The sequence below is a fragment of the uncultured Clostridium sp. genome (assembly GCF_937920395.1).
Lineage (GTDB): Bacteria > Bacillota > Clostridia > Clostridiales > Clostridiaceae > Clostridium_AD.
Genome location: NZ_CALEVF010000040.1, coordinates 1 through 57671, shown reverse-complemented (window position 1 = coordinate 57671; position 57671 = coordinate 1). Strand labels below are relative to the sequence as shown.

The following is a 57671-nucleotide window of genomic DNA, read 5'->3' as shown; positions in this document are numbered from 1 at the left end:
TAAGCCATGCAGAATCTCTAAATGTCATATGAGCCCCAGTTCCTGGCTGATTACCTGAGAATTCTATTATTTTATTATACATTGTTGGATCTTTAAGTGTTACCGTGAAAGACTGCCACATAGATTCTTCAACTCGATCATCAAAAACCTTTGGATTACCAAACTCAGGACGACCGTCTGCAATTTTCTCCCAAAGATCCCATGCTCCCCCTACATGCTTATCATTAATTATTGCTGGCTTATTCATTGACCCAAGGCTTGTACCCGCTGTTAATGAACCAATAGTTGCAAATGCAAAATCTCCATCGCCAACTTCTATTCTAGTTGTTTTTCCGTCTTTAAGACATTTAAATGCAGTAACTGTAGTTTCAGTATCTGATGGTTTAAATTCTAAATCAGTCACTCTACAGTTTAATTCAAAATTAACCCCTTGTGATTTTAACCATTTTGTCATAGGTAATAACATTGAGTCATATTGATTGTATGGTGTACGACGTATTCCAGATAAATCTTTAAGTCGTGGTAATTCTTGAATAAATCTATGAAGATATCTCTTAAGTTCTACAGCACTATGCCAAGTCTCAAATGCAAAGAGTGTAGTCCACTGAAGCCAGAAATTTGTCTTAAAAAATGCTTCTGGGAAACACTCTTTAATAGTTTTTGTTCCTAAAGAATCTTCAGAGTTAATCATTATATCCATTAACGCCATTCTATCTGCTCGGTCTAATCCCAAAGTCGATACATCTAATATATTAGCATCATTATCTATTAATCTAGCTTTTGCATGAGTATGAATTTCTTTATTAAAAGCATTAAATTCATCCAATATAGAAACTTTAGGATCAGTTAATGAAGGAATACTTTCCATTATTCCAAATGTACAAGCATACGCTTCCCTATCAAACATTCTTCCACCACGAATTACATAACCATCCTTTGCATTACCATTCCCATCCATGCTGCCACCTGTTACATTTAATTCTTCATATATGTGAATATTTTTTCCTGGAACATGTCCATCTCTAATTAAAAATATTGCTGCTGCCATTGATGCAAGTCCCGCACCAACCATATAAGCATTAGTTTTTTCTACATCAATAGTTTGATCAAAATTAAATTTCATTTTAACACCCTCCATTTTTTAAAATTATGTACTTTTAACTAAAATTAAATCAATTTATATATACCAAGTTGTTAACTTGCCATATATGAATAATAACTCTAACCCCCATAATTTTATACAACCAATATCATAATACTGTCTAAAAAATATACATATATATTAAACTGTATAGTTAAATAAAAAACCTCCATCAAAATGAAATTTCATATAACTTTAACTAAACCAATAAAAATTTTAATTTAAAATAACAAAACCATCACTTTAAACATATATTGTATTGTAAATACTTTAAGGAGTTAATTGATGTATATCGATGAAGATACTATCAAATCGTTTAATTTAAATAATACTTATGAACAAGAAGCTCAAAATCTCCCACTAATTTGTCCATACAGACAAATGAATCCTTTTCCACCATTCATAGGAGGACCTCAAGGTGGTCCTCCTGGCAGTCCAGCTTCAGGGTCTCCTGGAAGACCACCTTCTTCAGCACCAAACTTTACGCCACCCGAACCTAAGACACAACAATTTGGTGCTACCCCTCTATCAATAGACCAAGGTGCTATAAAACCCTGCCTTCGTAGATTTGTATATATATGGCCAAGAAGAGGCAGAGGATTTTGGGCATGGCTTACATTCGTGGGTCCTAGATCTATATCAGGTTTTCGCTGGGATAGAAATACTTGGAGATATTTTGGAATGGATCTTAGAGAAATCAGCAGTTTCCAATGCTTTTAAATAGTAATGAAAGAATCGAGGGATTAATATGAAAAATTTCCAGCATTTCCGTGGAGTAATTACAATGATCAATGATTTTTGGATAGATGAAAGTGAAAAAAACACAGGTTGCTATAACTTAATGTCTGTAGCTAATGGATATGGAGATTTAGTAAATTTCGTAGTGCAGCCGACTACTTACTTTGTAGACCATGTAATGCTAACACCCGGAGATATAGTAACTGGATTCTATGATGCAAATGCAGCTACAGTCCTCATTTTCCCACCACAATTTACGGCAATCGTTATGGCAACAGATTCCCTTTATCAAAATGTGAAAGTAGACTATTTTAACAATAATCTTATTAGTAGCGATAATAATTTAAATTTAAATATTGCACCATGGACACAAATAGTACTTGAAAACGGTCAATTATTTACCAAAAGTCCAACAAACCGCAATCTTATTGTTGTCTACGGTGCTACTACAATGAGCATACCAGCACAAACGAGTCCCTATAAAATTATTGTTATGTGTTAAATATTTGATACTCTACATTAAAAAAAGATTTACTAACAAGTAAAGGAGAAGCCTAGGCCACTCCTTTATTATCATAATATACTTCATTTACTTAAAAAGATCTAAACTGTCAAATAATTTATTAAAATTATCTTTAGCAATTACTTCTCTTTCTTTAAATGTCCCCATTTTCTCTTTAGTGAATACTTCATTATTATTTAAAGTTACAAGTGCCTCTTTTACAGTATTCTTAAAACTTGGAATCATATCTATTATTTTTTTCACTCCATACATATATTCGTCATCATAAAGTTTAAAACATTGAAATAACCCTGATGTAAGTCTTCCATCTGAGAATATATAGATATATCTATCGCTCATTTCATCTGATAAATCAACTTCAACTTTATGCTTATACAACCTAAAAATAACATCATTTTTCTCAACGAAAATAGGAAATATCATAGAAAATAGAACCATTGGTTCTTCTTCTTCCTCAACCATACCTGAAAAATCATTTTCATTAAGTCTCTCAAGTATATCATCTGTAAAAATACATTTACGTATTTCTTTAGCCAATTTAGTTCTTAAATTTTGTTCTTTCTCATCAGATAACAAATTATCTATTGAATTAAATAATTTTTTTAGTGGGCCTTTCTCTTCATCTTTTTTCATAATTATAGTGCCTCCTTAGTGATCTTCTACGAAGCTATAGTCATTTTTTCAAATCTACAAGTCATCTTTTTAAAATAACCTAGAACATTTTAAGGAATATTTTCCACAAAAGAGGGTATAAAAGAACAATCACAATTCCTGAAATAGCCATAGTTAAACCGCTCATCGCTCCCTCAGTTTCTCCCATTTCCATCGCTCTTGCTGTTCCCAACGCATGAGATGATGCCCCCATAGCAATTCCCATAGCAACTTTATCTTTAATTCTTAAAATTTTGTACATAAATGGACCACTTATTGATCCTACGATTCCTGTAATTATTATCGCTACAACCGTAATTGATGGAAGCCCACCTAATTGCTTCGATAATACTATTCCTATAGGCGTTGTTATAGACTTCGGTATTAAAGATACAATAAGTACATCTGTAAAGCCAAATAATTTTGAAAGAAATACTACACTTACAAAACCTACAATAGCTCCGCTAAAAATACCTATAAGTATTGGAGTAGCATTTTGTTTAAATAACGTAAATTTTTTATACATCGGCAACGCTAATGCAACCGTTGCAGGAAATAAAAAAAACGAAATAATTTTACCCCCATTATTATAATCCTCATATTTAATATGAAATTTCATAAGAAAAAATATTAATATAATAATTGCTATCATAAGTGGATTAAAAATTGGAAGTTTACCTTTTTTCTTTATATATATTCCTATTTCATAAGCAACAAGTGATACTATTACTCCAAAAACTGGTGAGCTAATTAAATCATTCATGTATTCGTCCTTTCCTTAAAATTTTAACTACTAATGCTGTTACGATCCACACTACAAATGTGGATAAAATAACTATAATCGCAAATGGTATCCATTTACCCTTTAATACACCGAAAGCTGTCATTAATCCTACTCCCGCTGGAATAAAGAAAAATGACATATTTGATAAAAGAAACTCACAAAGTTCTTCTATCATTTCCACTTTAACAATTCCTATCTGTAGTGCTAAAAACAGTAAAATAAGTCCAATAACAGATCCTGGAATCGGCAATTTTAATGTTAGTTGTAATACAGTACCAATAATATATGGAATCAAAACAATCATTAATTGTCTTAAATACCTCACTCTTTCACCTACTCGCTATAAAATATTGTAATGCCTTGAATTTAACATAAAACCAATATTTTTTTACTAAATATTGATTTATTTATATAAATATTCTCTTATCAAAGGAATAAATCATTCTTTACTCCTTTGGCGAATAATATTTGCTGAAGATTAATATTACCACAATTTAAGGATGAAGCACAAGAATTTAAATATAGCATACCATTAACTAATTATTCTATTAAAAAAATAACAATTAACAATATAGGTATAACATTTTTTTATCTAGAGGTCAAAAACTAACCATCTAATATTATACTTAGTAAACGGTAATCATATTTTCTTTTATACATAAACCTCCCATTTGCTTGCTTTTATAAATATTATCTATATGCAATTACAATTTTTCCTTTAATATAGCTTTCTTTAAGATTACTTTTTTAAAGTAACCTTTAACCTCATAATGAATAAGATAATAAAGAAGATAAATTACTTAATGGAGGAATATTAATGCAATTAAATGGTAGTAAGACTGAACGAAATCTTCTTAGTACTTTTGCTGGAGAGTCAAGAGCAAGAAATAAGTATACATTTTATGCTGAAAAGGCAGAAAAAGAAGGGTATGAATATATAGCATCCGTTTTTGAAGCTACTGCAAATAATGAAAAGGCTCATGCAAGAGAAGTTTTTAATAGATTTCTTAAAATGAATAAAAGTACAGCCGATAATTTAAAAGATTCTGCGCAGGGAGAATCTCATGAAAGTAACACCTTATATAAGCAATTTGAAAAAGAAGCCCGGGCAGAAAGTTTTACAGAAATTGCAAATTTATATAAAGAATTACAAGAAGTAGAAGAAAATCATGAGATTAGGTTTATGAAAATATATGATAATCTTCAAGCAGGTATGATATTTAAAAGGAACACTGATGTAAAATGGCAATGTATGAATTGTGGATACATTCATATTGGAAAAGAAGCACCTACCTTTTGTCCATTATGTAAATTTCCAAAAGCTTACTTTAAAATCTATTGTGAAGACTACAAATAGGAGGAGTGAATATGATAATTTACTATCCCACTTACTATTTAGTGCCAGTAGCACCTGTAATGTTTTCGAATGAGAATGGATATAATACTCGTTGTAATACTTTTTACAATGATGAGTACAATGGTATTTATAGTGATGACTACCCCCTCTCTCAAAATAATGAGTACAACGACAATCACGACTCTAGGTATACTATAACCTCTAGCGAAATTTATAACCCATACAGAACAATAAACGAAGATATTTTTTACGATGTTGATGAAGAATACGTAAATGATAGTATTAAATAATGGTTGTCGTTACTTATAAGGCAACCTCCCCAGAGGTTGCCTTATAAGTAACGATGCAATTGTTTGAGCCATTATATACAAACAAAAACGCATTCATTATTTTCTACTTTCTACATATATAATTGAAGGTACTGATCTTTCACCTAAACTGTCGCAAGGATTATTAATAACTTCATCATCATAAAATAATGTAGAAGATGAACCTCCATCTAAATTGGTAGCATTATAAGCCCCATGTTCATATAACACGTCTTGGGCCTCTCTTAAAGTAGCCCCTAAACTACGTATCTGTCTGCCATCAATAACTAAAAATAGTATTGAGCCATCTTTTCTTTGTGCTACACATGTTCTAGGTGCAATTCCCCACCCACCATTACCATTCTTTATTGTTTTATGCCCATTAACTATCATGGCTGGTCCAAAAGACACAGCCTCATTTACCCCGTATTTTATCAGTTCTTTAATTGTATAAGGACCAACTAATAACTTTCCTAATTTAGTTAATGCTACGGTATCCATTTTTTCATTATCATTATTTGTACCATTATAAACAATCTTTCCACTAGACATTATAACTCCAGATGGGTTTGCACCAGTTCCCGTCCACAGTGAGTCTGAGCTCATATCTGTAAACCCGCCACCATTAATAGCTGCAATGGCGTTATTATCTCTTGCAATAACACTAGTTAGTTCTCCCTCCCTACCAAGCTTACTACTATACCCTACCTTTATTCTGGTTGGATCATTAATCACTAACAGAAATCCTTTGAATTTATTTCCTGTTATTTCATATCTTATAACACTTTTATCATTTTTATTTTTAACCTTTACACCTGTTCCTATTCCATGTGAATTATCTTGAACTATAATATCTACCTTCTGCTGGCTCATAATTTCTTTTATCTTATCATCAGATAAAAATGATGTCACTAGCCATTGCAATGAAAAAGTAGTCATTGCAGAACCTACAACTGTAGATCTTACATTTTTAAACGGTCCATAATAAATCATAAATGGGCCTGTAATTATTGTGAAAAGACCTTCGAATATAATAAACAACATTACAAGTCTTATTTTACTCTTTTTACCTTTTTCTTTTTTTATTTTTTTCATGCTTACCTTCCTTTTATGGCATGCGTTATTCTATAATTTCAAAATACAAACCAAATAAGTATTATTGCTAATTTATTCCTGTTTAATATATTATATGATTTATTTTATAGTTTCCATGCCTATTATCTTTTATAAGATTTGATATTAAGAAAGATTAAAAAAGCACCTAGATAACAGATTAATCTGTGTCCTAAATGCTCTTCACATAAATATTAATTTATATTGTACTTATTTATTAATGTTATTAAATCTCATTAGTCATAACCCCCTCTTCATCGTCATCATCGTCATCATTTTTTTTTCTCTTTTCCTTTATGAACACAATAACTCCAGGCAATAATGAAATAATTATTATTGCTACTAACATATAAGAAAAATTAGTTTTTACAAATGATAAATTACCAAAGAAATAACCTCCACCTAAGAATAAACTTACCCAAAGTCCTCCGCCAACGATATTATATGGTATAAACTTCGAATAATTCATTTCTCCAATACCAGCTACAAAAGGTGCAAAAGTTCTAACTATAGGAATAAATCTTGCAATTACTATTGTCATCGACCCATGCTTTTCATAAAATTCCTGAGCCTTTATTAAATAATTCTTGTTAATAAATCTTACTTCTTCTTTTGCGAGTATCTTTTTCCCAATCTTTTTACCAATAAAATAATTAGCAGTATCTCCAAGTATAGCCGCAAGATATGATATTATTAATAGGGTAACTATATTCATTGATCCAATTCCTGCTAGTGCTCCTGCCGCGAATAACATTGAATCACCTGGCAAAAACGGTGTAATTACTAAACCTGTTTCAATAAATATAATTAAAAAAAGAACTCCGTATGTCAACATTCCATATTGTTGAACCATTAAAGTTAAATACTTATCAATATGCATTATTACACTTATAAAGTTGATTAAAATATCCATATTTTCTCTCCTCATTATTAAACGCCTATCTTATTTCTTGTTGATAATATTATATATTTGTAAGATTAAAATTTGATTAAAAAATCTTATATTTATAAATTAATTCCATATTAAGAGTAAAATGAACATATAAAGTCTTTAATACATATAATTTAAAACAGAGGAGATGTTAATTATTATGGCCAAACTTACTATTAAGCCCATGGAACAACCAAATAAAATTATTAACTATTGGAAGAAAGAAAAATTTGTAGTAACATGCATTATAATATTTGGCTTAGCCTATAACATAACTGCAATTGTAGGTCCAATTTATCAAGGTAAGTTGATTAATTCCATTATTAATGGTAATAATTTATCAGCAGTAATAATACTAGCAATTACTTTTGTTACTCTTATAGCGCTGATTCAATTAATGCGCTACTTTAAGCGTTTTTACACAAGACGTTTTGCCAATAGTTCAAACGCTACCATGAGACTTATGATATATAATAATATAATGAATAAAAATATTTACGAATTAGATAAAGAAAATATAGGTGACCTAATGACTAGGGCCATTTCTGATGTTGATCTGTGCGTTGAAGGTATGCGTAAATTCACAACAGAAGTATTTGATACTGGTGTACTTATGACATCCTATTTTATATCAATGCTATTTTATGATATGAAAATAATTCTCCTTTCTATCCTATTTATTCCAGTTGCCATGTGGCTTGCCGATAAATTAAAAAAAATTATATACAAATACACTATCGCCTATCGCAGCAAAAGTAGCTATATAGCTAGTATTACCTACGATGCCGTAGACAATGCAATGTTATACCGTGCAAATGGTATAGAAAATCAAAATCTAGAAAAATATAATCTAGAACTGACAGATTTACAAAACAAGGCTATTAAAGCTGATATCTTAGAAAATTCCATGCAACCAATTTATAATGTTATTGCAATGATTGGAATAATCTTTGTAATTTACCTTGGAGGATTAAAGGTTATTAATAGTGAATGGACTGTTGGTAACTTTTCTACTTACATGATTATGTTTACCGCAATGGGAACTAAGGCAAGTAAAGCTGCCAACCTATTTAATTCTGTTCAAAAATCGCAAATATCCTGGAAACGAATTAAACCTTATCTTACAGATTACCAAAACAAAACTACTCTGACCTGTTTTGATGCCTCTAAGACAAAACTTTCAATAAATAATCTTAGCTTTTGTTACCCCAAATGTAAACAGACTATATTAAAAAATATTAGTTTTGAAGGATCTCAAGGTCAAATAATAGGCATTACTGGTTCTGTCGCTTGTGGTAAATCTACACTCGGTTTATCCCTCCTTGGTCTATATCCCTACATAGGCAGCATTAGGATAGATGACAAGGAGCTTATGTCTTACACTGAATATGAGCGAAGTCAGATGATTTCATATCTAGGTCATAACCCTCAATTACTTACAGACACTATTTACAACAATATAACTCTTGGAAATGGTAAAGACATCTCTTCTGTTTTAAAGGATGTTTGCTTTGACACTGATTTATTATCAATGCCCCTTTTGGAAAACACATTGGTAGGTAATAGTGGAACTAGGCTAAGTGGAGGTCAACAATCTAGAATATCACTTGCAAGAACCCTTTTAAACAGGAGTAAAATTATTGTTTTAGATGACCCATTTTCTGCAGTTGATATGAAGACAGAAGAAACCATTATTGAAAATCTTAAAAATAATTATAAAGACAGTTTAATTATATTAATTTCACACCGTTTAACTATTTTCAGAAAAATTAACACTATAGTGTTCTTAAATAAAGATAAAACTACAACCTATGGTACACATACTGAACTTATGAAAAATTCTAAAATTTATAGATCAATAGTAAATTTGCAATCTACTGGAGATGATAATTATGAAGAATAGCTTAGTTGCAAGCTCTATTGTTAAAGTTATTAAAAAAAATATTAAATTCGATATAATATTGATCCTTGCTATTTGCGGTGTTGTAATAGTAAGCTTAATTCCTCCTCAAATGTTAAAATATATTGTTGATTATAACCTTGTACCCAAAAGTAGTGACAAACTATTTAACTTAGCAATTATTTATATAGTTATACTACTCTTTATTGGCATATTTGATTTTATAAAAGAGGCTGTGATTACAGTTTTAGGTCAAAAAATAACAAAGGAAATCCGGCTTGAAATGATGAAAAAATTAAAAAGAATAAATGCCATGTTCTTTTCGTCAAATGGAACCGGCACTGTTGTTTCAAGATTTACCAATGATGTGGATGCAATAAGCACTATGTTCACAAGTGGCATTATTGGAATGATAATCGACTGCCTAAAAATTGTAGGCATTATTATATCTATCTGTCTGTTTAGCTCAAGACTTGGAATTGGTACTTTACTGCTACTTCCTATTATTTATGTTATTACTAGGATTTTTCAAAAGCGAATGCTAGAAGCAGAAATAGAGAATCGAATAATAGTTGGCAAAGTAAATAATCATATTTCAGAAAGCTTAAAGAATGTGCAGATGATTAAATCCTATAGTAAAGAAAAATACATGGAAAAGAATTATAAGCAGTATTTGCTAGATAACTACAAAACTGTAGAAAAGGTAAATTTCTATGATTCTGTATTTTCTCCAATCATTCAGATAACTCGTGCTTTAGTTATTGGCTTAATTGTAATATTATCATCAAAGCAGCTAAACTATTTAGGAATATCCCTAGGCATGGTGGCAGCCTCAATTGAATTAATCTCCAATTTATTTACCCCTATAGAAAGTCTTGGTATGGAACTTCAAGATATCCAGCAGGCAGTATCTGGCATTCATAGAGTAAATGACTTTTATAAGGTTCCAGAAGACAGTAGTATTGATAACAAACTAAAATCTGGGGACATTATTCCTAGTCGAGCAGATGTAACTCTATCTTTTAATAATGTAACGTTTCAATATGAAAAAGGAACTGACATTTTAAAAAATATTAATCTTCATTTAAACCCACAAGAAAAAATCACCTTTGTAGGAAGAACCGGTGTTGGAAAATCTACATTGTTTAAACTTACTATGGGTTTCTTAAAACCATCTAATGGGAATATAACTATAAATGGAATTGATGTTTATAATATATCAAACTCTGAAAAACGTAAAATGTTCGGATATGTTAACCAAAGCTTTCATATGATAGATGGAACGGTGGGTGATCAAATTAGTCTACAAGATGAGAATATTAAAAAAGAGGAAATTGATAATGCTTTAGATTTTGTTGGACTAACAGATTATATAGTAACTCTAGCAAATGGTGTTAATACGCAGGTGGATAGTGATACTCTTTTCTCTCAAGGTCAAAAGCAACTCCTAGCAATTGCAAGAGCAATAGTTACAGATCCACCAATACTACTACTTGATGAAATTACTGCAAATCTTGATTCTATTACAGAAAAAAAATTTATAACAGTGCTTAAAAAAGCCAGCCAGGCCCACACAATATTATCTATAACTCACCGTATGTCTTCTATAATCGATTGTGACACTGTGGCTATTTTAGAAAATGGAATGATCAAAAATCTGTGCACACCTGAAGCTCTTTTAAAAAACGATAATTGGTATCGAAGTCACATCGAACTTGAAAAGTTGAAATGGAAATAAAATGATTTCCTAAAGTATTATATTTACTTTAGGGAATCACTCGTTTTTAATTTTATTGTAGGTAGTATTCGGTACACTTCTAATAAAATGATATTTATAGTAAGCCAGACTCCACCAAAAACATACCCCGCATAAACATCACTTGGATACTGTGTTCCAAAAAATATTGGATTTAAACCTGATATTATACAAATAAATAAAGTTATAATTAAGACCACAGTTTTAGCCCAAAGTTTCTTTGCATGACGAACTATTAGGTATACAAAAAATCCATAAAAAACAATTGCCATTAAAGCCTCATAACTTGGAAAAGTATATTGTTTATTACCCATTAGGCTTATTAAAGAAGGTCCTATTCGCCTAAAAATATGCCTCAAACCATATTGTAGTATTTCTCCACCTAAAATCACAATAAATAGGGACTGGATTTCAAGTATTCGATCCACATTCCTTCTTATAATCCATACAAGCATGAAAATAGTAAGCGGTACTAATACCCTCATTGATGTTGTTAATTTAAACATACTTATCAAAAATGACCATTTATAATTAAAAATTGCTTGCACTAAATATGATACAACAATGTCGAATTGGTTAAATTCATGTGATAAATAATCCTGTATTACTCCAATTACGAGAACTGAAAACCCTAAAAAAGCAGTTGCTACAGCCACTATAGCAACTTTCATTTTTCCCATAGAATGAAATATAATTATAGTTTTATTTAAAAGCTTATATGTATTCTCGATTATCTGTATCCTATGATTTCTATAAGCATATATAATCGTTAATATTATAGATATTATTATACTACCAATAATCAAATATTTTGATATGTCTCCATGGAATTTATCCCAATTCGGTCCAAGAATCTTACCTAATGAAATAAAGGTAGTAGTCCACAAAAATGCTCCAAAATAAGCGTTTATCGCAAATCTTCTATATGATATTTTAGTTATTCCTGAGAAATACCCTGTAATATGCCTAACCCCAGGAATGAAATATGCTAGAATTAATAATTTATTACCGGATGTATTAAACCACTTGGATGTTTTTTCAATTTTAGCGGGTCCAAGGTGGACATATGAGCCATATTTTTCAAAAAATTTTGCGCCTAATTTATCGCCCACAAAGTAAGAAATTGTAATACCAAGCATTACACCACCTGTAGCTACTAGAATACTTATACCCCAATTCATTTTAGATTGATAAACGAGAAAACCACAATATGTCATCATTAATTCACCTGGAAGAGGGAATGCGATTAATTCAAGCACTAAAGCACTGAACAAAATTATATATCCATAATTATTAATTAGTACTATTGCAGAATTCAAAACATCACCACCTATTTTAAAAATTGTATTCTTTGCAAAATTCTTATATACTAGCCTTGGATTTATGATCTAATTTATTGAATAAATAAATTACTATTGCACTACACATAAGCCCTAAAATAGCCCCTGCTAAAACATCTGTAGGATAATGTACGTATAAATACACCCTAGAAAAAGCTATCAGAGATGCTAAACTTATAAATTCAATAGCATATTTTTTGAAACATTTCCCTAGTACCCCTGCAACTGCAAATGAAGACATAGTATGCCCTGATGGAAATGAATATGATAATGGTCTTGGTATTAATATATTCATTGTTGATATAGTATCTAACGGTCTTGCACGTCTAAATACATTTTTCAGAATCTCATCACCCAAAATTCCACTTAGAATTAATGCTGCTAAAGCCATAAATCCTACTTTTCTATATTTATGATTACATATAAGTACCAGCGCTATTATAATCCATATTATACCATTATTACCTAAGTAAGTTGATATAACCATAATTTTATCCATAATAATTCCATGCATGTTATATTTGACAAATAATAATATAGAATCATCAAATCTCTGTAATAAGGACATCATTTTCATCATTCCCCCTTTAATTATTAGGAGATTGTGTAATTGTCCCCCATACCTTATATAATATATTTATAAGATTAAAATTACATTAAAAGTATCTTAGATTCAGCTTAATAATTATCATCTTTTAGAAACAAACGCATAGATAACAATGAATTCTGAAACCTATGTGTTTAATATAACCGTTATCTTTGTCCCAAAACCTTCTGTACTTTCTACGTCTATAGTTCCGTTATGTACATCAACAATCAACTTAGCGATAGATAGTCCAAGACCAGTACCACCTTTTTCCTTTGATCTAGATTTATCAACAGTATAAAACCTTTCAAATACATTTTGGATCTCATCTTTTGGTATTCCCATGCCACTATCGCTAACTGTAATTTTTACCGCACTACCATCAACCCTTGAACTTATATCTATTGTACCCTTTTCTGGTGTAAATTTAATACTATTATCAATTAATATCCTAATCATCTGCTTTATCATTTTATAATCTGCAAATATACTAATTGAATCATTTTGGTCACTACTTATTATATGACTATTATCTATAAGTTTAGTTTCACTAATCACTTCGCAAATAAGGTAATTCAGTAAAAAATTCTCTTTTTTAATCCTTTGATTTCCACTATTACCTTTAGCAATAAATAATAGTTTTTCAACTAAATTTGTCATATTACTAGTTTCTAGTTTTATAGCACGAATAGATTTTTCTAAAGCCTGTCTATCGTCCTTTCCCCATCTATCTATTAAGTTTGCATACCCCTGAATAACTGCAATAGGAGTTCTAAGTTCATGTGATGCATCTGATACAAACTGAATTTGCCTGTCAAATGATTCTTGAAGTCTATCTATCATTTTATTAAAAGTGTTACCTAGCCTTTTAAGTTCATCATCAGGACCTGTAACTTCAATTCTTCCCAATAAATTATTAATACTAATATTATCAGCAGCTTTAGTTATTCGATCAATAGGTTCTAACATCTTTTTGCTCATAGCATATCCTAATATAATCGAAGCAATCATCCCTATAAAATCTGCAATTGCCATTAAAATAAATAGAATTTGCATAAAATCATATTCATTACCCATCCACTTAACTATTTGAATATAAATTACTCCATATTTTGAGCTTTTCATTTTTAAAATTTTATATACTAAATGTTTATCATCTTCTTTAATTTTTATTATTTTATCAAAAGGTTCTTTGCTTATAATCTTATAATTAAACTCGTTTGATTTATTTAGTACTTTCCCAGATTGATCTAGTATTCTTATTGATATATTTTGCTCTGAGGTCACATCTGAAACAAGTTCCTTATCTGACAAATCTACATGTTCATTTCGAGACGTGATATTACTTAACACTATTGTTTTGACGTCTTCTATTTGTTTATTTGCTTGGCCGTACAAATAGTATTTTATACCATATAGAATAGAAGCATTTAAAATAAGTAATATTAATGAGAACATTACAGCATAAATCACCGTTAATTTCAAAGATATTTTTGCACTTTTAATTATTTTTAAATTCATAATTTTAGAACCAATAATCTTAAAATTCATAATTATTCACCTTTAATAACATATCCTACCCCTCTTACAGTGGTTATAATTTTGTCCTCAAAGCCATCATCAATTTTACATCTCAAATATCTTATAAATACATCTACCACATTAGTATCGCCTATATAGTCATAACCCCATACTTTTTCAATTAATTGTGCTCTTGTAAGCACAACATTTTTATTTATTAAAAGTATTTCTAAAAGATCAAACTCTTTTTTTGTAAGTTCAATTTCTTTGCCGCCTCTCTTAACATTATGAGCTTTATTATTCATAACTATGTCTTTTACTTTAATTTCATCATTCTTATTCCCAATAGATGTTCCTCTTTGATATACCCTAATTCTTGCTAATAGTTCTTCTATTTCAAATGGTTTTGTAAGATAATCATTTGCACCTGCATCCAGTCCTACAACCTTATCTGATATATCACTTTTCGCAGTAAGCATAATTACAGGTACAAGAGATAACTGCCTTATTCTTCTGCAAACCTCAATTCCATTAAGTCCAGGTAACATAACATCTAAAAGTATTAAATTATACTCATTTTCCTCAGCTATATTTAAACCTTCACGTCCATCATAAGCAACATCAACTTTATATCCTTCATGACTTAATTCCATTTCAATAAATGTTGACATTAGTCTTTCATCTTCCACTAAAAGAATTCTAAAATCCTTCAAAATAGCACCATCCTTTTACGATAATATAATTAGCAAATAGATTCCATATACTACTAATATACACTATCTTCTTAGTCTTAGCCATGTTTATGCGTATTTCATATATTCTCATTTTTATTACTATTACATTTGTAAAATCAATAGTATGTAAAAAATACATATGATTTCTCATATGCATTTTCACATGTAATATAAATTATGATTACTCTTATTAAACTCTCATTCTTAACATTACTTTTCTGATATATTAATTATCATTTGTCCGTTTTTTGAAGTAGCATCAACAGAAATATTACTTTCATCTGGTTTATTATTCTTTTTTTCCTTTTGTGAACCATCCTCATTAGAAAAATCGACTGAATCGACTTTACTACTCATCTGTCCTTCTTTGGGATTATTATCATCCGATTGATCACTCTTTTGTTTTTTCCCGGAACCATCATCATCTGAAGAATTTGACCCCACATTAGTGCTTGAAATAGCACCATTAAAAGGGATTGTAATTTCAATAGTATTTCTATCTTTTTCTGACTTTTCTAAATCTTTTTCACTCATAAATATTCTCCCTTCAAATATAAAATTACACTATATAAATAGTGTGCATTATTTAGTTTACCCATTTAATTATAAAATATAGTTTATAAAAATTTGATTTTATTGTACTTAATTTACGTTAAAACCATCAATTTTTTACTTAAATTCTAGTTTGAATAGAAGATATTGTATTGACTTACATAGTGTAATGTATTATAAATAAGTTAATAATAACACTAAATATTATGAACAATTACAATTACATTATACGAGGAGTGTATAAACTTGAATAATATATTGATTATTGAAGACGAGGAAAAGATCTCTGAAATACTAAAAGCATATCTTGAAAAAGAAGGCTATATTGTATATACCACTACAAAAGGTTTAGCCGCAATAGAACTTTTTGAAAATATCAAATTTAATTTAGTTATATTAGACCTGATGTTACCAGACATATCTGGTGAAGAGGTCTGCAGCATTATAAGAAAAATTTCCGAGGTACACATATTTATGCTCACTGCCAAAAGCACCTTAGAGGATAGAATAGAAGGATTAAACCTTGGAGCTGATGAATACTTGGTTAAGCCATTTAGCCCAAGAGAATTAACTGCAAGAGTTAACGCTTTATTTAGAAGAATTAATATAAATAAGTCCGAAACAATGATTTACAATAATGGAGATTTAAAGATTAATTATGACAAAAGGATAGTTTATGTGCGAGGAGAAGAAATATCACTTACTCCAAATGAATTCGATATATTACAAATTCTTTCATCTAACGGTGGCAAAGTATTTACAAGAGAGCATCTCATTGAAAGAATTATGGGAATTGATTTTCAAGGTTTTGATAGAACAATAGATGTGCATATTAAAAACATACGTAAAAAAATAGAAGTGGATAGCAGAAATCCTAAATACATAATAACAGTAACTAGAATTGGTTATAAATTTGGTGGTGATTAATTATGCAAAGCATAAGAAAAAGATTAAGTATTATATTAGTATGTACATCCATATTAGCACTCTTCTTAGCTACACTTTTCGTAAATATAGCAATATCAAAAACTTTTAACAAGTATTTAGTTGAAATACAAACTAAGAGGGACACTGGAATAGTAACATATTTAGAAACAATATATAAAAAAAATGCTAAGTGGTCAAAAACTTCTGGAATAGAAATTACGCATGAAGCCTATATGAGTAATTACTGCCTCACTCTTAAGGATATAAATAAAAAAGTTGTTTGGGGAATGAATGCAAATGACATAATTAACAACACTAATAATAGTATGCCTCATAAAAGTAGCGGAGTGTATACTTTAAGAACTCTCCAAATAAAATATAAAAATAAAATTGTAGGTTATGTAGACATAGGACAAAATGGTCCAGTATTATTAACCAGTGATGATGTAAATTTTAAAACATCGATAAACAAGAGTATTATCTTAAGTATTGTACTTTCTCTTTTAATAACAATATTAATTAGTTTGATTATTTCAAAGCAATTTTCTAATCCTCTTAGACAAGTTTCGGAAATTTCAGTTGATCTCTCAAATGGAAATTATAATGCACGCTCATATGATAGAAGTACCATTTTAGAACTTGAAAATTTAAGAAACAGCATAAATTCTCTTGGAGAGAATCTTAAACATCAAGATACTCTTAGAAAAAGGTTAATATCGGATATATCTCATGAAATAAGAACTCCGCTTAATATTCTCCAAAACAATTTTGAAGCTATGATTGACGGTATTTTCCCAATAGACAACAAAAGATTGATTTATCTTAATGATGAAGTTATTAGATTTGGGAAGCTTATAGACAATTTAAATACCTTAAAACAGATTGAAGGAGAAGAAACAGTTTTAAACGTGGAAAAAATATCATTAAAAGACATCCTTACTTTAGTCCAGAAGGAGTTTGAAATAATATCAGAAAATAAAAATATCAAAATGGCATTAAAATGTAGTGTCAATAATCAATTTTATATTTTAGGTGACACAGACAAAATAAAACAAGTAATTATTAATTTACTATCAAATGCAGTTAAATTTACCCAAGAGCAAGGAGAAATTAATATTACTCTAAAAGAATCTGATAAAAAAGTAATATTAGAAATTCAAGATACAGGCATTGGCATTAAAAAGGATGACTTACCTTATATATTTGAAAGACTGTATAGAGGAGACAAAAGTAGACACGTTGTAGAGGGTTCCGGAATAGGACTTACCATTGTACGTAACATATTGACCCTCCATAATGCAGATATAGAAGTAAAAAGCGTAGAAGGAAAAGGTAGCATGTTTATTTTATATTTCAATAAAATTTTGTGATTATTATAGCAATAACAAATGAGATGTAAGTATCACTGTAGCTTGATTTATATATATAAGTAAATTAAAAGAGGAGCTCAATGCTTCTCTTTTTGCTTTATAAAAAATAAGTTTAACGACATTTCAGAAGGAAAGCCCTCCACTTATATAAGTGGGAGGCACAATCTCCTTCTGAAATCGTTAATATTGCAGCTCCGAAGGAGATGATTTAATATATTTTCTACATAATATCTTCATACCATTTTTGTATACTACATATTGTGCTCACAAAATATTTTAAAAGATAAATAATACTTCAAAATAACGCATTAATGTATTCTTAAATATAGGAAGGTGATGAAAGATTTGCAGTTTGATGATATTTATAACCCAATAAGTAATGATCTACTTCTTGTTGAAGAAGAACTAAAAAAACTCTATAAAAATCTTAGTATAAATTATCTAAAAGAAATTATAGGTTATTTTTTTAAAATTCCTGGAAAAAGGCTTCGACCTATCCTAACTTTGCTCTCGGCAGGTCTTATAGATAACAATCTACCTCAAAATACTAATAATCACCTAATTAAGTTTGCTACCGGCCTTGAACTCATGCATAGCGCTAGTTTAATACATGATGATGTCCTTGATAACGACTTGACTAGGCGTGGTCAAAAAACTCTAAATAAAGTTCATGGTAATAAAATAGCAATCCTTGCTGGTGATGTCGTTTATTCTTTAGCATTTTCTACTCTTGCCAACTCGTGAAATTTATCTGAATATTAATAAAGGTAAAACAGCATCATTTATGTCTATTAGCTGCAAAATTGCAGCTGCACTAGCCGGAGCAACAAAACAGCACGTTAATAGTATCGAAACTTATGGACTAAATTTAGGAATGGCATACCAGATAATGGATGACTGTATGGATAAAGATATTTATACTAATCTAAATATTACCACGAAAGATGCTAAATTCTATGGAGATAAAGCAATATCAGCCCTTAAGACATTTAAAGACTCGGCCTATAAAACAAGTTTAATAAATCTTGTGAATTATATTCTTAATTTTTCTCAGAAAAAATAAGTTCATCGTAATAAAAATGTTGATTTATCTAAACTAAAATACTAAATATAAATTAAAGGAGCTCAATTGACATGAAATTAAAATCATTAGAAAACTTTGTATTTACATTAATATTAGTTTTATCAGTTTCAACATCTGCATTTGCATCTACAACTGGTACTCAAATAAATAAAACGGTTGATGGCATAAAAGCCACCTTAAACTTCCCAACTAAAAAATTGAAACTAGGTAATAATGATTTTACAATTACCATTCTTGATAAAAATGGTAAGCCTTTACCCAATGCTAATTTAAAAGTTACTGCATATAAGGATGATCCTAATGGTACAAGCAGCATGACCAACACCAGTGGTTCGAATGATATGGCTGCTATGCCTGGCATGAGTGGTATGAGTGCAAGCGATATGACCATAATATCTTTAAAAAGCAGTTCCATAAAAGACAAATATACCGGCATGGTAAATTTAAAAAGCACAGGTAAATGGATTGTCGAATCTACTATCAATGTACAAGGACAGGAAAAAACTATTGATTTTAATATTAATGTACAAACCCCTAACTTTCTTATAATTGGCATATTTTCAGGAGTTGTTGTACTAATTTTAGTAATAGCTGCTATAAATAAGAAAAAATCTATTAAATCTTAGAAATGGAGGCCACATACTAATGGCAGGACCTACCGATGCTCATGATAACTTTGGTACTGCTGGAACTTTGGTATTATGGTGGCCGCCACTTCCTATCCTTCTACTATTTTTAGGTAGATTCTGGTGCATTGTTTGTCCTTTCGGACTTCTAAATGATATTGTTCAGAAATTTGTAGGTAATAACAAACCCGTGCCAAAATTTCTAAGAAAATATGGTTAAGAGCTATAAGACCCTTCTCTTTCACAGGTTCTGTGATTCCAGTTACTATAGGCGCAATCCTCGCAATTAAACAAAATAATTTTCAATTTGGGTACTTTATACTCTCTATTATTGCTATTTTGTTATTACATACTGCTATTAATTTACTAAGCGATCATGATGATTATGAAAATAAAGTTGATACAAAATATTCTTATGGTTCAAGCGGTGTTATCCTGGATAATTTATTATCTTCCAAACAGATTCTTCAAAGTGGAATGCTTTGTTTAATACTTGGAAGTCTAATAGGATTATTTTTGTCCTATGAAAAAGGTATATTTTTATTAATATTAGGACTTATAGGCGCCCTAGGCGGGTATTCTTATAAAGGAAAACCTCTGATGCTAAAATATAAGGGAACCAACTATAAGGCATAAACTAATTGGAATTTTCTCGGCTATAGTACTTTATATAATATTTTATTTAAGAAATATTATATCAGGTTTCATATTTCCTTTTAAAGATTCCCAGGTATTATTCGTTTACAGTAATAGGTATAATGGAAACTTAATTTGGATAGGCTTACTGCTTTTATTTATAATTGGTCCAGGAGAAGAATTATATTGGAGAGGTTTTATACAAAATACCCTATCGAAAAAAATGGGTGAGACCAAAGGATATGTAATCTCAGTTTTATTATATGCTGGTGTTCACATAATTACAGGCAATGTGATGCTTGTAATAGCAGCATTAGTATGTGGAATATTCTGGGGTTGGCTTTATAAAAAAGAAAAAAGCTTACTTCCAGTAATTATATCCCATGCAATTTGGGACTTAACAATTTTCGTAATATTCCCCTTGATGTAAGGAGATTTTAAAATGAAACAAGTGTCCATAAATATACACGATGTATTTTCATCAATTGCCCCCAACTATGATAAATTAAATGCAATATTAACTTTAAACATAGATAGCCTTTGGAGAAAAAAAGCTTAGCAAATCACTAAATACTTTCAAGTCATTTAATAAAAGGTTCAAACATTACATTTTATGTAATGCTTGAACCTTTTATAGCTTAAACTTTATTATTTAATCTATGCTTTTTCTATTTTAATAACATCATATCCTGCATCTTCAATGGCTGCCTTTATAGCATCATCACTAATACTGTCACCAATTTCAGCAGTTGCAAGCTTACTTTCAAGATTTACCTCTACTTCTTTTGCTCCAATTTCCTTTAACGCCTCACTAACATGCTTTACGCAATGTCCACAACTCATACCTTCGACTAATATTTTCTTTTTCATTATTATTTCTCCTTTCTAAATTTAATTTCTCATATTTAGAGAACCTTTATCTTAATGGCTTAAAGCCTTTTAAGCGTAATGCATTTGATAATACTGAAACTGAACTAAAACTCATTGCAAGGGCAGCGATAATTGGATTTAAAAGTGGGCCACCAAACAAATGTAACACTCCCATTGCAACTGGTATTCCTAAAATATTATATCCAAAAGCCCAAAATAAATTTTGTTTAATATTTGTTATAGTTTTCTTACTTAGCTCAATGGCTGTAGGTACATCCATTAAATCACTTCTCATTAGTACTATATCTGCAGACTCCATTGCAACATCAGTTCCAGATCCAATTGCTATACCGATGTCCGCTTGTGCAAGTGCTGGAGCATCATTTATTCCATCACCAACCATAGCAACCTTTTTACCTTCTGCTTGTAGTTTTTTAACTTCATTTGCCTTATCTTCTGGTAATACTTCTGCAAGGATTGTATCAATTCCAACCTGGGTTGCAATAGCTTCTGCTGTCCTTTTATTATCACCTGTTATCATCGCAACCTGTATTCCCATACTATGAAGTCTTTCTATAGCTTTTTTACTATTTTCTTTTACTGTGTCAGCTACTGCAATTATGCCACTTAGCTTACCTTCAATAGCAATAAACATAGGTGTCTTTCCTTCTCCTGCAAGTTTATCCGATATTTTCTCTAAATCTAATAAAGATACCTTGCTTTCATCCATAAGTTTTTTGTTTCCAAGTAGTATTTTTTTACCATCGATAGTTACATCTATTCCTCTACCAGGAACTGCGTTAAACTTTTCTGTATTTTTAAAATCTAGTTTTCTATCCTCTGCTTCTTTTACTATGGCTTCACCAAGCGGATGTTCTGACCCCTTTTCTGCAGTAGCCGCTATTGCTAATAAATAGTCCTCATCAACACCATCTACAGAAACTATATCTGTTACCTTTGGTTTTCCCTCAGTTAAAGTACCAGTTTTATCAAATACAATAGTTTGAATCTTATGTGTTGTCTCAAGAGCCGTACCGCTTTTTATAAGCACGCCATATTCTGCACCTTTTCCTGTTCCAACCATTATAGCTGTTGGAGTTGCAAGGCCAAGTGCGCATGGACAAGCAATTACTAGTACTGAAATGAATATTGTTAATGAAAATACTACTGTTTGTCCAGATATTAGCCAAGCTAATGATGCTACTAGTGCAAGACCTATAACCACTGGGACAAAATAACCAGATATAATGTCTGCCATCTTAGCTATTGGGGCTTTTGATCCCTGAGCATTTTCAACTAATGTAATAATTTGTGCAAGAGCTGTATCTTTACCAACCTTAGTTGCCTTAAACTTAATAGAACCATTTTTATTTATGCTTGCTCCAATTATTTTATGTCCAATGCTTTTCTCAACCGGCATACTCTCACCAGTGAGCATTGACTCATCTACAGATGTAATTCCGGAAATAACTTCACCATCCACTGGCATTTTTCCTCCTGGTTTTACAACAACTATATCTCCAACTTCTACTTCATCAATTGAAATTTCAATTTCTTTCTCTTCACGAATTATAATTGCAGTTTTGGGCTGAAGTCCCATAAGCTTTTTAATTGCCTCGGAAGTTTTTCCTTTCGTAACTGACTCTAAATACTTTCCTAAGGTTATAAGCGTTAATATTATACCTGCTGATTCAAAATACATCTCATAACCAGTATTACCAATGAATATTTCATAAACTGCAAATATACTATATAAAAATGCAGCTGATGCTCCCATGGATATTAACGAATCCATATTAGGACTTAGCCTTGCTAACGACTTGAATCCCACTATAAAATATCTTCTACCTGTTATCATTATTGGAATAACGAGTATTAATTGTAGAGCAGCATAGGCTTTAAGATGCATCATAGGATCAATAAAACTCGGCATCATCATATTCATTTCCATAGCAATCATTGGTACCATTGCAACTAGTAATAACGGCACTCCAAATATAGCAGATATTAAAAACCTATTCCATAATGCCTTTATTTCCTTTTCTTTTTTCTCCTTATCAAGATCTATATTACTTTCTTCCTCAAGAGCCTTATATCCACCTTTTGCTATGGCCCTCTTTATATCCGAAGTTTTAACTAAAGATGGCTCAAAAGAAATCGTTAGCTTTTCGGTAGCATAGTTAACATTTGATTCTATAACTCCATTGAGTTTTCTTGTTATTCTTTCTATGTTTTTTGCACAAGATGCACAACTCATTCCCTCAAGTTTTAATGTTTTGTTAGTTGTTTGGGCTAATAATTTATATCCAGCCTTATCAACAACATTTTGTATATCAGATAGTTTAATTAAGGAATCATCATAAACTATCTTTAATTTCTCTATTGCACTATTCACACTTGACTCAGAAACGCCTGGTAATTTTTTAGTTACTCTTTCAATTGCTTTTGCACATGCCCCGCAGGTCATACCTTCTATTTTCAATGACTTAGTCACCATATAATACCCTCCTTATTGCATATATTCTATTTACCAATTATTTTTGATAAAAGACCTATAATTTCATCTATCTTCTCACTACCTTTGTCATGCTCAAAGGCTTCCATAACACAGTGATTCATATGCTGCTTTAAAATCAACAAATTAGCTTTCTTTAGGAGTGATTGTGCAGCAATAATCTGATTTGACACATCTACACAATACCTCTCATCTTCTATCATTTTGATAGTTGCTTCAATTTGTCCTCTTGATATTTTTAAAATTTTCATAGCTTCATTTTGCTCATTATTCATTATTTATCCTCTTCCATACCCTACCCCCTAGGTGGGGGTGTATATCTACATGCTAATACTAAAAAAACAATATGTCAACCTCTTCTTTAAAACATCCACCATATAAAATTATAGCTCTTTTTAATACAAAAAAAACAATGCCCCCTCTATACGGAGGTGGCATCACACACACAATATTAAACTAATAATATTTCTCTTTTGTCTTATTCAAACTTTTTTGTTTTTTATTTAATTCCTTTTGTGATGCTTCAAATTTAGCCATTAGTTTTTTATCAAACTCTACGACTGTTTTTATGTTATCTACTTTTGATATAAAATCTCCAAAACTCAAATTCTTCTATCTTCATTTCAACTTGTTCTCTCTCGGTTTGGATTCTAGTTAGTGAATCTTTCTGCTGTTGTAACTTCTCATTTACTGGGACTGCTAGTACCGTTACATTTGAAGTTAAAAGCAAGGTTATTACAACTGCAAGGTTTCTCAGGACTGTCTTCATTTTTACATTTCCTCATTTGTTTATAATTTATAAAACACAAATCAATTAGATCAACCACTTATGTGTTTATTGTGAAGATTGTCGGTTTTTATATTTTTTTATATTATGTTTTGATTTTTAGGATAAAACACTTAGTGCATTATTGTAACAAAGATTTTACCTAATATTATTCCAAGAACTGTGCCACTTGCAGATAATCTACCCCTCCAGAGTCCAATGGATTCAGGTATTATCTCTTTGCAAACAGTATATAATATTAAACCAGCAGCAAATGATAGGCTAATTGAAATAATTATAGGTGATACACTATTTAAAATTCCTCCCATTAAAGCACCTATGCCCATCGGTATAGAAGTAAATACTGAAAATAGTATTACGGTATATATTTTAGCACCTCCTTCTTTAAGATACATTCCTAAGGTAAGTCCTTCAGGTATTCCATGGAGAAGCAGAGCAATTGCTAACTGGAAACCCCTCGTATAGGAAATATTTAAAAGTGAACCTAATGCAATTCCAGCGGGTATATTATGTATTCCTGAACCTATCGCCATAAAAAGAGCTACTTTTAAATATCTCTGTTTTTTACCATCTGAATTTTCAAAATTAAGATAACTAACACCACTATCAATTAATAATGCAGTAATAAGTCCAATAAATATACCAATTGTTGCTATATACACATTACCATTTTCAAATGCTTCTGGAATTAAATCGAAGCAAATTATAGCAAGCATAAGGCCTCCAAGAAACCCCAAAACAGTACCTTTAAATCTTCTACCATTATCTTTAGTAATAAAACAAAGTAGTATTCCCATCATTGTTCCAATCCATGCAGTAAAGAATCCTATATTACTTATGTGAATAAGCACATTAAAATTAGTAAACATCAATAAAGCCCTCCATTTTCTCAAAATGTTACCATATCTAAGTCTATGCAGTATAACCGCTAAGATAGAATATATGATATTCTTTTTATCGTAATTTTCAGAAAATATAGTCTATTGCTCAAATCAACTTGAATGAAATGTAAAAATACGTTATAATTAAGGTACGTATTTAAAAAGAGAGGTTATTCGATGACTAAACGCTTCAGAAAATTTTACGCTAGCTGTAGTAAAGTAATTATTATAATGCTTGGCGCAACACTATATTCAATCGGCTTAGAAATATTTTTAATACCTAACAACATAATTGATGGAGGCGTTGTTGGAATATCAATTATGGCAAATCACTTTATCAACGTACCACTTGGACTACTTACTTTTATACTAAATATACCATTTTTCATAATCGGATATAAACAAATTGGAAAAACATTTACCATATCAACTATCTTTTCTGTAATATGCTATTCTATAGGTGTATCAATCCTTAAACCAATTCCCGGAATAACGCATGATATACTACTTGCAGCAGTTTTTGGTGGAATACTAGTTGGACTAGGCATAGGACTCATAATGAGAAGTGGTGGATCAACTGATGGCACAGAGATTGTAGCAATAATACTTGACAAAAGAATTAAATTTTCAGTTGGAGAGATAATTATGTTCTTCAATTTCTTTATATTACTTTCAGCAGGCTTGATTTTTGGTTGGGATAGAGCCATGTATTCTTTAATAACATATTTTATAGTAATCAAAGTTATTGACATTATCATTGAAGGTACTGATGAATCAAAAGCTGTAGTGATTATTTCAGATAAACATGAAGAAATCTCTGAGGCAATAATGGCAAGACTTGGTCGTGGTATGACTTACCTTTACGGCAAAGGCGGAAAAGAAGGAGAATATAAAAATGTAATTTATGTAGTTGTATCTCGACTAGAAATTTCTAAACTAAAATCTATTGTTAATGGTTTTGATGATGATGCATTCATAACTATAGGTAGTGTTGAAACAACTGGAAAGAGTTATAAAAAGAAAGCTATACATTAAATTATAAATAAAATAATGATTTTAGGAGGGTGTTTTTAATATAATCACTCTCCTCTTTTTATTTACAAACTCATGACACATATTAATATTCAAATAATAATATATGATATATTTAAGAATGTGTTTTAATTTTTCGTGATATAATATTTAAGACATAATTGTACTTAAAGGGAAATATTATCTAGAAAATTTAACAAATGAAAAATTATAAGGAGTGAAACTAATGGAAACTGTTGATATTAAAGAAATAGGTTACGTTGAAGTATTTAGCATTCTAATTGTAGTTGATAAACCTATTCTAGTTGGACAAGATGAAATAGTTGGAAGACGTCAATTAATTCCTATTTTATCTGGTGATGTAACTGGTATTGGGTTTAAAGGAAAAGTACTTCCAGGAGGAATTGACAGTCAAGTTATTAGGCCAGATGGGAAATGTGAGCTTTCAGCTAGATATGCTATTGAGTTAGATGATGGGGCTACCATTTACATTGAAAACAATGGTCTTCGTACAGTGCCATCTAAATATATAGAAGATGTAAAAGCTGGTAAATTTGTTGATCCTAGTGTTTACTATTTCCGTACAATTCCCATCTTTGAAACTTACAGTGAAAAATATAAGTGGATGATGAACACTATTTTTGTATGTTATGCTACAAGATTACCTGAGAATGTCATGTTAACCTTCTATAAAGTTCTCTAGTAAATTTAGATAATGTAGCTGTATTTAAGTTTTTTTATAAAAGTATTATTAATAAAGGGTAGGTAAATTAATGAAAAAATATAAATTTAATTTGATATTGGGAATAGCCTCTGTAGGTATTTTTATACTATTAATTGTATTTACACATGGTTGGATGGATTTAATTCATCAAATGAATCACTTGCATATTCAATGGTTAATTGCAGCTGTTTTCTCCATGTTTTTATATTGGGTTTTTGAAGCTAAAATCTTGCAGTTAACTGTATTTTTAATGAAAAAGGACTATAAATTTAAAGAAGCTTTTAAAGTCACTCTTATTGGACAATATTTTAATTCAATCACTCCCTTTGCCTCTGGCGGTCAGCCAATGCAGTTATATGCACTTACAAAACAAGGAGTAGGTGCTGGCAAAGCTGGTTCAGCACTCATGATTAAATTTATTATGTATCAAGCTATATTAACTATATACTCACTAGTTCTTATATTTTGGAAATTAGATTTTTTTAGGCGAAAAACCAGCAATTTATTTTATTTAATAGCAGTAGGATTTTTAGTTCATGCTAGTGTAATTGTATGTTTAATTGTTTTTTCAAAATATCGTAAATTAACACATAAATTTATAATGATCTTATCTAAAATATTACGAAAATTCAAACTTGTAAAAAATATATCAAAATTAGAAAAAGATATTAATGAAAATTTAGATCAATTTCATGATAATATGCAAATAGCGAAACATAGTAAAAGATTAATTTTTACAGCTACTATTTATACAACGCTGCAGCTAACAATATATTTTATTATCCCCTATTTTATTTATCTTAGTTTTGGAATGCACGGTGCTAGCATTGGTAGTATGATAGCTGGAACTGCATTCATAATGATGATAACAGCTGTTATACCATCACCCGGAGCCATGGGTGGAGCCGAAGGTGCTTTCTATATATGCTTTAGCATGTTTTTTGCCGCTAGCAATATAATGGCCGGCATATTATTATGGAGATTAATTACTTTTTACTCCTGTATAATTTTTGGATTTTATGCACTTAAAAAGAACTAAAAAATCATTAGCCTAGGCTAATGATTTTTTAGTTTCTACTCTTTTATTATATATGGCACAGTAAGAACTGCCACATTTCTATTTTTATATAATTGACTTTTTATAAAATACCCTGTTTGGTTATGAAGTAAATTATGCCACCATCTAGTTATAACAAATTGTGTTAACACTACTGTCACAGTTTCTCCATGTTTTGAAGAACGTTCTTCAGATTGTATAAAATTCATTAATGGTTCCATTACGTCCCTATATGAGGAATGCTCTATTATTAATGGGATTCCCGGATTATACTCTTTCCATTTTCTTTTTAGTTTTTGAGTGATTTCTGGATCAGTTGATACATGAAAAGCAACCACATTTTGTGATAAACATCTAGCACAGTTTAATGCCTTTAGGAATGATTTATTTAATGTGCCTAAAAGAATTATTACATGTTGATCATTGTTTGTTATTGCCCCCACTTTGGGTCTTAGATCATTTGTTAATCTTATTTGCTCTACTACATGGGTATAATGATTCTTAATTTTTAACATAAAATAGACAAGCAAAGGCAATATAATACAAACTATCCAAGCTCCATCCATAAACTTTGTAATACCTATAAGTATTACAGTAATAAAAGTTACAATAGCACCAAATCCATTTACAGCCGCCTTAAATTTCCAACCAACTGTTTTATCCCTTTTCCATTTTAAAAACATTCCTACCTGGGAAAGTGTAAAAGATATAAATACACCGATTGCATATAATGGTAAAAGTGCATGAGTATCGCCTTGAAATACAATAATTAATATAGCGGAAGCTACAGCTAGTACTATTATTCCATTTGAAAAACTTAATCTTTTTCCTCTTTGAGAAAATTGCCTTGGAGCATACCCATCATTCCCCATTAATGAAAGTAATAATGGCAGACCTGCATAAGATGTGTTTGCAGCCATTATTAAAATAACTGCAGTGATTACTTGAATAAAGTAAAACATAATATTTTTCCCAAAAACTTGTTGAGTAATTTGAGCAAGCACAGTCATATTACTAACAGGTACTGCATTATAAATTGTTGCTAGAAAAGATATTCCTATAAAAATAAAAAATACTAACCCTCCTAGTAAAACCAGAACAATTTTCGCATTTTTTTGTGATGGTTCTTGAAAATTAGGTATACCATTACTTACAGCTTCAACTCCTGTTAAACCACTACATCCTGAAGCAAATGCGCGAAGAAATAGGAATAAAGTAATGTCACCTACTTGCTTTGGCATTGAAAATAAAGCTTGTGGCGAATATCCAAAAATATAATGTCTAACAAAACCAGTAACAATAAGCACTACACAAGAACCTATGAATATGTATGTTGGAACTCCAAAAAGTTTAGATGATTCCTTCGTTCCTCTTAAATTTCCTATTGTTATAATTAATAACATTAATAGTGCTATAGATACTTTGTACTTATACAAAAATGGCATTGCTGATGTTATCGCAGCAGTTCCGGCACTTATACTAACAGCAACTGTAAGTACATACCCTATAGTAAGCGCTGCTCCCGCTGTAAGCCCTGGGGTTACTCCTAGATTATCTTTTGCAACTATGTATGATCCTCCACCAGATGGGTAGCTATCAATAGTCTGCATGTATGAAAAAACAAGTATGAGCAGTAGCAAAACAATACACACTGCAGCATAAAACATATATTTATATGCCATAGAGCCCATAACTCCAATTAACACAATTAAAATTTCCTCACCTGCATATGCAACGGAAGAAACAGCATCACTTGATAATATAGGTAATCCCCACAATACGTTTAATTTTTCCCCTTCTAATTCTTCTGTTTTTAATGTTTTACCTATTAGTACTTCTCTTATTTTTGAAAACATAATGCACCTCTGTAATCGAATTTATTAATACAATATTGCTCTATTATATATTATTAATTCTAAGATTTCAACCTATAATTTCCATATTTATAGCTAAATATAGCCAAATTCATAGCTTTAATGTCGGCTAATTAATGTTATAATTCAAATAGTCATAAATGCTTAATATATATGTATTTAAAGTTGCTTATTAGTCGTTTTCTCATTAACCTATCTATAGCATATAAATAAATTATTATTAAAACATGTGATTTACATTTAATTACTCAAAAAAAGAATAGAATACATGGTTAACACCCACATACCCTACTCTTAATTACTTATCTAAGTTATTTGCATAATTTTAGTTACATCCCATCATATGGAATTTTTTTATACTATATATTTACTCACAATTTTATTAAATTCATTTATATTTTGTTTCATCCAAGTAGCAAAGTTTTTGCTTGAATTGTCTACAGCACTTGCAAGTTCAAATAAAAAATTTGGAACTTCCACTTGTTTAATATCACCATAGATTTTACTAAGCTTTGTTCTACCTATTCCAAGTTCCCCACCAAAATGTAATTCAAATACATTTATAAGTTCATTTTGAATATTTTTCTTTTTACCACGAAACCCAATTGTTCCTATTTCATGTACAGAGCAAGAATTAGTACATCCTGATATATGAACAGGAGGAAGTATATCTTTTGTAAAGTTTTTTTCTTTAAAATAACTTAAAATCTCATTTAAAGTGCTCTGACTTTCTAATATTCCCATTTGACATGTTGGAACTCCAATACAACAAGTTGAATATTCAAGTGAAGTATTTCCTCCCATTCCCACTGTTAAATCAAGTAATGTTTGAGCTTCTTCCCCATTAAGATTTCTAATATATAATCCTTCTGACATAGTTAGTCTTATTTCTACATCGTCCATATCTTCTATTTTATCTATTATTAGTTTTAAATTCTCTGTTTTTAATTGTCCTCCCATTGGATGAACATACACACTATATAAACCCATTTGTTTTTGTGAAATTAGTCTTATGTTTTTTACAGAAGTTTCAATGCCAGACTTATCATAAACCTTAGTTTCTACCTTAATTTTCAAATTACCTTCAGCCTTAACCTTCTCCAAATAGCTATTGTAACACTTTATGAATTTTTCATCGCCCATTCTTTCTTTAATATATCTTATACGGGCCTTTCCCTTGTTTACATAGTCACCTTCATTAATGAAAAGCTCAGTTAATGCTTCAACATGGTATAAAATATCTTCAGGCTTTATCAATTGACCACTTGAAACAGATAACCTTGAGTTATTTCCCATTCCACCACCTAAATATACCTTAAAATATTGGATTTCATTTTCAATAACAGCTAAAAAACCCAAATCAGTAGCCGTTACATGTGACTCATCCTTGTCGTTACTTGAGAATGCAACCTTGAATTTTCTAGGAAGCTTATATGTATATATCTTATTTAAAAAATGTTTCCCCACCGCAGTTGCATACGGTGATATATCGAAAACTTCATTTTTTTCTACACCAGATAATGGTGATGCAGAAACATTTCTAGGATAATTGCCACCTGAACCCCTTATGTACAATTCTTTATTTATTCCTTCCTTCATAATATTACAAACTTCATCTATAGTAATTCCATGTAATTGCATTGCTTGACGAGTAGTTATATGTATACTTTCTACTTTATATCTATTTGCAAAATCATAAATTAATTTAAGATCCTTTATAGACGCTATTCCTGCCGGCATTCTAAATCTTGCCATAAATGTTTTTCCACTACGCTCGGCATATACTCCCATACCACCGGAAGCTCCCTTAAAATCCATCTTACTCAATTCGCCACTTAAAAACTTATTACCAAGTGCTCTAAACTCTTCAATTTCGGAAAAAAGGATCTCATTTAAATTATTCATTTGTATCATTCCTTTCATATTGCAACATCCCTTTAAATATAGTATACTTGTTTTTAACCAATAAGTATAATACATGTTTTCTATAATACTTATTAGTATTTATAATGGATAGGGTGATAATTTTGATTGAGGAATTAAAAACTTTTATTACTGTTGTCGACAAAAAAAGCTTCACAAAAGCTGCAAATACTATCAACATATCTCAACCAAGTGTTAGTTTACACATTAAACTTCTAGAGAAAAAATTTAATACAAGATTGATTGAAAGATCAAACAAACAAAGAAATATATTAATTACACAAACTGGAGAAATTTTATACAAAAAAGCTAAACAAATAATCTCTCTAATAGATGACACAAAAGATGAACTTGACAATTATCATAATTCCACATCAGGAACCTTAAAAATTGGTGCAAGCATGACTATAGGTGAATTCTTACTTCCCTCAATACTAGGAGAATTTATTAAAGAGTTTCCAAACATAAAACTAGAAGTCGCTATTGAAAATACCCATAACATTTATGAAAAATTCAAAAACTATGATATTGATATTGCTTTAACTGAAGGCAGCGTACCTGCACATAACTATACCTCTAAAAATTTCTATAAAGATACAATGGTTATTGTAACTCCAAATTCTTTTACCTATGATAAAAATATTGGACTTAAACCCAACTTGTCAAATCAAACTTGGATGCATAGAGAAGAAGGTTCTGGTACTGGTGAGTATCTAAATATTTTTTTAAATACAGAAGGTATATCACCAAAAAATTTTATTATACTTGGAAGTAATTATGCAATTAAAGAAGCTGTTAAAAATAATTTAGGTGTGACTTTCATCTCATCTTTAGTAGTTGCTGATGCTGCTACTAATAATGAGCTTAAAATTATAGCTACTGAGACAAAATACAATAGGTTTTTTTCTTACTTAGTTCATGAGAAAAACTTATCAAAGATTGCGACATTATTTGTTGAAAAACTAGAAAAGTTCAGCTGTAGAAATATTAAAAACCAATAAATCTCGATTAGAGAAATAAAAGGAGCTAACTTAAATGAATAAAACTATAATGCAATTTTTTGAATGGAATTTACCACCCGATGGCGGACACTGGAACTTTTTAAAAGACCACAGTAAAACGTTAAGCGATGTTGGCATAGACACTCTTTGGCTTCCACCGGCCTATAAAGGTGCAGGAGGTAATAATGATGTAGGCTATGATGTTTACGACTTATATGATCTTGGTGAATTTGACCAAAAGGGAACCGTGCGAACTAAACATGGTACAAAAGATGAATATATAAATGCAATAGATGAGGCTCATAAAAACGGCATTAAAATATTAGCAGATATAGTTCTTAACCAGAAGGGTGGAGCAGATGAAAGTGAATGGGTAAAAGCAGTTAAAGTTGACCCAAAAGATCGAAATAATAAAATATCTGGTGAATATGATATAAAGGCATGGACTAAATTCAACTTCGCTGGAAGAGGTAATAGTTATTCTGACTTTAAGTGGAATTGGGAATGTTTTGATGGTGTAGATTGGGACCAGAACAAAAAAGAAAGTGCTATTTTTGAATTCACCGGCCTTGGTAAAGCCTGGGATTCTGAGGTAGATGATGAAAATGGTAACTATGATTTCCTTATGCTTTCAGATATAGATGTTAGTTCCCCTGCAGTTTACGATGAACTTTTAAAATGGGCATTATGGTATGTTGAAATCGCACACCTTGACGGATTTAGATTAGATGCACTAAAACATATAGGATTTGAATTTTTTACAAAGCTGATTAATGAAATAAGAAATATTACAAAGAAAGAGCTTTTTACAGTAGGTGAATATTGGGACAATGATATTAACACTTTGAAAAAGTATATCGAAAATACTTCCCATATATTTAATGTTTTCGATGTACCACTTCACTATAATTTTTTAACAGCTGCAAATCAAAAGGAAAACTATGATTTAAGAAACTTAATGTCAAATACATTAATAAGTTGTTATCCGGAGAACTCAGTAACTTTTGTGGATAATCATGATACCCAACCTGGACAATCTCTTGAATCTTGGGTAGATAATTCATTTAAACTGCAAGCATATACTTTTATTTTAACAAGGAAAGAGGGTATACCTTGTGTATTCTTCGGAGATTACTACGGAATGCCAACTAATTCTATACCACCACTAAAAAATGAACTAGATAACTTATTAAGAGCTAGGCGAGATTTTGCATATGGATGGCAGCATGATTATTTCGATGATGCACATCTTGTAGGATGGACAAGGGAAAAAGGACTCGCTGCATTAATTTCTAATATAAATAATGGTGGTTCTAAAAAAATGTTTGTTGGAGAAAATTTATCAGGTAAATCATTTGTAGATATAACTGGCAATGTTTCTGGAGAGATTATAATCGCAGAAGATGGCAATGGTGAATTTACTGTTAATGGGAATTCCTATTCAGTTTGGTGCATTATTAAAAAAGATTAATCAGATCCTTAATCGCTGAATAATAAGTAATATATGCCCCCAGCCTGTGTTATCACAGGTTGCTTCTTTTTTATACCGAATAACAATGTTATAATTTGTTAGTTTTAACTACTCTGTTTACATATAAACTAGGAATTACCGCATACATAGCTGCTGCCTTGACTAACTCGCTCTTTAAAGTTCGCTCATTTGGAGAATGTGCCTCGTCCTCATTACCAGGTCCAAAACCAATACATGGTATATCATATCTACCCATAATTGAAGCACCATTTGTAGAAAATGTCCATTTATCAACTAGTGGTTCCTCATTAAATAAAGCTTCATAACCTTCTACTAAAGTTTCACAAACTGGGTGATCAACATCTAAGCGCCAAGTTGGAAAATAAGCAGCTGTAGGATAAATAACTCCCTTATAAGAAGCTTTCTCATAATCATATATAGAAACTTCAGCCTTCATATTTTTAATTGAAGAAAGATTTTTAATTTGATCTAAGGCATAATCATAACTTTCTTTTCCTGTTAACCTTCTATTAATTGATATGGTGCAACTATCCGCCACCGCACATCTTGAAGGCGAAGTGAAAAATATTTCAGAAACAGCAAGTGTCCCTCTTCCTAAAAAATTATCGCAGGGCAAAAGCTCATTAAGCTCTTTTAATTCGTTTAATATGGGAGCCATTTTATATATAGCATTAACCCCTCTATCTTGTGATGAGCCATTACAACTTGTTCCATGAGTAACTACTCTTATCTCCATACGTCCCCTATGTCCTCTATATATATTGCAAGAAGTAGGTTCAGTAATTACAACAAATTCAGGTTCAATTTTATCTTCATTTATCATATATTGCCAGCAAAGTCCTTCGCACTCCTCTTCTTGGACTGTACCTGTAATTAATAAGGTATAGTCACCATGCATGTCCAATTCTTTAATAATCTTTGCTCCATAAACCATAGATGCCATACCGCCCTTTTGATCACTCCCACCACGTCCTATGATTACTTCCATATCTTCATACCCTTTATATGGATCGTACTGCCATAAATCTTTATCCCCAAGCCCTACTGTATCTACATGTGCATCCATAGCAATAATATGGCTTCCATGACCTATCGACCCTATTATGTTACCCATTTTATCTATTTCTATCTTATCAAAACCAACCTTTTTCATTTCTTCACTAATTCTTGCTATAATACGTCCTTCATTACAACTCTCACTTGGAATAGCAATCATATCGCGAAGAAACCTTGATATGTCACCTTTGTACTCTTCTGCTTTCTGTAATACCCTTTGAAAATCAATGTTCATTGTAAAGCCTCCTTCAATTTATCTATATTGTAAATAAAAAGTGCCTCAATTTAAGCTTAACAAATAACAAAAGTATATATTTCATAAAATATATTGCTATAAATATATTCTATGAAATATATACCTTCAAAAGAACTAAATATTATTAATATTCTCAAATAATAAAGCACTTACATTCCCTGCTTTAAATGTAAATGCTTTAATAATAAAACTATTTTAATACATCCGTATTAACACAAGTATCAGGAATTTCACCATTTAGGACTTTGATAATACTTTTAGCTGCAACTAGTCCCATCTTTGTTCTTGTTTCCATTGTAGCTGAAGAAATACGAGGAACAATTGAAACATTGTACATATCTAGAAGTTCTGGTTCAATATTGGGTTCATGTTCAAACACGTCAAGTCCCGCTCCCCATATTTCACCATATTTAAGGGCTTTAACCAATGCTTTTTCGTCAATTACTGGACCACTACATGTATTAACAATAACTGAAGTATTTTTCATCATAGAAAATTCTTTCTCTCCTATATAATGATTGGTGGAAGGTAAAAGTGGTACATGTAATGATATAAAATCAGATTCGCAAAGCAAATCTTCTTTATCTACATAAATAGCGCCAAGTTCTTTTTCCATTTTATAATTTCTAACTATATCAGTATATAGTATTTTCATATCAAAGGCCTTAGCTTTCTTTGCGAAGTTAAACCCAATTCTCCCTGCCCCTACAACGCCTAATGTCTTGCCAGTAATTTCACGTCCGAGAAACATCATAGGATCACAAGACTCATAAGCACCATTTCTTGTGAACTTATCCGCTGCTACGATTCTTCTAGACACAACCATGAGAAGTGTCCACGCAAGATCTGCAGTAGCGTCATCTAATACGCAGGGAGTGTTTGTAATTATTATTCCCTGTTTGGTAGCCGTAGCTATATCAATATTGCTATAACCAACACCGTAATTAGCAAAAATTTTGCATTTATCCCCTGCTGACTCAAGTACCTCTTTATCTATATTATCAGTTAAAAGACATAAAACAGCATCCTTACCTTTTACCTGCTCAACAAGTTCTTCTCTTAACAAACCTCTATCAAAAGGATTTATTTCTACATCAAAATACTTTTTTAAAAGTTCAATAGCCTCATCTGGAATTCTTCTTGTTACGTAAACTCTTTTTTTATCCATAGCTTTTACCTCCTATAAATACTAACCGCTTTAATTTCACAGCCTTTCAAATATAAGTTCATTTTTAATTTTCCCTATTTCTTTTATAATCTTCATTTTTCTAAAACAATATGTTATTTTCCTTGCCTTCTTTTCAGGAATTTTCAATATTTTTGCCAAGTTTTTGTTTGTAAAATTTCCTGGTAATTCGTCTGGCAAAAATATAAAGAAATCCTTATCCTCTTTAAAAGTAACTTTCTCAATTACCTCTAAAAGTTTATGATCTATTATGCTTACACCTTTTCTTCTCCAACTTCCTTTACCATCCTTGCATCTTATCTCTTCTTCTTTAATCATTAAAATTTCCAATATAAAATTATCTGATCCCATTAAATCAGGTATCCTAATCAATTCATCAAATAGATCAACTAATTTACCCTTTTTAGGCGACTTTCTTCTACTAATTACTACATTCGATTGTTCTTTAGTTACTATATATTTTTCTGTAGCTATAGGATGTACTAACATTACCTTATTATACTTAACTAATTCTCTAAGTTTATTACGAATTGCACTAAAGTTTTTTGTTTGTATTTCAATTAACGAATCTTCTCTCACTAAATCAATTACATATTTATCTAATTTGACCTCAAATCTATCTCCATCAGTAACATACCACTGTTTAATGGCTGAATGCAAAGACTTCTCATTTTTTATATTAATTCCATTTTGCTCGTAAATTAATACTTTCTCTTCTACTTGTCCCATTTTTCTCCTACCTCTTAAATAATCTTCTAATTTTTAGTTAAATTAAATAATCTACTTCTTGTATTTATATATTGATTATAACAGAATTGTTATATAAATAAAATTCCAGATGTAAAATAAAGGTATCTGAATAATAAAACTCATTAAAACATATAACAAGTTAATATACTAATATTTTATAAACAAATACCAATTGTGTATCAAAACATAATATAAAATAATATAATACTAAAAGGTGATGAAATATGAAAATTGTGATATTATCTGATACGCATGCAAAAAAACATAATGATAAACTTTTTAAATTAATAGACAGTTTATTTAGAGAAGCCGATATGATTATTCATGCAGGTGATTATATTTCACCAAGTGTTGTATCGAAATTAAAAGAGCATCAGAACTTCGTTGGAGTATGGGGAAATAATGATAAACATTATATAAGAAGTATATTAAAAGAGAAAGAAATATTATCTATAGAAGGTTATAAAATCGGTTTATATCATGGTCATGGCACTAGTAAAAACACACTAACTACAGCATATGATAAATTTATTGATGATAAGGTAGATATAATAATCTTCGGACACACCCATCAACCACTTATATTAACCAAAAATAAAGTGCTTATGATTAATCCCGGTTCACCCTCCTGCAAACGACGTGAGCCATGGTATTCTTATGTTATTTTAGAAATTGAAAATAAAAAAATAGATGTTCATTTAAAATTTTTCAACTGACATTATAAATATTACAAGTTTTAACTATAAAAACAGCCCTACCAATGTAATTTGGTAGGGCTATCTTGTTTATGATTATGTTAATCTTCTTCTACTTCTGTAACTTCATATCCTACTTCTTCAATAGCTTCTGTGATATCATTATCAGTTGTTTCATCCTCAAACTCTGCTACTGCAAATTTTTCTTCTAAATCAACCTTTACTTTAGTAGCTCCGATATCAAGTAGTGCTTCCTTTACATGACTTACACAATGTGAACAGCTCATTCCATCAATATATATTTTTTTCTTCATTTATAATTCCCCTTTCAATTCTTTAATTTACATTGTTATATATTTATACTTAAATTATAATTATATACTTATTAAGCTAACATAAACTTATATTCGTCCCTAAATACCTTTTGTCTATATGCATTTAATAAATGTTTTTTCTTTTATTTTATTTTACTTGTTTTGTAATTTCAAACAAATTGTAGCATGTTAATTGTCACTATACAAGTTTTTACATGATTTATTTATTTTATTATTAATATTAAAAATATATATTAAATAATCTTTTAATCAAACGCACTAAGTACTCTATTTAATATACCATTTATATGAGCTATAGCTATACCAAAATTGGTAATAGGCAGGTCAACTATATTAGCTTTCTTTATTCTCGACATTAACTGTTGTCTATTAAACATACATGCCCCACAATGAACTATTAGTTTATATTCACTCAAATCTTCTGGGAAACTACTACCCGCACAGACCGTTATATCTAGTTTCCCACCTACTTTATCATTAAGCCATTTGGGAAGTTTTTCTCTCCCTATATCGCCCTCGAGCGGGTGGTGAGTACATGCTTCTGCAATGAGTACCTTATCTCCTGGTTTCAGCGTATCAATAGCTCTTGCCCCTTTAACTAAGGTATCTAAATCTCCCTTATACCTAGCCATAAGTATAGAGAACGAAGTAAGTGGTACATCTTTAGGGATAATAGCATTAACTTTTTTAAATACCTGTGAATCTGTAATCACCAAATCTGGTTTACCTTTTAGTGCAGCTAAAATATCGCCTAACTCACTATCCTTTACAACAAGAGCCATAACATCATTATCAAGTAAGTCCCTTATAATTTGAACCTGCGGAAGTATTAATCTTCCTTTTGGCGCTTGAATATCTTGTGGTGCCACAACTAACACTATTGATTTTGGTTTTACTATGTCACCTACAATTGTATTTTTCTCGAAATCCCCTGGAGCAGCGTCCATAATTGCTTTTTTTAATTCATCAATATTTATTCTGTCTTTAGCACTAACCTTAACAAAATCTATGCCTATTATCTTTTGTATACCTTCAAGCTGAATTTTCCCTAATGTTACTACATTTTCATCGATTTTATTTATAACTCCTACTATAGGAATTTTTCTATTTTTCAAATCTTCATACCACATTTCTTCAAATACTAAATCCTTCTCATTACCATCTATAACCAAAAGAGCTAAATCTGTTTTATCCATAACTTCCTTAGTTTTCTTGATTCTAAGTTCACCTATTTCTCCATCATCATCAAGTCCTGCAGTATCTATAATCACAACTGGTCCTATTGGAAGTAATTCCATTGCTTTATATACTGGATCCGTTGTGGTTCCTGCCAAACTAGAAACCAATGCAATATCCTGATTTGTTAGTGCATTAATTAAACTTGATTTTCCTACATTTCTTTTCCCAAATATAGCTATATGAAGTCTATTAGAATTTGGTGTTTGCTGCATACTATCTGCCTCCTCTTTCTTCTTTTAAAATTGGTTTTATTTTTCTATACAATCATAAAATTCTAGATTTATTATATATCGTAATTATATAAAATTCAACTTTAAATTTCTTGTTTAAATTTTGGTTTTAATAATATACTGTTTTAATAGATTCTTCTTTGGGCATACTAATATCAACAAAAACTAAAGGTGAGTGATAATATGGCGTTTAGGAAAAAAAATATTTTTATAATTTTTACAACCACTATTATTTGTTTTTTATTAATATACAGTTCTTATGTTAATAAATCTCAAAAAAGCAGCCAAACTTTTAGACCTTCAATTACTTCCTTTAAGGATGGAGGTTACCAACATGTTTCTAAATTTGTCTATTTAACTTTTGACGATGGTCCTACCTACGTTATTACAGATGCACTATTAGATGTATTAAAAACCGAAAAAGTAAAAGCTACTTTTTTTATAGTAGGAAAAGAAATTGAAGGAAAAGAATCTATCCTCAAGAGAATCTATACCGAAGGTCATAGCATAGGTCTTCATACTTATAGTCATAATTTTAAAAAGATATATAGAAGCACAGATGAATTTATTGACGAAATGGAAAAAACCTCGAGCAAGATCCAAGAAATCACAGGCTCTACTTCTAAGATTATTAGGTTTCCTGGTGGCAGTTCAAAACGATTAAATTCTCTTACTTTAGAAAACCTTCATAAAAATGGCTTTAAAATATATGATTGGAATGTAGATGCACTTGATGGTGTCAACCCAAACTTAAGCGTATCACAACTTATTAAAAACACAAAAAAAATCAGAGGTAATGAAAATACAGCTATAATCCTTATGCATTGTAATTCAAATAATAAAAACACAGTAAAAGCACTACCCGGTATTATAAAGTATTATCTTGATTTAGGTTATGAATTTAAAGCCATAACTAAAGATACACCTGAGTATTATTATAAATTTAAGAATTAAAAAAAGCCTCACTTTTAGGTGAGGTTTCTTAATATAATTGCATTAAAAATATATTACTTGCATTATTATTGCTTTTTAAATTTAAACTTGCTTACCATTAAATATGATAACAAAATTACTAAAAACACTGTAGGCCCTAAATTTGATGCTCTATTAAACATGAAGAATGCATACAATGCTAAAAATGTACCTGTAACAGTGATCGGAATTCCTGAGAAGACGCCATCAAAATCTGTAATATTGTATTTTGCGAGTCTATATGCCCCCGCTACTGGAAATACTAAAACCATTAAATATCCAATTGGTCCAAGCCCTGCAAAATTATAAATACTAAATATTAATATGGAAGGTGCAACACCAAAAGATACTAAATCACATAATGAATCTAATTCTTTTCCAAGCTCACCATCCACATTTAAAAACCTAGCTATTTTTCCATCATATCTATCAAATATTCCTGCTAAAAGAATAAATATCGCTGCTAATTTATAATTGCTGTCAAAACTCATAAGTATAGACAAAATACCACAAGACATATTGCTTAAGGTGAAAATGTTAGGCACTGCATTCTTTATTTTTACCATCTATATCACTCCTATCATTATATAAGTATAACATAATGCTCGCGGTTATTCCTTAGTATTATATAACATTATTATTAAATTATCCTTAAATTATCCTTAAATTTTATTTTAAAAAATAAAAAAAGAACCAGCATATCGCTGGTCCTGTTTTATTTTCTATTTTCTTTCAACAATAATTGCTGTTCCTTGACCGCCACCTATACATAATGTAGCAAGTCCAGTTTTAGAACCTCTTTTTATCATTTCATATATTAATGTAATAAGTATTCTTCCACCTGAAGCTCCAACTGGATGACCTAGTGCAATAGCTCCACCATTTACATTTACTATTTCTGGATTTAATCCTAAATCTTTAGCTACTGCTAATGATTGAGAAGCAAATGCTTCATTAGCTTCTATTAAGTCTAAATCAGCTACTGTAAGTCCTGCTTTTTCTAATGCTTTTTTACTTGCTGGAACTGGACCGTATCCCATTATCTTTGGATCTACTCCTGCTGATGCATAAGATTTAATTGAAACTAATGGTTTAAGTCCTAATTGATCTGCTTTGTCTTTTGACATAACTATAAACATAACAGAACCATCGTTTATTCCTGATGCATTACCTGCAGTTACTGTACCACCCTTTTTAAATGCTGGTTTTAATTTAGTTAATTTATCCATAGTTATTCCAAATCTAGGACCTTCATCTGTATCAAATGTTATTGGGTCACCTTTTCTTTGAGGAATTACTACTGGAACGATCTCATCTTTAAATTTGCCTGCTTTTATTGCTGCTTCAGCTTTATGTTGGCTTTTTAAAGAAAATTCATCTTGTTGTTCTCTAGTGATATTAAATTTTTCTGCAATATTTTCTGCAGTTATTCCCATATGGTAGTCGTTAAATGCATCCCAAAGAGAGTCTTTAATCATAGCATCTACTACTTTACCGTCTCCCATTCTTTTACCCCATCTTTCGTTTGGAAGTACATATGGAGCATTACTCATACTTTCAGTTCCACCAGCTAAAACTACTTCTGCATCTCCACACATTATAATCTGTGCTGCCATACTTACTGCTCTTAGTCCTGAACCACATACTTTATTTATTGTTAATGCAGATGATGATTCATCTAGTCCTGCATTTATAGCTATTTGTCTTGCAATATTTTGTCCAAGTCCTGCTTGAATTACGTTACCAATAATAGCTTCTTCTACTATTTCTGGTTTAATCCCAGCTCTTTTTATAGCTTCTTTAGCCACAATAGTTCCCATCTCTACAGCTGATACTTTTGATAATCCTCCACCAAAAGTTCCTATTGCTGTTCTTGCTGCTCCTACAATTACTACTTCTCTCATATGTAACCCTCCATTAATTTATTTATCTAACTTATTATTAACATATAATAGGAATTTATAACATAATTATTTTTTCCTATATATAATACTAGCAATTTTCATGCCAAGTTGTAAATCCCTCGCAAACCTCACTATAGCAACTTACTTCTTTATAACAAAATTAAATGTAGCTCGTAATGTAAACTTAGTTTACACTAATATTTCTATAAGTTTATCTTTTTTAAGCTTGTTAATATTATAACCTATTTGTTAAAAAAATCACTTAAAGTATTTTCAATGTATTGATATAACTATACATTTAATTTTCTCTATGGTTTTCACTTACAATACTATAGGTATTTTTCATAAAAAAATAGTACGTGTAAACATAGTTTCCATGTGTACTATTGTAGATTTGTCGATTTTATTAAATTATATCGGTTTAATTTTTTATATAAACCTGCCCTACTAAGCCCCAATATTTTTGCTGCTTCTTTTTTATTTCCAATAGTATCCTTTAAACATTCAATGATAATGTCTTTTTCAATCCTTTCAACAACATCTTTCAAGTAATTGTTTTCTAATGAATACTTCTTAATTTTACTCTTAATTATTTTTTCTGGCAAATGCTTTGGCATTATATAAATATCATCATCAAGCAAATTAACGGCTCTTTCTATTACATTCTCAAGTTGCCTTATGTTCCCAGGCCAACTATAAGCTTTTAAAAAATCTATTGCTTCCCTAGAAATACCTTCGGCTTTAACGTTATATTTTTTACATATTTTTATCATGAGCTTACTTGCCAATTCCTCAATATCTTCGCTCCTCTCCCTTAATGCTGGTAATCTTAAATGCATAACATCTAATCTATAATACAAATCTTCTCGAAATTTTCCATCATTAATTAACTGTTCTAACGATTTATTGGTAGACGCTATAATTCTTACATCAACTTTAATAGCATCATTTCCACCTACCTTAACAAGTTCCTTCTCTTGAATAACTCTTAAAAGTTTAACCTGCATATTCATAGGCATATCCCCAATTTCATCTAATAGAATCGTGCCACCATTTGCATATTCAAACTTACCTTTTCTGCCTGATTTTTTTGCCCCAGTAAACGCTCCTTCTTCATAACCAAACATTTCTGACTCAAAAAGCTCTGCTGGAATAGCTCCACAATTAATTTTTACAAAAGGCTTTAAACTTCTTTTACTAGCATTATGAATAGAATGTGCAAAAAGTTCTTTACCCGTCCCACTTTCTCCAGTAATTAGGACGTTCGAATCTACCTTAGCTACTCTTTTAGCAAGGCCCATTACCTCCTGGCTTTTATCACTGCTTCCTATAATATTGTTAAAAGTATATATTGCCTTAGGGTCTGTACTTAATTCATTTTTATAGCCTTCCGCTTCTTTATCCAAAAGACATAATTTGTTACTAAGCATTTTAAAATCATTTAAATCCTTAAACATTACTTTCCCAATTGCGCCAACAACTTCACCATCTTTTATTATAGGAACTCTCATAGAAATCATCTTATGACCATTTGCTTCTTGAATTTCACCAAATTTTTTTTCGCCGGTCCTTGCCACTATATGTAGTTTTGTGTTTTCAATAACTTCAGTTACATGTTTTCCCTCAGGATTTTCGCAATTAATAAATCTTTTATATTCATCGCTCATCATAGTTATTATCCCATTCTCATCCACTACAACTATGCATTCATTTACAGTATTTAATATTGTATTTAATATTTCTTCATTTACCATTTTTTCATTTTTCACGTCTATTAATGGATTATTTTGAACTTCTTCATGAAAAACCTCAAATGCACCTATAACCTCACCACATTGAGTTATTAATTTACGTGTTACAATAAATTTACCTTCTTTTTTGTTAACCTCAGCCTCTCCATTTTCAATAATACTTATTAATTTACTAGAAGAAAGTATATCTAAAATATATTCTCCTATGCTATTATCTGCATCAATTTCAAACAATCTTTCAGCAGCATTATTGATTATCTGAATAATACCTCTTTTATCTATAACTACAATACCTTCATTAATATTGCTCATAACCTCGTTATAGTAATCCTTAATTATATCCATTTGTCACCTTCCTAAAGTCTTATAACTCAATTATAAAGTTGATAGTTTTTTTTTTCAAGATATACTGATGATTAATTCATTTATTCTACTGTAATTGCATTAACTTATCAGCCACCATTACTATGAATTCTAAATTTGCAGGCCTATCCTTTTTATAACTAGTAGTATATCCAAAGATTTTATTAATATTTTGGACTTGGCTATTTCTCCATGTAACATCTATTGCATAATTCATCGCTCTTTCAACCCTGCCCGAAGTGGTATTAAACTTTTTACCTACTAATGGATACAATTCCTTTTTAACCGATGATGAATGTTCACTATCAGTTATTAATATATTTATTGCTTCTTTTAAATACATATAGCCTTTTATATTACCCGGCACCCCAATTTCATTTATAATATTAGTGATTTGAGTAGTAATAGTATTTTTTTGATTTTTATTTTCAGTATTTATTTTGCCATTATCCTTATCAGTAATTATTCTTTTTAGTTCTTTATTACATATGGTATTATCTACTATCTCTCTTATTTTTTTAATAAATAATTTCATGTCAAAAGGTTTTACAATATAATAATCTGCTCCAAGTGATATAGCCCTTTTAGTTGTTACTTCGCTCCCAACTGCAGATAAAACTATTATATGAGGTTTTGTTTTTAACTTCATTTTATTTAGCCTCTCTAGTACTCCCAAGCCATCAATAAAAGGCATGATTATATCAAGTATTACTAAATCAGGTTGTTTTTCTTTAATTAATTTTATAGCCTGTACTCCATCCTTTGCAATTCCAGTAACAATAATACCTTTCTGATAAAACAGATACTCATTAAGGATATCACAAAATTCATCATTATCATCCGCAATAATGACTCTTATGTTTGACTCTTCCATATTTGCAATCTCCTTTACATATTGATTTTATACCAATATTATATATATTCTACAAAAGATTGTAAAATCCTCTATTTTTCTAAAAATATTGTCGAAATAAATACTATAAAAGCCTTATATAAATATTTTTTATTACTAATTTTAAGCTTTTAATAATTATTATTGATTGTATATGTCGAATTTTGTGTTATGAGTGAAAAATATTATTTATTATTAAAATAATGTTATAACATTTATATATATGTTTAAAAATATTGTTTAAATTTTTATGATATACTGTTTAAAATACATTTATAGAATTATATAAAAAATTTAAATGGTAGATATAAAACACTATTCTATTATTTGGGGGAGGTATTACCATGAAAATTGCTGTTATAGACGCTCAAGGAGCAGGTCTTGGTAAAACAATCATAAAAAAACTTCATAAAGATATCGACCTTAATATTTATATCATTGCACTTGGTACAAATACCTTTGCTACTTCGAACATGATAAAGGCCGGTGCAAATTTAGGAATAAGTGGAGAAGATGAAATTTGCTCATTTTGTATTTCAAATAAAATAGATAGTATTATTGGACCAATTGGCATGATATGTAGTGGTGGTATAAACGGAGAAATAACCCCTAAGATTGCTTCTACAATATATAATATGGATTGTACTAAATATATTATTCCATTACAAAAACATGGTATCTATATTCCTGGAACACGTAATCTTCAAATCAAAGATATAATTGAAGATATTATCCTTCATATAAAAAACAATGTAAAACTATACTAGTAATATATAAGGATTGATTTAATTGATAACATGATATAAACTATAATTAAATTTAATATTATAATTATGAGTAACTAAAGTAATAAAATACATTAGTTAAAAGGGAAGATAGGTGAAAATCCTACGCGGTCCCGCCGCTGTAAAAGAAGAGTCCTCATTAAAACACCACTGGGAAACTGGGAAGGTTATACGGGGGCAATGATACTTAAGCCAGAATACCTTCCATAATTACACACAATAGCTCTACGAGAGATAGAGAGGTGCTAGCAATATCTTTTTTAGTTGCGATGATTTTAAGTCTCTTAGCTCAATAGTTAAGGGACTTTTTACCGTTTGCACAAATTTAATATAACTTTTGAAAAAGAAATACACGGAGGTATTATATGCAAGTAATAAAAAGGGATTCGAGAACAAAGGAATTTAAACCAGAAAGAATATCAACAGCAGCTGGGAAAGCTTTTATAGAAGTCTATGGAAAGGAAAATAAAGAATTTAATAATCTTGTTTTAACAAGGGTATTAGAAACTCTTAAACAAAGGGGAGAAGCTCTAATTCCAATAGAAGAAATACAAGATATAATTGTTAGCGAGATTAAATTACTGGATGAAAAGGTAGCTCTAGCTTACATAAGTTATAGAGAAGAAAGAACTTTTGAAAGAGATAAAAAAGGAGAATTAGATAAAGAAATAGATAATATAATTAACGCTGTTTCAGAACAGACTAATTCCAATGGAAACCTTGATGGAAGCAAAATTCAAACAATAAGAGCATTAATTTCAAATGTTGTTGGAAGCAACTATAGTCAAAGACATAAAATACCTAAAAAGTATTTAAAAAAGCATAAAAAAACCATATATATACATGATGAAACTTATTTTGGTTTACCTCTTTTTAATTGCTGCCTTGTTGACTGGATTAATATGTTTGAGAATGGATTTGACTTAGGTACGACACTTATAGGAACACCAAATTCAATTGAAACCGCAATCAATGTATTATCTCAAGTTGCCAGTCATATATCTAGTAATACATATGGAGGAACTACCTTCCCAACTTTAATAACAGGGCTCACTCCTTATGCAGTTAAAAGTTTAAATAAACATAGAGCTATTGGCAAAAAGTGGATTGAAGATACCCTTAAAGTAGAAGAATATGCCTGGGATAGATTAGGCAAAGAAATAGAAGATAGTATGCAATCACTTGAATATGAAGTTCAAACTTTAATGACAAGTAGGGCTGAGACTCCATTTTTAACACTTGGTATAAACAATGTTGATTTGAATGCTAGTGAAGAGGATCAAAAAATACAAAAAATGATAACTGAGGCTATATTAAATCAAAGAATTAAAGGATTAACTGGTGGCGTTACTCCTGTATTTCCTAAACTAGTATATCAAAATACAAAAGGTAATAATCTTAATCCAGGAGATAAGTACTATGATTTGTTCAAATTAGCGGTTGTATGTAGTGCACATAGACAATACCCGGATTATATTAATACTGATAAGGCAATTGAAGTCACTGGCGATTATAAGGAATGTATGGGTTGTAGGTCATTCCTTGGAAGTTATCTAGACGAGGCAGGCAATTACAAGACTGCTGGAAGATTTAACTTTGGAGTAATATCAATAAATCTTGTAAGACTTGCAATTGAGGCAGATAGAAATGAAGATTCATTTTTTAAATCTCTACATGAAGCACTAAACGATTGTAAGGATTTATTAATGATAAGATATGACATACTAAAAAATATTAAAGCAAAGCAAGCTCCTATATTATATATGAGTGGTGCAATTTCTAAATTAAAGGCAGAAGATACAATAGAGCCATTACTCAATAACGGGTATTCTTCAGCATCCATTGGTTATGTTGGATTACATAATTGTTTAACTGCACTTTATGGCAAAGGTCTCGATGATAGAACTGAAGAAACATCTAAAAGAGCAACTAAAATCATGCAATATCTGAGAGATTATTGTGATGAACAAAAGGATAAAACAAAAATAGGCTTTAGTTTATATGGGTCTCCTGCAGAGACTCTTGCAACAAAGTTTTGCTTAGAGGATGTAAAAGATTTTGGAGTTATCGATGGCGTAAATGACAATGGATATTATGAAAATTCATTTCATTATCCGTCTAATGAATTAATATCACCCTTTGATAAATTAGATTTAGAATCTGAATCATCATCTCTATCTTCAGGTGGCGCAATATCATTTGTGGAACTAGGAGATATGACTAAGAATCTAGTGGCACTCGAGGATATTATAAGGTACTCATATGACAAAACACATTTTCTCGGAATATCTTCAATAAGTGATAAATGTTTAAAATGTGGATATACCGGAGAAATGTTTACAAAAGAAAATAGCGATACAGAGTTTGAGTGTCCTGTATGCAAAAATGACGATAAAATGTTGTTAAGCATAATAAGAAAGCTTTGTGGATACCTTGGTAGCATCTTCGAAAGACCCGTAATTAATGGTAAAATGAAGGAGATTAAGAACAGAAAGAATAACAAAGGATGTAATTAAAATGAATTATGCAAATATATTCTTTGATGACACTGTAAATGGAATAGGCTTTAGAACCTCATTATTCGTAAGTGGGTGTGCAAAGACCCCCCCTTGTAAAGGATGTTGGAGCCCAGAAGCAAGACATTTTGATTGTGGCATGGTTTTTACTAAAGAAACGAAAGACTCTATTGTAGCAAGTATGAAAAAACAATATGTAAAAGGATTATCCATTCTCGGAGGAGAACCAATGGATAATCTAGCTGATGGGACATTACTTGATTTGGTAAAAACAATAAGAGCTATTTTCCCTCACAAAACTATATTTTGTTGGAGTGGTTATTCATTTGAAGACCTTATTAAAGATCCTATAAGATTAGAGTTTCTTAAGTATATAGATATGTTAAGAGATGGTGAATTCATAGAAAATCTTAAAGATATTACTCAATATCTAAGTGGTTCTAAAAATCAAAGAATGATAGCCTCTAGCGAAAGCCTAAAACAAAATAAGATTATAAAATACATCATTTAAAATAATTAAGATAACTTTAAAATCCACAAGATGAAGTCAACATTCCTCTTGTGGATTTTTATCTATTTTATATATTTAGCTACATTTTTAATGTGCTCTGCATACGTTTTAGAAAATATATGCTCATTAGTTTTACTATTTAATACATAAAAAATATAATTTGTTTTTGCTGGATGCACCGCCGCATTTATTGACTTAATTCCAGGGTTGCATATTGGCGATGGAGGTAACCCTTTATTTAAGTAGGTATTATAAGGCGATTTTACTGCTAAGTCCTTATTGTATAGCTTTTTCTTATCTCCAATTATATATATAATTGTGGCATCTATTTGGAGTGGCATCTTTATCTTTAATCTATTCTGAATAACACTTGCTATCTTTGTTCTGTCTACATCTTTTGCTGCTTCTTTCTCAACTAAAGAAGCTTCTATTACAATATTTCTTATATTAAGCTTGTTTTTAGTTATATAGTCTTTATTAGATTTCATACTAAACTCAAAAGTATCAAGCATTTTTTTTATAATTACTTTGCTCGTTGCATCCTTTTGAAAAGTATATGTAGCAGGAAATAGGAAGCCATCTAACTTATGTTTATCATTTGGTACACCTTTTAAAAACCAATAATTATTATCCTTGTAATTTTCAACTTCCTTTATAAAATCCTTTTGTGTAACTAATCCTGCCTTTTCAAGTGTTTTTCCTACCTCCTCATAAGTGTACCCTTCTGGCACTGTGACTTTTACTATATTAGCTTGTTTATATAAAATATTGCATACGTGCAATACTCCAAATGCCACTATAATAAAAATAATAAGTGATAATATTTTTATTCTAAATTTCATAATTTTACGGTTCATACTCACCTTAACTAGTTAAGTTGATAAAACCCAATTTCAACCCCTTTTTCTTGTTAAATGTATATTATAAGCTGTTTTTCCCCTTTGTTTATCCTCCAAAAATTTTAGTTCTTAAATTATTATACCATTTTGACACAACATAAGCATTATAATACAATTAGTTATTAAGGCCATTCTAAATTGATATTTAGAATGGCCTTAATTTATAAATTATCTCTATTTAATGGCATACTCATACATCTAGGACCACCTCGTCCTCTTGACAACTCGCTACTTGGCATTGTTATAACTGTTATCCCACGTTTTGATAATATTTCATTTGTAATATAATTTCGTTCATATGTTATAACTTTTCCTGGTGCAATAGCTAGAGTGTTTGATCCATCATTCCATTGTTCCCTTGCAGCTACAATAGAGTCTCCCCCACCGCATCTTATTAATTCAACCGCCGGAACCTTTAATGCTGATTTCAATATATTGCTCAATATATCTTTCTCTTGTTTAATCTTTAATTCACCATGAGCATCTTTTGTGATTTCAAAAACATTAAGTGGTCCTTCTATCCCAGGGTGTATTGTAAATTTATCATAATCAACCATAGTTAAATACAGTATCAAGATGCATAAATGCTCTGCAAGCTGGAATCTCAAATACTAATACTTTCTCAAAAGAGGTATGTTTATTAAATAAATTTCTTGCTACCACTTCTATAGCCTCTGGTGATGTCCTTTGACTACATCCGATTGCAAGTGTTGTATCTGATAATACCAATTCATCTCCACCTTCTATATTGCAAGGTAACGTCCTATCATACCAAAGTTGCACTTCATGTTCTTTAAAAGAATTATGATATTTATGAATAAATTCTAGGAACATTGTTTCTCGCCTTCTTGCCTCAGTCTGCATAGTACTTATGGTTATACCATTTCCAATTGAAGCACCTGGATCCCTTGTAAAATAAAGATTAGGCATAGGATCTAAATAGAACGGATACTGATTTTCTATTAATCCTCTTAGTGAATGCACTTTCTTAACATCAATCTCATTTTTTCTAACTCCAGCCATAAGTATATTAATCATTTCTTTTGTTGGCTTTGACATTAAATATGTATAAAGAGATTTATATATTTCTATATTACTAATATGACTTTCCTTTAAAAATTGTTTTAAAAATATTTTTTTTATATCATTATCATTCAAAGCATCCGCTACTAATTCTTCTAAATAAAGAACCTCAATATCGTTTTCTTTTAATATTTGTGCAAATCTATCATGTTCTCTTCTCGCTACTTCTAGATAAGGAATATCATCAAAAAGTAATTTTTCAAGAAGATCAGGCACTAAATTCTCTATTTCCCTTCCGGGTCTATGTAGCATTACTTTATTAAGTTTTCCTATTTCAGAAGTTACATTTATAAATGATTCCATTTAATTTGGTCCTCCTACTCATTTTATTGATTAACTCATTATAAAGTGTAAAAATACATAAGGGAACCCTATTATTCCGTCATAAGCTCATATATGTGTTTCATATTAGCACTGTAATCAATTTATATTTCTTTATATATATAATGATGTGTTTTACGTCCTAATGCTATGCATGTTTATACTTAATATTTTAGTTTTAATTTTTATATATATATACACAATGTTTATTTATTATACATAACAACGGAAATAGTGCATAAAAATTAATATAATAGAATTTTTTAAATTACGCTTTTAAAATCTGAAAATATTCAAGCTATTTCTTTATTTCCAGATGAGGATTTTATAATTGTTCCAAAAACCCAGAATCTATATCCTAAAAAATTAACAACTTGAGCTAAAACCATAGAAATAATTTTTGCAATTAAAGGATTCATTGCACTATTGGTCAGTAATATACTCATCCCTATTAAACTTACACCAAGTGAAGCTGAATTAACAACAATGAATTGAATAATCTCTTTTGTCGTTTTCTTACTCACTTTCGTATCATTAAAAGTCCAAAATTTATTTAAAAAATAACTATTTAACGTACCCCCTGAATATGATAATATCTGACTTATAACATAGTTAACACCAAATAAACCATTTAATACAGAGAATATTCCAAAATCAATTGTAGTATTTAAGCCCCCTACACATCCAAACCTTACTATCCGTTTAAGTTTTCCATTACTTATATATTTGTTATAAATATTTTTAAAAGTAATCACGTGCTTCACTCCTTCCTTATTCCTATATTTATATACTAACAAAGAAATGTATCAGAATTAGCAAATAATCATGTTAAAAATATGTTACCCTCGCCCCTATAATTGGTAAATATTTTTTATCTCTTCTATCGAAGGTAATTCAACTACTGCACCCAAAAACTTAAGTTTATAAGCGCTAACTGCTGATGCTAAGTAAAGAGCTTCCTTAACTGTATACCCCTTTATAATTGATGCATAAAAGCCTGACCAAAATGCATCTCCTGCACCTGTTGCATCAACTACATCTGTAGCTAATGTAGGTATTTTTATCCTTTCACAACCATTTGAAACAACAGCTCCAGCTTTACCAATAGTCATTATTACAAGTTTTGCTCCTAACCCTAAAAACTTATCAATTTGATTATCAATTGTATCTTTACCAAACAATCTTTGTGCATCATCCTCAGATGGTTTTATTATATCTACATACTTAATAATCGATTTTACATATTCTATACCATCGTGACCTCTTTCCCATATCATCGGATGATAATTTGGGTCAAATGCAATAATAATTTTATTTTTTCTGGCTATTTTAATAATTTGCTCCATAGTACTTCTAAATGGTTGCCTTGATAATGGCCAACATGAGAAATGCACAATTTTGGTCTTTTTTATTTTTTTCTCCAGTTCTTCGCTATAATACACTTGAAAATCAGCATTCCTATAAAATATAGGGACTGGTGTTTCTATGCTTTTTGTTATTAAAACAATGCTAGTTGGATAATCAACCTGCTTTACCATACTAGTATTAATATTATTGTTCTTTAAGTGTTGTATTAAAAACTCTCCCAAACCATCATAACCTACGGCACTCACAATTTGAGATTTTATTCCCAGTTTCGTTGTATTCATTGCAATATTTGCTGGTGATCCTCCAAAATACCTTTGGTAATCATTACTTTCGAAGTTATTACTATATTCTTTTGATATCAGGTCGACAAGTAGTTCCCCTACTGCTAAAACATCAATTTCTTTATCATTAAATTCTACTTTTTTATTAAAATTTATCATATTAATCCCCCTAAATACATGATAGTAATAGTATAGTTATTATAATTTTTATTATTTTATCGTTGTAAATTAATGTAACTTATTTCTCGTAATTCCATTATACAATATATTTATTTACGGTGTTAATCGAATGACATATTGTTTTATAATATGTGCTACAATGAGGAATACACACAAAAATAGAGACTGCGGATCTCCATAGCCTCTATTAATAATTCATTTAAATAAACAGTTAAGTGGTCTTTCTTTCCACTAAGGTTACAGGCAATATATTTTCTATATCTACTTCTTTTTTTTCAAGTAAATCTATTAGAATTTTTACTGCTAGCTCCCCCATATTTTCTATAGGTTGTTTTATTGTAGTTAAAGGTGGAACTATAAGTGATGCTATATTAATATCATCATACCCAACAATTCTTAAGTCCTTTGTAATATCTTTTCCAATTAAGTTAGCAACATGTATTATTGAAGCTGCTATCATGTCACTACTAGCAAACACACCATCTATATCTGGATGCTCTTCAAACAGCTTACATGCCAGTTTCTCATAGCCCTCAAAAATATCAAGCTTTGCCTGTTTTATAACAAACTTAACTTTTCTCGCAAGTACTACATCCATAAAAGCCTGATAACGCTTATTTGCAGGAGTGTTAATTTCAAGAGGTCCGCTTATATGAGCAATCTTTTTACAACCTCTATCTATCAAAAGGTTTGTAGCTAAAATACCTCCATGATAATTATCAGATGTAACAAAAGGTATATTATTAGTAAAAGTTCTATCAAGTGCTACAATCGGCAAAGTAGGACTAAGATAATCTAATGTATCTACAGTATGGCTTCCCATAATTATTCCGTCTACTTGATATCTTTTAAGCATCTCTACATAATCTTTCTCCTTAACACTATCTTGATAAGAATTACAAAGTAAAATCTTATAACCAGCTTTATAAGCATAATACTCTATATAACTAGTAAGCTCAGCAAAAAATGGATGAGCTACATTCGGGATAATAAGTCCAATTAAATTAGACTTTCTTCTAAACAAAGATCGTGCTATTTCATTGGGCTGATAATCAAGTTGTTTCATAGCATCATGAACCTTGTTTCTAGTAACCTGACTTATATAGCCTCTATTATTTAAAACCCTTGAAACAGTTGTAACAGTGACTTCAGCTATTTTAGCCACATCTTTTATCGTTGCCATAAAAACATCCTCACCCTTGCACAATCAATTTGAGTCATTTACATTGTAACTTCTTAGATTACATATTGAGCAATCTTGCCAGACTCATCAATGTATTCTATCACAGACTTATTAGTTTTTAAATCTATAAATAAGGTACAAAACCTAGCATCATTTTTCCAATAAAGGCAAATATCATCATTAGTAGATTCTAAGACCTTGAATTTTCCGTTAAATGCAGGGTATTCATTTCTAAATCGTATAAGCTTTAAAAGTCTTTGAACAACTTCTTTCTTAACTGACTGCTCAATTTCCAAAAGACTGAAGTTATGCCTGTTAATTTCTCGGCCTTCACCAGTTTTCTTTACATTTTCAACATCATTTTCTCCTGCTAGTAGTCCCACATAATATACCTGTGGTATTCCAGGCGCAAAAAATTGAATTGCTCTAGCTGCCAAATAGGCGTCATCATCACACCCCAACATAGAGTAGTAAGATCCTCTTATTTGATGAACATCAAATCCGTCTTCTGCCTTATCTTCTTCTGATAAAATAAGACTTAAATTTGAACCTCGTTTGAGAGTTAGATCTACTAGTTTTCTCGCTTCCTTAGTATCTATGAGGTCATCCATATCAGGCTTTACAGGAATGCCATCATGGCAGTCAAGCATTGTAAACTGTCTCGCAGGACGAACTTTAAGATATTCACAAAGTTTCTCACTAGATTTATTTATTAATGTATCAAGAATAGTATAAGGCAAAATAAAATCATAAATCCAAAACCCATGCTCTGCAAGTTTGTATTGAGTAGAGTAATGTGAATGAACTTCTGGGAGCAATTCAATTTTCAAAGAATCTGCCAATTTCTTAATCCAATCAAGAAAATCATATACTTCCGGTTCTACAAAAAAGCAGCTTGTTCCAAGCTTTTTGATAACATATCCAACTGCATCTAATCTTACTATTTTAATGTTATTCTTGCTGAAATTCACAAAGAACTCTTTAAGAAGCTGTTTTACCTTATCTGACCTTACATCCAAATCAATCTGCTCAGAAGGACTAGTTTTACCAAATGTAGTCCATACCCTTTCTTCCTCACCGGTCTCTTTTATTTTAAAGGTGGAATATGGCACTCTCCTGCGAAGTGACATCTTTTCAATGTCTTCTTTAACTGGTTTTCCATCTTTCCAAACTTTATCTAAAGTAATGAACAAATCAGCATACTCTGATTTTCTACCTTTTTCAAGAAAATCTTGAAAGTATATAGACTTACCTGAAATATGATTAACCATTAAATCAACCAATACATCAAAATTTTCACCTATAGCTTTTATATCCTCCCATGTACCAAACTCTGGCTCTATCATCAAATATGTAAGTGGAGCAAACCCCCTGTCTCCCGAAGACGGAAATGGTGGCAGAATATGAACTCCACCTTTAAAAATGTCATAAAAATATTTTAGAAGTACCTTATTAAGAGTTTTTAAATCACCCCCCATAGAGTCTGGGTAAGTGATAATCTGTACTTGGTTTTTTACAGTCATGCTGCAATCTCTCCTTTAAACATCGATTTAGAACCTATTTGCCTTTATTATATATGTGGATTTGTTGTATGTCAATAGGTTGACATGTTGTGTTTTATTTGTCTTACAACCTGAATCTTTGAACCATACCACTTAGTCCATCTTATAATATTGTTTGACTTTGAGTGGCTTTTATTACTTTTGTGTTGTATCTGATTTAAATAATTATGTGAACTTCGTATTATTCATTAATTTTCTTAATTTCTTGTCATAATTAATATATATATATGTGTAAAATAATAAAGAGCTAATAATTTTAAAATACACATTATGTTGACACCCTTCTGACATTAACTAAGGCTATAATAAAATAAAATATAATAGAAGTACTAGTTATAAAAAGTATGACCTTTAATGGCCGAAATGGGGACACTTTATTATGAAACCTGAAGACAATAAACAATCCGAAATTTCAAGGATTTACTCTATTTAAGTTGCTCTGTGCGTTACCACACCAGTACTGGTACTTGTTGCAATTAAAATATTATTAACCAGTATTTAAATTATACTAAGCAATTTAACTTAGTATTCTAATGGATAGTGTTAACTAACTTATGAAAAAACAATAATTGGGAAAATTAGGATATATACCTCTAATTAGAAATGAAAACATACTTTA

Annotated in this window: 56 protein-coding genes, 3 pseudogenes and 1 riboswitch (1 of these 60 running past the window's edge); of the genes and pseudogenes, 25 read left to right on the top strand and 34 right to left on the bottom strand. The window is 30.3% G+C overall.

The features are described 5' to 3' along the window. A protein-coding gene (locus Q0649_RS04660; RefSeq protein WP_298838062.1) for an oleate hydratase crosses the window boundary here: on the bottom strand, window positions 1-1123 show its 5' portion. Its footprint begins 533 nt before the window's first position; 1123 of the gene's 1656 nt are visible here — the first part of the coding sequence; it begins with the start codon at window positions 1121-1123; its stop codon lies beyond the left edge, outside the window. Between the two features lie 303 nt (window positions 1124-1426). On the opposite strand from Q0649_RS04660, the gene Q0649_RS04655 reads away from it, so the two are divergent. Next, window positions 1427-1861 carry a hypothetical protein gene (locus Q0649_RS04655; protein ID WP_298838060.1) on the top strand — a complete coding sequence of 145 codons (435 nt, stop codon included), beginning with the start codon at window positions 1427-1429 and terminating at the stop codon, window positions 1859-1861. Window positions 1862-1889: 28 nt separating this feature from the next. Next, the gene (locus Q0649_RS04650) at window positions 1890-2381 is read left to right on the top strand and encodes a hypothetical protein (protein ID WP_298838058.1); all 492 of its coding nucleotides are present in this window, start codon (window positions 1890-1892) and stop codon (window positions 2379-2381) included. 87 nt (window positions 2382-2468) lie between these two features. Here Q0649_RS04650 and Q0649_RS04645 read toward each other — a convergent pair whose 3' ends face one another. The 4 genes and pseudogenes from Q0649_RS04645 to Q0649_RS04630 form a co-directional block, all read right to left on the bottom strand. Further along, window positions 2469-3035, bottom strand: coding sequence for a hypothetical protein (locus Q0649_RS04645; protein ID WP_298838055.1), 567 nt, complete (start codon window positions 3033-3035; stop codon window positions 2469-2471). A gap of 79 nt (window positions 3036-3114) precedes the next feature. Continuing rightward, window positions 3115-3816, bottom strand: coding sequence for an LrgB family protein (locus Q0649_RS04640; protein WP_298838052.1), 702 nt, complete (start codon window positions 3814-3816; stop codon window positions 3115-3117). Then, on the bottom strand, window positions 3809-4162 hold the full coding sequence (locus Q0649_RS04635; protein WP_298838049.1) for a CidA/LrgA family protein: 354 nt from the start codon (window positions 4160-4162) through the stop codon (window positions 3809-3811). Before Q0649_RS04635 ends, Q0649_RS04640 begins: the two co-directional genes overlap by 8 nt. A 78-nt stretch (window positions 4163-4240) precedes the next feature. Then, window positions 4241-4362 (bottom strand): annotated as a pseudogene (locus Q0649_RS04630) (SAM-dependent methyltransferase); the annotation flags it as partial. Between the two features lie 292 nt (window positions 4363-4654). Between Q0649_RS04630 and rbr the strand changes: the two are divergent. Both rbr and Q0649_RS04620 read left to right on the top strand, forming a co-directional pair. Beyond that, the gene (gene rbr / locus Q0649_RS04625; RefSeq protein WP_298838046.1) at window positions 4655-5194 is read left to right on the top strand and encodes a rubrerythrin; all 540 of its coding nucleotides are present in this window, start codon (window positions 4655-4657) and stop codon (window positions 5192-5194) included. Between the two features lie 11 nt (window positions 5195-5205). Beyond that, a complete protein-coding gene (locus Q0649_RS04620; protein ID WP_298838043.1) occupies window positions 5206-5484 on the top strand; it encodes a hypothetical protein in 279 nt (92 codons plus the stop codon). A 96-nt stretch (window positions 5485-5580) separates the two neighbouring features. Here the strand turns inward: Q0649_RS04620 and Q0649_RS04615 are convergent, their stop codons facing one another. Together Q0649_RS04615 and Q0649_RS04610 are read right to left on the bottom strand one after the other, a co-directional pair. Continuing rightward, window positions 5581-6597: a phosphodiester glycosidase family protein gene (locus tag Q0649_RS04615; RefSeq protein ID WP_298838040.1), complete on the bottom strand. Its 1017-nt coding sequence runs from the start codon at window positions 6595-6597 to the stop codon at window positions 5581-5583. Window positions 6598-6841: 244 nt separating this feature from the next. Next, the gene (locus Q0649_RS04610) at window positions 6842-7528 is read right to left on the bottom strand and encodes a DedA family protein (RefSeq protein WP_298838038.1); all 687 of its coding nucleotides are present in this window, start codon (window positions 7526-7528) and stop codon (window positions 6842-6844) included. 178 nt (window positions 7529-7706) lie between these two features. Between Q0649_RS04610 and Q0649_RS04605 the strand changes: the two genes are divergently transcribed. Next, window positions 7707-9449, top strand: a complete 1743-nt coding sequence (locus Q0649_RS04605) for an ABC transporter ATP-binding protein (RefSeq protein ID WP_298838035.1) — start codon at window positions 7707-7709, stop codon at window positions 9447-9449. Further along, window positions 9439-11184: an ABC transporter ATP-binding protein gene (locus Q0649_RS04600; RefSeq protein WP_298838031.1), complete on the top strand. Its 1746-nt coding sequence runs from the start codon at window positions 9439-9441 to the stop codon at window positions 11182-11184. The genes Q0649_RS04605 and Q0649_RS04600 overlap by 11 nt, the downstream gene beginning before the upstream one ends. 23 nt (window positions 11185-11207) lie before the next feature. Here Q0649_RS04600 and Q0649_RS04595 read toward each other — a convergent pair whose 3' ends face one another. From Q0649_RS04595 to Q0649_RS04575, 5 genes are all read right to left on the bottom strand, one after another. After that, complete coding sequence (locus Q0649_RS04595; protein ID WP_298838029.1) at window positions 11208-12521, bottom strand: VTT domain-containing protein; 1314 nt, start codon at window positions 12519-12521, stop codon at window positions 11208-11210. A gap of 43 nt (window positions 12522-12564) precedes the next feature. Continuing rightward, the gene (locus Q0649_RS04590) at window positions 12565-13113 is read right to left on the bottom strand and encodes a phosphatase PAP2 family protein (RefSeq protein WP_367179346.1); all 549 of its coding nucleotides are present in this window, start codon (window positions 13111-13113) and stop codon (window positions 12565-12567) included. Between the two features lie 162 nt (window positions 13114-13275). Then, window positions 13276-14679, bottom strand: coding sequence for an ATP-binding protein (locus tag Q0649_RS04585; protein WP_298838027.1), 1404 nt, complete (start codon window positions 14677-14679; stop codon window positions 13276-13278). Between the two features lie 2 nt (window positions 14680-14681). Further along, window positions 14682-15362, bottom strand: coding sequence for a response regulator transcription factor (locus Q0649_RS04580; RefSeq protein ID WP_298838024.1), 681 nt, complete (start codon window positions 15360-15362; stop codon window positions 14682-14684). Between the two features lie 231 nt (window positions 15363-15593). After that, entirely contained in the window at window positions 15594-15917 is a 324-nt protein-coding gene (locus Q0649_RS04575) for a hypothetical protein (RefSeq protein WP_298838020.1), read from the bottom strand. Window positions 15918-16181: 264 nt separating this feature from the next. Between Q0649_RS04575 and Q0649_RS04570 the strand changes: the two genes are divergently transcribed. From Q0649_RS04570 to Q0649_RS04535, 9 genes and pseudogenes are all read left to right on the top strand, one after another. After that, window positions 16182-16862, top strand: a complete 681-nt coding sequence (locus tag Q0649_RS04570; protein WP_298838017.1) for a response regulator transcription factor — start codon at window positions 16182-16184, stop codon at window positions 16860-16862. Window positions 16863-16864: 2 nt separating this feature from the next. Continuing rightward, a complete protein-coding gene (locus tag Q0649_RS04565) occupies window positions 16865-18232 on the top strand; it encodes a cell wall metabolism sensor histidine kinase WalK (protein ID WP_298838015.1) in 1368 nt (455 codons plus the stop codon). A 336-nt stretch (window positions 18233-18568) separates the two neighbouring features. Next, complete coding sequence (locus Q0649_RS23030; RefSeq protein WP_367179345.1) at window positions 18569-18976, top strand: polyprenyl synthetase family protein; 408 nt, start codon at window positions 18569-18571, stop codon at window positions 18974-18976. 40 nt (window positions 18977-19016) lie between these two features. After that, window positions 19017-19295, top strand: coding sequence for a polyprenyl synthetase family protein (locus Q0649_RS23025; RefSeq protein WP_367179344.1), 279 nt, complete (start codon window positions 19017-19019; stop codon window positions 19293-19295). 71 nt (window positions 19296-19366) lie between these two features. Further along, on the top strand, window positions 19367-19942 hold the full coding sequence (locus Q0649_RS04555; protein ID WP_298838012.1) for a FixH family protein: 576 nt from the start codon (window positions 19367-19369) through the stop codon (window positions 19940-19942). A 16-nt stretch (window positions 19943-19958) separates the two neighbouring features. Then, window positions 19959-20159: pseudogene (locus Q0649_RS04550) on the top strand (4Fe-4S binding protein); the annotation flags it as partial. A 35-nt stretch (window positions 20160-20194) separates the two neighbouring features. Further along, complete coding sequence (locus tag Q0649_RS04545; protein ID WP_298838010.1) at window positions 20195-20578, top strand: hypothetical protein; 384 nt, start codon at window positions 20195-20197, stop codon at window positions 20576-20578. Beyond that, the gene (locus tag Q0649_RS23020; RefSeq protein WP_367179347.1) at window positions 20553-21008 is read left to right on the top strand and encodes a lysostaphin resistance A-like protein; all 456 of its coding nucleotides are present in this window, start codon (window positions 20553-20555) and stop codon (window positions 21006-21008) included. Before Q0649_RS04545 ends, Q0649_RS23020 begins: the two co-directional genes overlap by 26 nt. Window positions 21009-21020: 12 nt before the next feature. After that, the gene (locus Q0649_RS04535; RefSeq protein WP_298838007.1) at window positions 21021-21137 is read left to right on the top strand and encodes a class I SAM-dependent methyltransferase; all 117 of its coding nucleotides are present in this window, start codon (window positions 21021-21023) and stop codon (window positions 21135-21137) included. A gap of 98 nt (window positions 21138-21235) precedes the next feature. Here the strand turns inward: Q0649_RS04535 and Q0649_RS04530 are convergent, their stop codons facing one another. The 5 genes from Q0649_RS04530 to Q0649_RS04510 all read right to left on the bottom strand — a co-directional run bounded on the left by Q0649_RS04530 (window position 21236) and on the right by Q0649_RS04510 (window position 25619). Further along, window positions 21236-21448, bottom strand: a complete 213-nt coding sequence (locus tag Q0649_RS04530) for a heavy-metal-associated domain-containing protein (RefSeq protein ID WP_298838004.1) — start codon at window positions 21446-21448, stop codon at window positions 21236-21238. 46 nt (window positions 21449-21494) lie between these two features. Further along, a complete protein-coding gene (locus Q0649_RS04525; RefSeq protein ID WP_298838002.1) occupies window positions 21495-23945 on the bottom strand; it encodes a heavy metal translocating P-type ATPase in 2451 nt (816 codons plus the stop codon). Window positions 23946-23971: 26 nt separating this feature from the next. After that, window positions 23972-24238, bottom strand: coding sequence for a metal-sensing transcriptional repressor (locus Q0649_RS04520; protein WP_298837999.1), 267 nt, complete (start codon window positions 24236-24238; stop codon window positions 23972-23974). Window positions 24239-24534: 296 nt separating this feature from the next. Beyond that, window positions 24535-24732, bottom strand: a complete 198-nt coding sequence (locus Q0649_RS04515; protein WP_298837996.1) for a hypothetical protein — start codon at window positions 24730-24732, stop codon at window positions 24535-24537. A gap of 131 nt (window positions 24733-24863) precedes the next feature. Next, window positions 24864-25619 carry a ZIP family metal transporter gene (locus tag Q0649_RS04510; protein ID WP_298837993.1) on the bottom strand — a complete coding sequence of 252 codons (756 nt, stop codon included), beginning with the start codon at window positions 25617-25619 and terminating at the stop codon, window positions 24864-24866. Window positions 25620-25808: 189 nt separating this feature from the next. On the opposite strand from Q0649_RS04510, the gene Q0649_RS04505 reads away from it, so the two are divergent. The 3 genes from Q0649_RS04505 to Q0649_RS04495 all read left to right on the top strand — a co-directional run bounded on the left by Q0649_RS04505 (window position 25809) and on the right by Q0649_RS04495 (window position 28426). Beyond that, the gene (locus tag Q0649_RS04505; protein WP_298837991.1) at window positions 25809-26666 is read left to right on the top strand and encodes a YitT family protein; all 858 of its coding nucleotides are present in this window, start codon (window positions 25809-25811) and stop codon (window positions 26664-26666) included. Window positions 26667-26889: 223 nt separating this feature from the next. Then, window positions 26890-27366: a DUF3237 domain-containing protein gene (locus Q0649_RS04500; RefSeq protein ID WP_298837988.1), complete on the top strand. Its 477-nt coding sequence runs from the start codon at window positions 26890-26892 to the stop codon at window positions 27364-27366. Between the two features lie 70 nt (window positions 27367-27436). Next, entirely contained in the window at window positions 27437-28426 is a 990-nt protein-coding gene (locus Q0649_RS04495; RefSeq protein ID WP_298837986.1) for a lysylphosphatidylglycerol synthase transmembrane domain-containing protein, read from the top strand. Window positions 28427-28461: 35 nt separating this feature from the next. Here the strand turns inward: Q0649_RS04495 and Q0649_RS04490 are convergent, their stop codons facing one another. Together Q0649_RS04490 and Q0649_RS04485 are read right to left on the bottom strand one after the other, a co-directional pair. Next, window positions 28462-30300 carry an APC family permease gene (locus tag Q0649_RS04490; protein WP_298837984.1) on the bottom strand — a complete coding sequence of 613 codons (1839 nt, stop codon included), beginning with the start codon at window positions 30298-30300 and terminating at the stop codon, window positions 28462-28464. A gap of 372 nt (window positions 30301-30672) precedes the next feature. After that, window positions 30673-32223 carry a nitrite/sulfite reductase gene (locus Q0649_RS04485; RefSeq protein ID WP_298838096.1) on the bottom strand — a complete coding sequence of 517 codons (1551 nt, stop codon included), beginning with the start codon at window positions 32221-32223 and terminating at the stop codon, window positions 30673-30675. A 122-nt stretch (window positions 32224-32345) separates the two neighbouring features. Between Q0649_RS04485 and Q0649_RS04480 the strand changes: the two genes are divergently transcribed. After that, the gene (locus Q0649_RS04480; protein ID WP_298837980.1) at window positions 32346-33242 is read left to right on the top strand and encodes a LysR substrate-binding domain-containing protein; all 897 of its coding nucleotides are present in this window, start codon (window positions 32346-32348) and stop codon (window positions 33240-33242) included. A gap of 34 nt (window positions 33243-33276) precedes the next feature. Further along, window positions 33277-34713, top strand: a complete 1437-nt coding sequence (locus Q0649_RS04475; RefSeq protein WP_298837978.1) for an alpha-amylase — start codon at window positions 33277-33279, stop codon at window positions 34711-34713. 88 nt (window positions 34714-34801) lie between these two features. Here the strand turns inward: Q0649_RS04475 and Q0649_RS04470 are convergent, their stop codons facing one another. The 3 genes from Q0649_RS04470 to Q0649_RS04460 form a co-directional block, all read right to left on the bottom strand. Beyond that, entirely contained in the window at window positions 34802-36025 is a 1224-nt protein-coding gene (locus Q0649_RS04470) for a YgeY family selenium metabolism-linked hydrolase (RefSeq protein WP_298837975.1), read from the bottom strand. Between the two features lie 211 nt (window positions 36026-36236). Beyond that, on the bottom strand, window positions 36237-37214 hold the full coding sequence (locus Q0649_RS04465; RefSeq protein WP_298837972.1) for a D-glycerate dehydrogenase: 978 nt from the start codon (window positions 37212-37214) through the stop codon (window positions 36237-36239). A 36-nt stretch (window positions 37215-37250) separates the two neighbouring features. Continuing rightward, window positions 37251-37961, bottom strand: a complete 711-nt coding sequence (locus Q0649_RS04460; RefSeq protein ID WP_298837969.1) for a hypothetical protein — start codon at window positions 37959-37961, stop codon at window positions 37251-37253. A 245-nt stretch (window positions 37962-38206) separates the two neighbouring features. Here Q0649_RS04460 and Q0649_RS04455 point away from each other — a divergent pair, with 245 nt between their 5' ends. Next, entirely contained in the window at window positions 38207-38698 is a 492-nt protein-coding gene (locus tag Q0649_RS04455; protein WP_298837966.1) for a metallophosphoesterase, read from the top strand. An 80-nt stretch (window positions 38699-38778) separates the two neighbouring features. On the opposite strand, the gene Q0649_RS04450 is transcribed toward Q0649_RS04455, so the two are convergent. Further along, window positions 38779-38991, bottom strand: coding sequence for a heavy-metal-associated domain-containing protein (locus Q0649_RS04450; RefSeq protein ID WP_298837963.1), 213 nt, complete (start codon window positions 38989-38991; stop codon window positions 38779-38781). A 266-nt stretch (window positions 38992-39257) separates the two neighbouring features. Next, on the bottom strand, window positions 39258-40463 hold the full coding sequence (hydF, locus tag Q0649_RS04445; RefSeq protein WP_298837960.1) for a [FeFe] hydrogenase H-cluster maturation GTPase HydF: 1206 nt from the start codon (window positions 40461-40463) through the stop codon (window positions 39258-39260). Between the two features lie 201 nt (window positions 40464-40664). Here hydF and Q0649_RS04440 point away from each other — a divergent pair, with 201 nt between their 5' ends. Next, window positions 40665-41435, top strand: coding sequence for a polysaccharide deacetylase family protein (locus tag Q0649_RS04440; RefSeq protein ID WP_298837957.1), 771 nt, complete (start codon window positions 40665-40667; stop codon window positions 41433-41435). Between the two features lie 65 nt (window positions 41436-41500). Here the strand turns inward: Q0649_RS04440 and pssA are convergent, their stop codons facing one another. From pssA to spo0A, 4 genes are all read right to left on the bottom strand, one after another. Further along, complete coding sequence (gene pssA, locus Q0649_RS04435) at window positions 41501-42019, bottom strand: CDP-diacylglycerol--serine O-phosphatidyltransferase (RefSeq protein WP_298837954.1); 519 nt, start codon at window positions 42017-42019, stop codon at window positions 41501-41503. Between the two features lie 156 nt (window positions 42020-42175). Further along, the gene (locus tag Q0649_RS04430) at window positions 42176-43357 is read right to left on the bottom strand and encodes an acetyl-CoA C-acetyltransferase (protein ID WP_298837952.1); all 1182 of its coding nucleotides are present in this window, start codon (window positions 43355-43357) and stop codon (window positions 42176-42178) included. 383 nt (window positions 43358-43740) lie between these two features. Further along, entirely contained in the window at window positions 43741-45453 is a 1713-nt protein-coding gene (locus Q0649_RS04425) for a sigma-54-dependent Fis family transcriptional regulator (protein WP_298837947.1), read from the bottom strand. Between the two features lie 85 nt (window positions 45454-45538). Then, on the bottom strand, window positions 45539-46345 hold the full coding sequence (spo0A, locus tag Q0649_RS04420; RefSeq protein ID WP_298837944.1) for a sporulation transcription factor Spo0A: 807 nt from the start codon (window positions 46343-46345) through the stop codon (window positions 45539-45541). A gap of 362 nt (window positions 46346-46707) precedes the next feature. Here spo0A and Q0649_RS04415 point away from each other — a divergent pair, with 362 nt between their 5' ends. The 3 genes from Q0649_RS04415 (at window position 46708) to nrdG (ending at window position 50175) form a co-directional block, all read left to right on the top strand. Beyond that, a complete protein-coding gene (locus tag Q0649_RS04415; RefSeq protein ID WP_298837942.1) occupies window positions 46708-47130 on the top strand; it encodes a DUF3842 family protein in 423 nt (140 codons plus the stop codon). A gap of 52 nt (window positions 47131-47182) precedes the next feature. After that, window positions 47183-47372, top strand: a riboswitch (cobalamin riboswitch). A 141-nt stretch (window positions 47373-47513) separates the two neighbouring features. Then, on the top strand, window positions 47514-49664 hold the full coding sequence (gene nrdD / locus Q0649_RS04410) for an anaerobic ribonucleoside-triphosphate reductase (RefSeq protein ID WP_298837939.1): 2151 nt from the start codon (window positions 47514-47516) through the stop codon (window positions 49662-49664). Window position 49665: 1 nt separating this feature from the next. Further along, window positions 49666-50175: an anaerobic ribonucleoside-triphosphate reductase activating protein gene (gene nrdG, locus Q0649_RS04405; protein WP_298837936.1), complete on the top strand. Its 510-nt coding sequence runs from the start codon at window positions 49666-49668 to the stop codon at window positions 50173-50175. 62 nt (window positions 50176-50237) lie between these two features. Here nrdG and mltG read toward each other — a convergent pair whose 3' ends face one another. The 6 genes and pseudogenes from mltG to gtfA all read right to left on the bottom strand — a co-directional run bounded on the left by mltG (window position 50238) and on the right by gtfA (window position 57013). Continuing rightward, the gene (mltG, locus tag Q0649_RS04400; protein ID WP_298837933.1) at window positions 50238-51032 is read right to left on the bottom strand and encodes an endolytic transglycosylase MltG; all 795 of its coding nucleotides are present in this window, start codon (window positions 51030-51032) and stop codon (window positions 50238-50240) included. A gap of 203 nt (window positions 51033-51235) precedes the next feature. After that, window positions 51236-52460: pseudogene (gene arcA / locus Q0649_RS04395) on the bottom strand (arginine deiminase). A gap of 311 nt (window positions 52461-52771) precedes the next feature. Then, window positions 52772-53233 (bottom strand): GtrA family protein, encoded by a 462-nt coding sequence (locus tag Q0649_RS04390; RefSeq protein WP_298837929.1) that lies wholly within the window; start codon window positions 53231-53233, stop codon window positions 52772-52774. A gap of 96 nt (window positions 53234-53329) precedes the next feature. Beyond that, window positions 53330-54286, bottom strand: coding sequence for a carbohydrate kinase family protein (locus Q0649_RS04385; RefSeq protein WP_298837926.1), 957 nt, complete (start codon window positions 54284-54286; stop codon window positions 53330-53332). A gap of 232 nt (window positions 54287-54518) precedes the next feature. After that, window positions 54519-55490, bottom strand: coding sequence for a LacI family DNA-binding transcriptional regulator (locus Q0649_RS04380; protein WP_298837923.1), 972 nt, complete (start codon window positions 55488-55490; stop codon window positions 54519-54521). Between the two features lie 53 nt (window positions 55491-55543). Then, entirely contained in the window at window positions 55544-57013 is a 1470-nt protein-coding gene (gene gtfA, locus Q0649_RS04375) for a sucrose phosphorylase (protein WP_298837920.1), read from the bottom strand. Window positions 57014-57671: the final 658 nt, after the last annotated feature.

Excerpts from the sequence above, each read along its gene's own strand:
- Q0649_RS04655 (WP_298838060.1), top strand. The coding sequence starts at position 1,427 with ATGTATATCGATGAAGATACTATCAAATCGTTTAATTTAAATAATACT.
- Q0649_RS04470 (WP_298837975.1), bottom strand. The coding sequence starts at position 36,025 with ATGAACATTGATTTTCAAAGGGTATTACAGAAAGCAGAAGAGTACAAA.
- Q0649_RS04525 (WP_298838002.1), bottom strand. The coding sequence starts at position 23,945 with ATGGTGACTAAGTCATTGAAAATAGAAGGTATGACCTGCGGGGCATGT.
- Q0649_RS04455 (WP_298837966.1), top strand. The coding sequence starts at position 38,207 with ATGAAAATTGTGATATTATCTGATACGCATGCAAAAAAACATAATGAT.
- Q0649_RS04575 (WP_298838020.1), bottom strand. The coding sequence starts at position 15,917 with ATGAGTGAAAAAGATTTAGAAAAGTCAGAAAAAGATAGAAATACTATT.
- Q0649_RS04535 (WP_298838007.1), top strand. The coding sequence starts at position 21,021 with ATGAAACAAGTGTCCATAAATATACACGATGTATTTTCATCAATTGCC.
- mltG (WP_298837933.1), bottom strand. The coding sequence starts at position 51,032 with ATGAACCGTAAAATTATGAAATTTAGAATAAAAATATTATCACTTATT.
- Q0649_RS04555 (WP_298838012.1), top strand. The coding sequence starts at position 19,367 with ATGAAATTAAAATCATTAGAAAACTTTGTATTTACATTAATATTAGTT.
- gtfA (WP_298837920.1), bottom strand. The coding sequence starts at position 57,013 with ATGACTGTAAAAAACCAAGTACAGATTATCACTTACCCAGACTCTATG.
- Q0649_RS04590 (WP_367179346.1), bottom strand. The coding sequence starts at position 13,113 with ATGATGTCCTTATTACAGAGATTTGATGATTCTATATTATTATTTGTC.
- Q0649_RS04640 (WP_298838052.1), bottom strand. The coding sequence starts at position 3,816 with ATGAATGATTTAATTAGCTCACCAGTTTTTGGAGTAATAGTATCACTT.
- Q0649_RS04385 (WP_298837926.1), bottom strand. The coding sequence starts at position 54,286 with ATGATAAATTTTAATAAAAAAGTAGAATTTAATGATAAAGAAATTGAT.
- Q0649_RS04520 (WP_298837999.1), bottom strand. The coding sequence starts at position 24,238 with ATGAATAATGAGCAAAATGAAGCTATGAAAATTTTAAAAATATCAAGA.
- Q0649_RS04615 (WP_298838040.1), bottom strand. The coding sequence starts at position 6,597 with ATGAAAAAAATAAAAAAAGAAAAAGGTAAAAAGAGTAAAATAAGACTT.
- pssA (WP_298837954.1), bottom strand. The coding sequence starts at position 42,019 with ATGGTAAAAATAAAGAATGCAGTGCCTAACATTTTCACCTTAAGCAAT.
- Q0649_RS04485 (WP_298838096.1), bottom strand. The coding sequence starts at position 32,223 with ATGAATAATTTAAATGAGATCCTTTTTTCCGAAATTGAAGAGTTTAGA.
- Q0649_RS04600 (WP_298838031.1), top strand. The coding sequence starts at position 9,439 with ATGAAGAATAGCTTAGTTGCAAGCTCTATTGTTAAAGTTATTAAAAAA.
- Q0649_RS04475 (WP_298837978.1), top strand. The coding sequence starts at position 33,277 with ATGAATAAAACTATAATGCAATTTTTTGAATGGAATTTACCACCCGAT.
- Q0649_RS23025 (WP_367179344.1), top strand. The coding sequence starts at position 19,017 with ATGTCTATTAGCTGCAAAATTGCAGCTGCACTAGCCGGAGCAACAAAA.
- Q0649_RS04565 (WP_298838015.1), top strand. The coding sequence starts at position 16,865 with ATGCAAAGCATAAGAAAAAGATTAAGTATTATATTAGTATGTACATCC.
- Q0649_RS04515 (WP_298837996.1), bottom strand. The coding sequence starts at position 24,732 with ATGAAGACAGTCCTGAGAAACCTTGCAGTTGTAATAACCTTGCTTTTA.
- Q0649_RS04440 (WP_298837957.1), top strand. The coding sequence starts at position 40,665 with ATGGCGTTTAGGAAAAAAAATATTTTTATAATTTTTACAACCACTATT.
- Q0649_RS04500 (WP_298837988.1), top strand. The coding sequence starts at position 26,890 with ATGGAAACTGTTGATATTAAAGAAATAGGTTACGTTGAAGTATTTAGC.
- Q0649_RS04510 (WP_298837993.1), bottom strand. The coding sequence starts at position 25,619 with ATGTTTACTAATTTTAATGTGCTTATTCACATAAGTAATATAGGATTC.
- Q0649_RS04490 (WP_298837984.1), bottom strand. The coding sequence starts at position 30,300 with ATGTTTTCAAAAATAAGAGAAGTACTAATAGGTAAAACATTAAAAACA.
- nrdG (WP_298837936.1), top strand. The coding sequence starts at position 49,666 with ATGAATTATGCAAATATATTCTTTGATGACACTGTAAATGGAATAGGC.
- Q0649_RS04460 (WP_298837969.1), bottom strand. The coding sequence starts at position 37,961 with ATGGGACAAGTAGAAGAGAAAGTATTAATTTACGAGCAAAATGGAATT.
- Q0649_RS04415 (WP_298837942.1), top strand. The coding sequence starts at position 46,708 with ATGAAAATTGCTGTTATAGACGCTCAAGGAGCAGGTCTTGGTAAAACA.
- Q0649_RS04610 (WP_298838038.1), bottom strand. The coding sequence starts at position 7,528 with ATGGATATTTTAATCAACTTTATAAGTGTAATAATGCATATTGATAAG.
- Q0649_RS04425 (WP_298837947.1), bottom strand. The coding sequence starts at position 45,453 with ATGGATATAATTAAGGATTACTATAACGAGGTTATGAGCAATATTAAT.
- Q0649_RS04645 (WP_298838055.1), bottom strand. The coding sequence starts at position 3,035 with ATGAAAAAAGATGAAGAGAAAGGCCCACTAAAAAAATTATTTAATTCA.
- Q0649_RS04465 (WP_298837972.1), bottom strand. The coding sequence starts at position 37,214 with ATGGATAAAAAAAGAGTTTACGTAACAAGAAGAATTCCAGATGAGGCT.
- Q0649_RS04620 (WP_298838043.1), top strand. The coding sequence starts at position 5,206 with ATGATAATTTACTATCCCACTTACTATTTAGTGCCAGTAGCACCTGTA.
- Q0649_RS04450 (WP_298837963.1), bottom strand. The coding sequence starts at position 38,991 with ATGAAGAAAAAAATATATATTGATGGAATGAGCTGTTCACATTGTGTA.
- Q0649_RS04650 (WP_298838058.1), top strand. The coding sequence starts at position 1,890 with ATGAAAAATTTCCAGCATTTCCGTGGAGTAATTACAATGATCAATGAT.
- Q0649_RS04505 (WP_298837991.1), top strand. The coding sequence starts at position 25,809 with ATGACTAAACGCTTCAGAAAATTTTACGCTAGCTGTAGTAAAGTAATT.
- hydF (WP_298837960.1), bottom strand. The coding sequence starts at position 40,463 with ATGCAGCAAACACCAAATTCTAATAGACTTCATATAGCTATATTTGGG.
- nrdD (WP_298837939.1), top strand. The coding sequence starts at position 47,514 with ATGCAAGTAATAAAAAGGGATTCGAGAACAAAGGAATTTAAACCAGAA.
- Q0649_RS04585 (WP_298838027.1), bottom strand. The coding sequence starts at position 14,679 with ATGAATTTTAAGATTATTGGTTCTAAAATTATGAATTTAAAAATAATT.
- Q0649_RS04530 (WP_298838004.1), bottom strand. The coding sequence starts at position 21,448 with ATGAAAAAGAAAATATTAGTCGAAGGTATGAGTTGTGGACATTGCGTA.
- Q0649_RS04380 (WP_298837923.1), bottom strand. The coding sequence starts at position 55,490 with ATGGCAACGATAAAAGATGTGGCTAAAATAGCTGAAGTCACTGTTACA.
- Q0649_RS23030 (WP_367179345.1), top strand. The coding sequence starts at position 18,569 with ATGAAAGATTTGCAGTTTGATGATATTTATAACCCAATAAGTAATGAT.
- Q0649_RS04495 (WP_298837986.1), top strand. The coding sequence starts at position 27,437 with ATGAAAAAATATAAATTTAATTTGATATTGGGAATAGCCTCTGTAGGT.
- Q0649_RS04605 (WP_298838035.1), top strand. The coding sequence starts at position 7,707 with ATGGCCAAACTTACTATTAAGCCCATGGAACAACCAAATAAAATTATT.
- Q0649_RS04430 (WP_298837952.1), bottom strand. The coding sequence starts at position 43,357 with ATGAGAGAAGTAGTAATTGTAGGAGCAGCAAGAACAGCAATAGGAACT.
- rbr (WP_298838046.1), top strand. The coding sequence starts at position 4,655 with ATGCAATTAAATGGTAGTAAGACTGAACGAAATCTTCTTAGTACTTTT.
- spo0A (WP_298837944.1), bottom strand. The coding sequence starts at position 46,345 with ATGGAAGAGTCAAACATAAGAGTCATTATTGCGGATGATAATGATGAA.